Source organism: Variovorax sp. VaC1 (genome assembly GCF_043658315.1).
In the GTDB taxonomy this organism is placed as follows: domain Bacteria; phylum Pseudomonadota; class Gammaproteobacteria; order Burkholderiales; family Burkholderiaceae_C; genus Variovorax.
Genome location: NZ_JBIGLT010000001.1, coordinates 389,078 through 444,120, shown reverse-complemented (window position 1 = coordinate 444,120; position 55,043 = coordinate 389,078). Strand labels below are relative to the sequence as shown.

The 55,043-nt window shown below is 65.6% G+C and carries 56 protein-coding genes, 2 tRNA genes and 1 pseudogene (2 of these 59 running past the window's edge); 24 read left to right on the top strand and 35 right to left on the bottom strand.

All coding sequences use genetic code 11. The features are described from left to right. The 6 genes from ACGLHS_RS02185 to hemP all read left to right on the top strand — a co-directional run. On the top strand, positions 1–225 hold the 3' end of the coding sequence (locus ACGLHS_RS02185) for a Fe2+-dependent dioxygenase (protein WP_394476442.1). 456 nt of this gene lie to the left of the window's left edge; 225 of the gene's 681 nt are visible here — the last part of the coding sequence; the start codon falls outside the window, past its left edge; the stop codon is at positions 223–225. A 114-nt stretch (positions 226–339) separates the two neighbouring features. Then, positions 340–612 carry a bacterioferritin-associated ferredoxin gene (locus tag ACGLHS_RS02180; protein ID WP_394476440.1) on the top strand — a complete coding sequence of 91 codons (273 nt, stop codon included), beginning with the start codon at positions 340–342 and terminating at the stop codon, positions 610–612. Positions 613–695: 83 nt separating this feature from the next. After that, a complete protein-coding gene (locus ACGLHS_RS02175; RefSeq protein WP_394476438.1) occupies positions 696–1,403 on the top strand; it encodes an energy transducer TonB in 708 nt (235 codons plus the stop codon). Between the two features lie 22 nt (positions 1,404–1,425). Beyond that, positions 1,426–2,142, top strand: coding sequence for a MotA/TolQ/ExbB proton channel family protein (locus ACGLHS_RS02170; protein ID WP_093236989.1), 717 nt, complete (start codon positions 1,426–1,428; stop codon positions 2,140–2,142). 5 nt (positions 2,143–2,147) lie between these two features. After that, entirely contained in the window at positions 2,148–2,561 is a 414-nt protein-coding gene (locus ACGLHS_RS02165) for an ExbD/TolR family protein (protein WP_394476436.1), read from the top strand. 94 nt (positions 2,562–2,655) lie between these two features. Further along, the gene (gene hemP, locus ACGLHS_RS02160; RefSeq protein WP_056520696.1) at positions 2,656–2,868 is read left to right on the top strand and encodes a hemin uptake protein HemP; all 213 of its coding nucleotides are present in this window, start codon (positions 2,656–2,658) and stop codon (positions 2,866–2,868) included. 179 nt (positions 2,869–3,047) lie between these two features. On the opposite strand, the gene ACGLHS_RS02155 is transcribed toward hemP, so the two are convergent. After that, positions 3,048–3,455, bottom strand: a complete 408-nt coding sequence (locus ACGLHS_RS02155) for a heme-binding protein (protein WP_093236987.1) — start codon at positions 3,453–3,455, stop codon at positions 3,048–3,050. A gap of 163 nt (positions 3,456–3,618) precedes the next feature. On the opposite strand from ACGLHS_RS02155, the gene ACGLHS_RS02150 reads away from it, so the two are divergent. Further along, a complete protein-coding gene (locus ACGLHS_RS02150) occupies positions 3,619–4,320 on the top strand; it encodes a Bax inhibitor-1/YccA family protein (protein WP_093236986.1) in 702 nt (233 codons plus the stop codon). Between the two features lie 48 nt (positions 4,321–4,368). On the opposite strand, the gene rlmD is transcribed toward ACGLHS_RS02150, so the two are convergent. The 5 genes from rlmD to surE form a co-directional block, all read right to left on the bottom strand. After that, positions 4,369–5,805 carry a 23S rRNA (uracil(1939)-C(5))-methyltransferase RlmD gene (gene rlmD, locus ACGLHS_RS02145; protein ID WP_394476433.1) on the bottom strand — a complete coding sequence of 479 codons (1,437 nt, stop codon included), beginning with the start codon at positions 5,803–5,805 and terminating at the stop codon, positions 4,369–4,371. 63 nt (positions 5,806–5,868) lie between these two features. Continuing rightward, on the bottom strand, positions 5,869–6,912 hold the full coding sequence (locus tag ACGLHS_RS02140) for a sigma-70 family RNA polymerase sigma factor (RefSeq protein ID WP_394476431.1): 1,044 nt from the start codon (positions 6,910–6,912) through the stop codon (positions 5,869–5,871). A 4-nt stretch (positions 6,913–6,916) separates the two neighbouring features. Then, positions 6,917–7,819 carry a peptidoglycan DD-metalloendopeptidase family protein gene (locus ACGLHS_RS02135; RefSeq protein ID WP_394476429.1) on the bottom strand — a complete coding sequence of 301 codons (903 nt, stop codon included), beginning with the start codon at positions 7,817–7,819 and terminating at the stop codon, positions 6,917–6,919. Between the two features lie 11 nt (positions 7,820–7,830). After that, positions 7,831–8,604 carry a protein-L-isoaspartate(D-aspartate) O-methyltransferase gene (locus ACGLHS_RS02130; protein ID WP_394476427.1) on the bottom strand — a complete coding sequence of 258 codons (774 nt, stop codon included), beginning with the start codon at positions 8,602–8,604 and terminating at the stop codon, positions 7,831–7,833. Position 8,605: 1 nt separating this feature from the next. After that, positions 8,606–9,364: a 5'/3'-nucleotidase SurE gene (gene surE, locus ACGLHS_RS02125; RefSeq protein ID WP_093236981.1), complete on the bottom strand. Its 759-nt coding sequence runs from the start codon at positions 9,362–9,364 to the stop codon at positions 8,606–8,608. Between the two features lie 128 nt (positions 9,365–9,492). Here surE and ACGLHS_RS02120 point away from each other — a divergent pair, with 128 nt between their 5' ends. Further along, positions 9,493–10,479: an NADPH:quinone oxidoreductase family protein gene (locus ACGLHS_RS02120; protein ID WP_394476425.1), complete on the top strand. Its 987-nt coding sequence runs from the start codon at positions 9,493–9,495 to the stop codon at positions 10,477–10,479. 84 nt (positions 10,480–10,563) lie between these two features. On the opposite strand, the gene ACGLHS_RS02115 is transcribed toward ACGLHS_RS02120, so the two are convergent. Both ACGLHS_RS02115 and ACGLHS_RS02110 read right to left on the bottom strand, forming a co-directional pair. Beyond that, positions 10,564–10,908 carry an H-NS family nucleoid-associated regulatory protein gene (locus ACGLHS_RS02115; RefSeq protein WP_093236979.1) on the bottom strand — a complete coding sequence of 115 codons (345 nt, stop codon included), beginning with the start codon at positions 10,906–10,908 and terminating at the stop codon, positions 10,564–10,566. 272 nt (positions 10,909–11,180) lie between these two features. Further along, positions 11,181–11,256 (bottom strand) — tRNA-His (locus tag ACGLHS_RS02110). A 268-nt stretch (positions 11,257–11,524) separates the two neighbouring features. On the opposite strand from ACGLHS_RS02110, the gene ACGLHS_RS02105 reads away from it, so the two are divergent. Together ACGLHS_RS02105 and ACGLHS_RS02100 are read left to right on the top strand one after the other, a co-directional pair. Further along, a complete protein-coding gene (locus tag ACGLHS_RS02105) occupies positions 11,525–11,773 on the top strand; it encodes a GlsB/YeaQ/YmgE family stress response membrane protein (protein ID WP_093236978.1) in 249 nt (82 codons plus the stop codon). 103 nt (positions 11,774–11,876) lie between these two features. Next, positions 11,877–12,209 carry a hypothetical protein gene (locus ACGLHS_RS02100; protein ID WP_093236977.1) on the top strand — a complete coding sequence of 111 codons (333 nt, stop codon included), beginning with the start codon at positions 11,877–11,879 and terminating at the stop codon, positions 12,207–12,209. Positions 12,210–12,224: 15 nt separating this feature from the next. Here the strand turns inward: ACGLHS_RS02100 and ACGLHS_RS02095 are convergent, their stop codons facing one another. From ACGLHS_RS02095 to ACGLHS_RS02070, 6 genes are all read right to left on the bottom strand, one after another. Beyond that, positions 12,225–12,899, bottom strand: coding sequence for a histidine phosphatase family protein (locus ACGLHS_RS02095; RefSeq protein ID WP_394476421.1), 675 nt, complete (start codon positions 12,897–12,899; stop codon positions 12,225–12,227). A gap of 121 nt (positions 12,900–13,020) precedes the next feature. Then, a complete protein-coding gene (locus ACGLHS_RS02090; protein ID WP_394476419.1) occupies positions 13,021–14,937 on the bottom strand; it encodes a SurA N-terminal domain-containing protein in 1,917 nt (638 codons plus the stop codon). Between the two features lie 77 nt (positions 14,938–15,014). Then, positions 15,015–15,090: transfer RNA gene (locus ACGLHS_RS02085), tRNA-Val, on the bottom strand. Positions 15,091–15,119: 29 nt separating this feature from the next. After that, a complete protein-coding gene (locus tag ACGLHS_RS02080; protein WP_007830705.1) occupies positions 15,120–15,392 on the bottom strand; it encodes an HU family DNA-binding protein in 273 nt (90 codons plus the stop codon). A gap of 209 nt (positions 15,393–15,601) precedes the next feature. After that, a complete protein-coding gene (locus ACGLHS_RS02075; protein ID WP_394476414.1) occupies positions 15,602–16,687 on the bottom strand; it encodes a tartrate dehydrogenase in 1,086 nt (361 codons plus the stop codon). Further along, positions 16,684–17,619: an alpha/beta fold hydrolase gene (locus tag ACGLHS_RS02070; RefSeq protein ID WP_394476412.1), complete on the bottom strand. Its 936-nt coding sequence runs from the start codon at positions 17,617–17,619 to the stop codon at positions 16,684–16,686. The genes ACGLHS_RS02075 and ACGLHS_RS02070 overlap by 4 nt, the downstream gene beginning before the upstream one ends. Positions 17,620–17,704: 85 nt before the next feature. Between ACGLHS_RS02070 and ACGLHS_RS02065 the strand changes: the two genes are divergently transcribed. Continuing rightward, a complete protein-coding gene (locus ACGLHS_RS02065) occupies positions 17,705–18,649 on the top strand; it encodes a LysR family transcriptional regulator (RefSeq protein ID WP_394476410.1) in 945 nt (314 codons plus the stop codon). Between the two features lie 15 nt (positions 18,650–18,664). On the opposite strand, the gene ACGLHS_RS02060 is transcribed toward ACGLHS_RS02065, so the two are convergent. The 3 genes from ACGLHS_RS02060 to uvrC form a co-directional block, all read right to left on the bottom strand. Continuing rightward, a complete protein-coding gene (locus ACGLHS_RS02060) occupies positions 18,665–19,552 on the bottom strand; it encodes a DMT family transporter (RefSeq protein WP_394476408.1) in 888 nt (295 codons plus the stop codon). Further along, positions 19,549–20,115 (bottom strand): CDP-diacylglycerol--glycerol-3-phosphate 3-phosphatidyltransferase, encoded by a 567-nt coding sequence (gene pgsA / locus ACGLHS_RS02055; RefSeq protein ID WP_093236970.1) that lies wholly within the window; start codon positions 20,113–20,115, stop codon positions 19,549–19,551. Before pgsA ends, ACGLHS_RS02060 begins: the two co-directional genes overlap by 4 nt. A 68-nt stretch (positions 20,116–20,183) precedes the next feature. After that, positions 20,184–22,151 (bottom strand): excinuclease ABC subunit UvrC, encoded by a 1,968-nt coding sequence (gene uvrC / locus ACGLHS_RS02050; protein ID WP_394476405.1) that lies wholly within the window; start codon positions 22,149–22,151, stop codon positions 20,184–20,186. Positions 22,152–22,297: 146 nt separating this feature from the next. On the opposite strand from uvrC, the gene ggt reads away from it, so the two are divergent. Further along, positions 22,298–24,379, top strand: coding sequence for a gamma-glutamyltransferase (gene ggt / locus ACGLHS_RS02045; protein WP_394476403.1), 2,082 nt, complete (start codon positions 22,298–22,300; stop codon positions 24,377–24,379). 45 nt (positions 24,380–24,424) lie between these two features. Here ggt and ACGLHS_RS02040 read toward each other — a convergent pair whose 3' ends face one another. Together ACGLHS_RS02040 and ACGLHS_RS02035 are read right to left on the bottom strand one after the other, a co-directional pair. Then, positions 24,425–25,309, bottom strand: coding sequence for an alpha/beta fold hydrolase (locus tag ACGLHS_RS02040; RefSeq protein ID WP_394476401.1), 885 nt, complete (start codon positions 25,307–25,309; stop codon positions 24,425–24,427). An 8-nt stretch (positions 25,310–25,317) separates the two neighbouring features. After that, positions 25,318–26,772 (bottom strand): M20/M25/M40 family metallo-hydrolase, encoded by a 1,455-nt coding sequence (locus tag ACGLHS_RS02035; RefSeq protein ID WP_394476399.1) that lies wholly within the window; start codon positions 26,770–26,772, stop codon positions 25,318–25,320. A gap of 86 nt (positions 26,773–26,858) precedes the next feature. Between ACGLHS_RS02035 and earP the strand changes: the two genes are divergently transcribed. From earP to ACGLHS_RS02020, 3 genes are all read left to right on the top strand, one after another. Further along, positions 26,859–27,956, top strand: a complete 1,098-nt coding sequence (gene earP, locus ACGLHS_RS02030) for an elongation factor P maturation arginine rhamnosyltransferase EarP (RefSeq protein ID WP_394476397.1) — start codon at positions 26,859–26,861, stop codon at positions 27,954–27,956. 184 nt (positions 27,957–28,140) lie between these two features. Then, positions 28,141–28,695, top strand: a complete 555-nt coding sequence (efp, locus tag ACGLHS_RS02025) for an elongation factor P (RefSeq protein ID WP_093236965.1) — start codon at positions 28,141–28,143, stop codon at positions 28,693–28,695. Between the two features lie 132 nt (positions 28,696–28,827). After that, positions 28,828–29,691 (top strand): TIGR00730 family Rossman fold protein, encoded by an 864-nt coding sequence (locus ACGLHS_RS02020; RefSeq protein WP_394476395.1) that lies wholly within the window; start codon positions 28,828–28,830, stop codon positions 29,689–29,691. Between the two features lie 17 nt (positions 29,692–29,708). Here ACGLHS_RS02020 and ACGLHS_RS02015 read toward each other — a convergent pair whose 3' ends face one another. The 8 genes from ACGLHS_RS02015 to pncB form a co-directional block, all read right to left on the bottom strand. Next, a complete protein-coding gene (locus ACGLHS_RS02015) occupies positions 29,709–30,383 on the bottom strand; it encodes a TetR/AcrR family transcriptional regulator (RefSeq protein WP_394476393.1) in 675 nt (224 codons plus the stop codon). A gap of 8 nt (positions 30,384–30,391) precedes the next feature. After that, positions 30,392–30,856 (bottom strand): hypothetical protein, encoded by a 465-nt coding sequence (locus tag ACGLHS_RS02010; RefSeq protein ID WP_394476391.1) that lies wholly within the window; start codon positions 30,854–30,856, stop codon positions 30,392–30,394. Positions 30,857–30,939: 83 nt separating this feature from the next. Next, the gene (locus ACGLHS_RS02005) at positions 30,940–32,469 is read right to left on the bottom strand and encodes an MFS transporter (protein WP_394476389.1); all 1,530 of its coding nucleotides are present in this window, start codon (positions 32,467–32,469) and stop codon (positions 30,940–30,942) included. Positions 32,470–32,581: 112 nt separating this feature from the next. Beyond that, entirely contained in the window at positions 32,582–33,745 is a 1,164-nt protein-coding gene (locus tag ACGLHS_RS02000; protein ID WP_093236960.1) for an MFS transporter, read from the bottom strand. Beyond that, positions 33,742–35,109 carry a DNA recombination protein RmuC gene (locus ACGLHS_RS01995; RefSeq protein WP_394476387.1) on the bottom strand — a complete coding sequence of 456 codons (1,368 nt, stop codon included), beginning with the start codon at positions 35,107–35,109 and terminating at the stop codon, positions 33,742–33,744. Before ACGLHS_RS01995 ends, ACGLHS_RS02000 begins: the two co-directional genes overlap by 4 nt. 25 nt (positions 35,110–35,134) lie before the next feature. Then, the gene (locus ACGLHS_RS01990; RefSeq protein ID WP_394476385.1) at positions 35,135–36,124 is read right to left on the bottom strand and encodes a 2-hydroxyacid dehydrogenase; all 990 of its coding nucleotides are present in this window, start codon (positions 36,122–36,124) and stop codon (positions 35,135–35,137) included. Between the two features lie 16 nt (positions 36,125–36,140). Beyond that, on the bottom strand, positions 36,141–37,553 hold the full coding sequence (locus tag ACGLHS_RS01985; RefSeq protein WP_394476383.1) for a sodium:proton antiporter: 1,413 nt from the start codon (positions 37,551–37,553) through the stop codon (positions 36,141–36,143). A gap of 26 nt (positions 37,554–37,579) precedes the next feature. Next, on the bottom strand, positions 37,580–38,800 hold the full coding sequence (gene pncB / locus ACGLHS_RS01980) for a nicotinate phosphoribosyltransferase (protein ID WP_394476381.1): 1,221 nt from the start codon (positions 38,798–38,800) through the stop codon (positions 37,580–37,582). A 184-nt stretch (positions 38,801–38,984) separates the two neighbouring features. Between pncB and ACGLHS_RS01975 the strand changes: the two genes are divergently transcribed. Then, entirely contained in the window at positions 38,985–39,218 is a 234-nt protein-coding gene (locus ACGLHS_RS01975) for a CsbD family protein (RefSeq protein ID WP_093236955.1), read from the top strand. 85 nt (positions 39,219–39,303) lie between these two features. Beyond that, positions 39,304–39,705: a hypothetical protein gene (locus tag ACGLHS_RS01970; protein ID WP_093236954.1), complete on the top strand. Its 402-nt coding sequence runs from the start codon at positions 39,304–39,306 to the stop codon at positions 39,703–39,705. 59 nt (positions 39,706–39,764) lie between these two features. On the opposite strand, the gene ACGLHS_RS01965 is transcribed toward ACGLHS_RS01970, so the two are convergent. Further along, positions 39,765–40,208 carry a thioesterase family protein gene (locus ACGLHS_RS01965; protein WP_093236953.1) on the bottom strand — a complete coding sequence of 148 codons (444 nt, stop codon included), beginning with the start codon at positions 40,206–40,208 and terminating at the stop codon, positions 39,765–39,767. Next, a pseudogene (locus ACGLHS_RS01960) lies at positions 40,205–40,532 on the bottom strand (histone deacetylase); the annotation flags it as partial. The pseudogene ACGLHS_RS01960 and the gene ACGLHS_RS01965, both read right to left, overlap by 4 nt. Before the next feature lie 169 nt (positions 40,533–40,701). Here ACGLHS_RS01960 and ACGLHS_RS01955 point away from each other — a divergent pair. Together ACGLHS_RS01955 and ACGLHS_RS01950 are read left to right on the top strand one after the other, a co-directional pair. Then, positions 40,702–41,253 (top strand): phasin family protein, encoded by a 552-nt coding sequence (locus tag ACGLHS_RS01955; protein WP_124463945.1) that lies wholly within the window; start codon positions 40,702–40,704, stop codon positions 41,251–41,253. 240 nt (positions 41,254–41,493) lie between these two features. Further along, entirely contained in the window at positions 41,494–42,252 is a 759-nt protein-coding gene (locus ACGLHS_RS01950) for a 3-hydroxyacyl-CoA dehydrogenase (protein WP_093236951.1), read from the top strand. Here ACGLHS_RS01950 and ACGLHS_RS01945 read toward each other — a convergent pair. Continuing rightward, positions 42,212–43,153 carry a YihY/virulence factor BrkB family protein gene (locus ACGLHS_RS01945; RefSeq protein ID WP_394476376.1) on the bottom strand — a complete coding sequence of 314 codons (942 nt, stop codon included), beginning with the start codon at positions 43,151–43,153 and terminating at the stop codon, positions 42,212–42,214. The two genes, ACGLHS_RS01950 and ACGLHS_RS01945, sit on opposite strands and share 41 nt — an antisense overlap. A gap of 82 nt (positions 43,154–43,235) precedes the next feature. On the opposite strand from ACGLHS_RS01945, the gene dnaG reads away from it, so the two are divergent. Next, on the top strand, positions 43,236–45,269 hold the full coding sequence (dnaG, locus tag ACGLHS_RS01940) for a DNA primase (RefSeq protein ID WP_394476374.1): 2,034 nt from the start codon (positions 43,236–43,238) through the stop codon (positions 45,267–45,269). Positions 45,270–45,450: 181 nt separating this feature from the next. Here dnaG and ACGLHS_RS01935 read toward each other — a convergent pair whose 3' ends face one another. Next, a complete protein-coding gene (locus tag ACGLHS_RS01935) occupies positions 45,451–45,723 on the bottom strand; it encodes a hypothetical protein (RefSeq protein ID WP_256327145.1) in 273 nt (90 codons plus the stop codon). Here ACGLHS_RS01935 and rpoD point away from each other — a divergent pair. After that, a complete protein-coding gene (gene rpoD, locus ACGLHS_RS01930) occupies positions 45,716–47,920 on the top strand; it encodes an RNA polymerase sigma factor RpoD (RefSeq protein ID WP_394476372.1) in 2,205 nt (734 codons plus the stop codon). The genes ACGLHS_RS01935 and rpoD overlap by 8 nt on opposite strands. A 139-nt stretch (positions 47,921–48,059) precedes the next feature. On the opposite strand, the gene ACGLHS_RS01925 is transcribed toward rpoD, so the two are convergent. Then, on the bottom strand, positions 48,060–49,235 hold the full coding sequence (locus ACGLHS_RS01925) for a hypothetical protein (protein WP_093236948.1): 1,176 nt from the start codon (positions 49,233–49,235) through the stop codon (positions 48,060–48,062). Between the two features lie 156 nt (positions 49,236–49,391). Here ACGLHS_RS01925 and ACGLHS_RS01920 point away from each other — a divergent pair, with 156 nt between their 5' ends. Genes ACGLHS_RS01920 through sugE form a run of 3 tightly spaced genes read left to right on the top strand, consistent with a single transcriptional unit; the run spans position 49,392 to position 52,126 of the window. Next, positions 49,392–50,627: a multidrug effflux MFS transporter gene (locus ACGLHS_RS01920; RefSeq protein ID WP_394476369.1), complete on the top strand. Its 1,236-nt coding sequence runs from the start codon at positions 49,392–49,394 to the stop codon at positions 50,625–50,627. A gap of 22 nt (positions 50,628–50,649) precedes the next feature. Continuing rightward, positions 50,650–51,786, top strand: a complete 1,137-nt coding sequence (locus ACGLHS_RS01915; RefSeq protein ID WP_394476367.1) for an HPP family protein — start codon at positions 50,650–50,652, stop codon at positions 51,784–51,786. 19 nt (positions 51,787–51,805) lie between these two features. Next, a complete protein-coding gene (gene sugE, locus ACGLHS_RS01910; protein ID WP_394476365.1) occupies positions 51,806–52,126 on the top strand; it encodes a quaternary ammonium compound efflux SMR transporter SugE in 321 nt (106 codons plus the stop codon). A gap of 13 nt (positions 52,127–52,139) precedes the next feature. Here the strand turns inward: sugE and ACGLHS_RS01905 are convergent, their stop codons facing one another. The 3 genes in view from ACGLHS_RS01905 to ACGLHS_RS01895 are tightly spaced (at most 39 nt apart) and all read right to left on the bottom strand, a layout consistent with a single transcriptional unit that may run on beyond the window. After that, positions 52,140–53,126 carry a tripartite tricarboxylate transporter substrate binding protein gene (locus ACGLHS_RS01905; RefSeq protein WP_394476362.1) on the bottom strand — a complete coding sequence of 329 codons (987 nt, stop codon included), beginning with the start codon at positions 53,124–53,126 and terminating at the stop codon, positions 52,140–52,142. Between the two features lie 39 nt (positions 53,127–53,165). After that, positions 53,166–54,374: a CaiB/BaiF CoA transferase family protein gene (locus tag ACGLHS_RS01900; protein ID WP_394476360.1), complete on the bottom strand. Its 1,209-nt coding sequence runs from the start codon at positions 54,372–54,374 to the stop codon at positions 53,166–53,168. Further along, positions 54,371–55,043, bottom strand: the 3' portion of a protein-coding gene (locus ACGLHS_RS01895; RefSeq protein ID WP_394478145.1) for a hydroxymethylglutaryl-CoA lyase. Its footprint extends 296 nt past the window's final position; only the last 673 of its 969 coding nucleotides appear in the window; its start codon lies off the right edge, out of view — the gene reads right to left on this strand; its stop codon occupies positions 54,371–54,373. Before ACGLHS_RS01895 ends, ACGLHS_RS01900 begins: the two co-directional genes overlap by 4 nt.

The following is a 55,043-nucleotide window of genomic DNA, read 5'->3' as shown; positions in this document are numbered from 1 at the left end:
TATCCGGCCAGCAGCCTGCATCGCGTCCATCCGGTGACCCGCGGGGCACGCGTGTGCTCGTTCTTCTGGCTGCAGAGCATGGTGCGCAACGACCAACAGCGCAGCATGCTGTTCGAGCTCGACCAGAACATCCAGAAGCTGCGCGCCCGCCTGGGTGAATGCGAAGAAACCGTGGCGCTGACGGGGCACTATCACAATTTGTTGCGACTCTGGTCCGAGGTCTAGCCAGCGGCTTCGGCGCTGGAATAGATCGGTAACACCATAGTTATTGCAAATGCGATGAATTCTTATTTATAATGAGCCACATCCAACAGCCAGCCAACTGCCGCTTTCACAGCCATGATCGTTTGCGTCTGCCGCCGAGTCTCCGACCGTGAAATCGCACGTCACGTGCGCGCCGGCATGACTTTCGACGAAGTCCAATTCGAACTTGGCGTGGCCACCCAGTGTGGACAGTGTGAAGGTTGTGCGCGCGATATCGTCGCGCAGTGCAGCGCTTCGCACCCGGTCGCCGCGCTGCATTGCGAATCGGCGCCGAGAGCGATCCAGCTTGCCAACTCCATCAAGGAAAGCAAGGCATGGAACTCGTCTCGGCACTCGGCGGCAGCCTGATCCTGGTCGCAGGGTCGGTCTGGTGGATTTTTCGCAAGTAACGTTGTCGTAGCGGTTTTGCTGCAATCGGGGTACGTTCCGTCGTGCCCGCACTCGAATGGTTGATCGTGTCTGACCGCTTTGCCCCCCCTCCCTCCGTTCTGGGCCTCTCGCGCAATGCTGTCATTGCCGGCAGCGTCATTCTTTTTCACGCAGCCGCGCTCTGGGCGTTACAGAGCGGATTGCTGCGCCGCGCCGCCGAAGTGGTGATTCCGGTCGAGATACTGAGCCAGTTCGTCGAGCCGCCAAAGCCCAAGGTCGATCCGCCCCCACCACCTCCGCCGCCCCAACCCAAGGTCAGCAAGGCACCGCCGCCCCCGCGGCCCCAGGCCATTCGCGAGCCCAAGCCCACGCCGGCGCCCCAGGCGCCGGTCGGAACGACGGAGCCACCACCTCCGGCGACGCCACCGGCACCGCCCGCTCCGCCAGCGCCTCCGGCTCCCCCGCCGGCGCCGCCCGCACCACCCGCCGTGCAGTTGCCATCGAGCAACGCCGACTATCTGCAAAACCCCAAGGCAACCTACCCCGCCATGAGCAAGCGGCTCGGTGAACAGGGCAAGGTGATCGTTCGAGTGCTCGTTGGTGCCGACGGGCTGCCCAAGAGCGCCGAGGTCAAGAAGTCCAGCGGCTTCGATCGCCTCGACGAGGCGGCGGTGGAATACATCATGAAATGCCGGTTCGTGCCCGGCAAGGTCAACGGTGTGGTCCAGGCCATGTCCTATGACGCCCCCGTCAACTACGTTCTGAACTAATTTTTCTCTGGAGCAACTTCGTATGGATTCCCAATTTGGCTTGATGAACGTCTGGAATCAGGGCGACTTCGTCACCAAGGCCGTTGCGGTGCTGTTGATCGGCATGTCGCTCGCTTCGTGGATCGTGATCATCATCAAGGCCCTCGACGTCATCAAGTACAAGCGCCTTGCGAAGCACTCGCAGGACTTCTGGCACAGCGAAGACTTCGCCACTGCGCTCAACAAGCTCGGCAAGGACGACAGCAACCCCTTCCGCGCCCTGGCACTCGAAGGCCGCGAAGCCGCCGCGCATCACCGCAACACCAAGGCCCATCTGCACGATGCGCTCGACGTGAGCGACTGGATCACGCGCTCGCTGCGCAACGGCATCGACGCGTTCACCGCACGCCTGCAGACCGGGCTCGCGATCCTGGCTTCGGTCGGCTCGACCGCACCCTTCATCGGCCTGTTCGGCACGGTCTGGGGCATCTACCACGCGCTCATGAGCATCGGTTCGGCCGGCCAGGCCACCATCGACAAGGTGGCAGGCCCGATCGGCGAAGCGCTGATCATGACGGCACTGGGCCTGGCGGTGGCCATTCCCGCGGTGCTGGGCTACAACGCCCTGGTTCGCGGCAACAAGTTCGTGCTGACCAAGCTCAACAGCTTCGCGCATGACCTGCACGCCTACTTCGTGACCGGTGCCCGCGTCCAAAGCGGCAGCGGCGAGGCTGTCGTGGTTCCGCTCAAGAAGGGCTGAGCATCATGGCTTTCGGAACGCAAGACGAACCCGATGAGGTGATGAACGAGATCAACATGACGCCACTGGTCGACGTCATGCTGGTGCTCCTGATCATCTTCATCATCACCGTGCCGGTGATGAAGCACGCGGTCAACATCGACCTGCCGCGCGCCACCAGCGAGCCGGAGCAGCCGAAGCCGCAGAACATCCTGTTCAGCGTTACGGCCGACGGCACCTACTACTGGAACGAACAGAAGATCGAAGACAGCGAATTGCCGGGCCGGCTTGCTGCCGAAGCCGCAAAGGAACCACAGCCCGAGCTGCACATCCGCGGCGACAAGGCGGTGCGTTACGAGCGCGTGGCCAAGGCCATGTCTGAAGCCCGTGAAGCCGGCGTGCGCAAGATCGGCTTCATCACGGAACCCGACGCGAAGTGATTTGAACTGCAATCAAAAAAAAGTTGATCGCGTCGATTGACTTTTTATTGAGAATCATTATCATTCACTCATCGCTTCGATAAGGGAACTCCAGATGCCAGCCACACCGAATGCCTTTTCTGTCCTGAACCATCCTTCGCTCGACCAATCGGGTGGTGGTCATGCGTCCATCCAGGCAACGCGTCCGGCGCCGATGGTCGAAAGCACGGAGCTTCTCAAGGGAAGCAAGACCGTGGGCATCATGCACAACGGTTCGCTTTATCGGCTTCAAGCCACCAAACTCGGCAAGCTGATCCTGACCAAGTAGGTCATTCAGCCCGCCCCTCGCGCAAGTTTCATCGTGGGGCGACTCAAGGAGATCTATCTCCGAAGGGTCGTTTTTTGCTAGCCAACGGTTCGCCGACTAGCCAAGCTTTTTTTCACGCTGAACGCCAAACAAAAAACGCCGACCTTCAGGTCGGCGTTTTGCTTTGTGTGCCGTAAAGCTCAGAGGCCGAGAGCGGCGATGCCCGCCTTGGCGATCTGCGCGTCTTCGTTCGACTTCACGCCGCTCACGCCGACCGCGCCGATCACGTGGCCGTCTTTCACGATCGGCACGCCGCCTTCGAGCAGCCCTTGCACCGCAGGCGCCGTCAGGAATGCCGTGCGGCCGCCGTTGATGATGTCTTCATAGACCTTGCTTTCACGGCGACCCATGGCCGCCGTGTGCGCCTTGGCGGGAGCAATGTGCGAAGAAAGCGCCGCGGCGCCGTCGAGGCGCTGCAGCCACAGCAGGTTGCCGGCATCGTCCGAGATGGCAATGGTCACGGCCCAGTTGTTCTTGAGAGCCTCGGCTTCGGCCGCTGCGGCAATGGCCTTGACGTCGGCGAGTTCGAGGAATGATTTGGTCTTCATGGTGAGCTCAGGTTGCGTAAAAACCCGACAGCATAACGGCCATGCTGCCAGAGGTGCCTGCAGCGCGCTGCAACACCCCTGCTGCGGTCTTTCCGATACCCTGCTCTTGCAGACCCCTAGAATGCGCCCAACTGCTTCAGCAGCAACCATAGGAGCTCCGGCCATGAACGACCGCGTCACCATCCTCGACACTTCCACCGGCTACGGCCAGGCGCTGCCGCAGGCTGAGCGCCAACGCGTACTGCGCAATACCTACTGGCTGCTCGCGCTGAGCCTGCTGCCTACCGTCCTGGGCGCCTGGGTCGGCGTCAGCACCGGCATGACACGCTCGCTGACCGGCGGGCTCGGCCTCATGGTCTTCCTGGGCGGCGCCTTCGGCTTCATGTTCGCCATCGAGAAGACGAAGAATTCCGCCGCCGGGGTGCCGGTGCTGCTGGCATTCACCTTCTTCATGGGCCTGATGCTGTCGCGCCTGATCGCGATGGTGCTCGGCTTCAAGAATGGCTCCGAACTCATCATGACGGCCTTCGGCGGCACCGCCGGCGTGTTCTTCGTGATGGCTACGCTGGCCACCGTCATCAAGCGCGACCTGTCGGGCATGGGCAAGTTCCTGTTCGTCGGTGCGCTGGTGCTGATGTTCGGCGCCATCATCAACGTCTTCGTCGGCTCGAGCACCGGCATGCTGGTCATCTCGGTGGCTGCCATCGGCATCTTCTCGGCCTACATGCTCTATGACCTGAAGCAGATCATGGATGGCGGTGAAACCAACTACATCACCGCCACGCTGGCGCTCTACCTTGACCTGTTCAATGTCTTCCAGAGCCTGCTGGCGCTGCTGGGCATCTTCGGCGGCGAGCGCGACTGAACGCGCCTCCTTCGTCCACCAAAAGAAAAGGCCCCGAGGGGCCTTTTTTCATTCCAGCTCGAACACCGCGATCGACTCGACGTGCGCCGTGTGCGGGAACATGTTGACCACCCCTGCGAAGGTGCAGCGGTAGCCGGCCTGATGCACCAGCAACCCGGCATCGCGCGCCAGCGTCGACGGATTGCAACTCACGTACACGATGCGCTTCGGCGGCGTCCAGCCATCGGTGCGCAACTCGGGCTGCTGATGAAGGTCGGCCATGGCCTTGGCAAGCGCAAAAGCGCCTTCGCGCGGCGGGTCAACCAGCCATTTGTCGGCGCTGCCATCCGCGACCAGCATGGCCGGCGTCATTTCGAACAGGTTGCGCGCTACGAATTTGGTAGCCGACAGCGCGCGTCGAGCGGTCGTTGCCGGCTGATTTTTCTTGAAGTTGTCGGTCGCGCGCGCCACCAGCGTGTCGCTGCCCTCGATACCCAGCACTTCACGCGCCTTGCTTGCCAGAGGCAGCGTGAAGTTGCCGAGCCCGCAGAACCAGTCGATCACCCGCTCTTCGGGCTGCACGTCCAGCAGGCGCAGCGCCTTGCCCACCAGCGCTCGGTTGATATGCGGATTGACCTGCGTGAAATCGGTCGGCTTGAAGGGCATGGTGACGCCGAACTCAGGCAGCCGGTAGGCCAGGGGCGTGCCGCCCTCTTCCAGCAGCTTGACCGTTTCCGGCCCCTTGGCTTGCAACCACCACTGGACGCCCTCGTTGCTTGCTGCAAAAGCCTTCAGCCGATCGATGTCCGCGTGCGACAGCGGCTCCAGGTGCCGAAGCACCAGCGCGATCGTGCCGAGCGCCGTGGAGCCCGGCGCGTCGCCACAGGCCAGTTCGATCTGCGGGCAGGTCTCGCGTGCATCCATCGAGCCGATCAACGCGCGCAGCGGCATCAGCATTTCGCTGACCTGCTTCGGCAGCACCGGGCACACCTGCATATCGGCAAGGTAGCGGCTCTTGCGCTCGTGAAAACCGATCAGCACCGTGCCCTTCTTGACCACGTGACGCACCGACAGCCGCGCACGGTAGCGGTAATGCCATGCCGGGCCCTCAAGCGGCCGCAGCAGGTTCTCGGGGCGCACCTTGCCCAGATGCCACAGGTTGTCTTCCAGCGCACGCTGCTTCACGGCCACCTGTGCCGCCGGATCCAGGTGCTGCATCTTGCAGCCGCCGCATGCGCCCGTATGGAGGCCGAAATGCGGGCAGCCCGGGCGCACGCGTTGGGACGATTCACGCCGGATGGTCGTGACCGTGCCTTGCTCCCAGTTGTTCTTGCGGCGATGGACGTTGAACTGCACTTCCTCGAAAGGCAATGCGCCCTCGATGAAGACGACCATGCCGTCTGCCTTGTGCGCAACGCCTTGCGCGTCGAGGTCGAGCGACTCGACCTGCAGCCATTCGTCGCCGGGATTCGTGGGGGTTTTCTTTTCTTCGATGGGTTCCGTCATCCCCCGATTGTCTCAGCGCCGCCGGATGGCCTTGCCTCGCTAGGGTTCACACCTCCGGCGCGGCTAGAACAACGCGTCCCGGCCGATGCCCGAGCGCGCCAACTGGCGGCGCATTTTGGCCAAGGCCTCGTTCTGGATCTGCCTCACGCGCTCGCGCGTGAGGCCCAGGCGAACGCTGAGCACTTCGAGCGTTTCGGGCTCGCGGTCGTGCAGGCCGTAGCGCCCCTCCAGCACCTCGCGCTCGCGCGCGTCGAGGGCGTGAATCCACTGGTCGAGCAGGCGCTCGACCTCATGCAACTGGGTCACGCCGGTCGGATTGCCCTGCTCGTCATCGGACGCCACGGTGTCGGCCAGTGTGAAGCCTTCGTCCCCACGCGCATCGCCAGCATCCAGCGAGCGGGGGGCCTCGGAAAGGGCCAACAGATCGGCCACCGCCTGCACCTCTCGGCCGAGCAGCGCGGCGATGTCCTCCACACGCACGCCGTCGGGCCGATGGGCGAGAAACTCCGCATCGCTTTCAAGCACGCGACGGGCGCGCAGCACCTGCTGCAACTCGCGCACCACGTGAACCGGCAGGCGAATCGCACGCGCCTGCGTCATGACCGCCCGCTCCACGGACTGCCGAATCCACCAGGTCGCATACGTGGAAAACCGAAAACCGCGCTCGGGCTCGAACTTGGTGATGGCATGCATCAGCCCGAGATTGCCCTCTTCGATGAGATCCGAGAGCGGCACGCCGCGGCCCAGGTAGCTCTTGGCAATGTTGACCACGAGCCGGAGGTTGTGCTCGATCATCGACTGCCGGGCGGCGAAATCCCCGGCTTGCGCGGCACATGCCGTCCGGTATTCCTCGTCGGGCGTGAAGAGTTCGGTGCGCCGGACCTGGCGCAGGTAGATCGTCAGCGCATCGGCGCCTTCGCCACCGATCAGCTCGGCCATCGCGCCGTTGACCAGCGTTGCCTTTGTAGCCAGCGGGTCGTCGATGCCTTCTACCGGGAGCGCATCCTCACCCAGGGCTTTCTTGTCTGGAGAGGATGAGAGGCCACCCCTACCCCTGCCCACCAACCCGCGCACGGGCAGCGTGCGGCGGGGGCGGGAGGCAGCCATGGCATCACCGGCTGGGCAGGTAGCGCGAAGGATCGACGGGCTTGCCCTGGCGGCGGATCTCGAAATGCAGCTTCACGCGATCGGCATCGCTGTTGCCCATTTCGGCGATCTTCTGGCCCTTCTGAACCGACTGGTCTTCCTTCACAAGCAGCGTCTGGTTGTGCGCATACGCCGTGAGGTAGGTGTTGTTGTGCTTGAGGATGATCAGGTTGCCATAGCCGCGCAGGCCGGCACCGGCATAGACCACGCGGCCATCGGCAGCGGCCAGCACAGGGTCACCCGCCTTGCCGCTGATGTCGTAGCCCTTGTTCTTGGCTTCGTCGAAGCCCGCGATCAGCGAGCCGCTTGCGGGCCAGATCCAGCCGAGGTCTTCGTCACCCGAATTGCCGCCGCTGCCAGGGCCTGCCGGAGAGGCGGTCACCGGGGCCGGGGGCTTGCTCGCACCACTGGCTGGTGTAGAGGGCACGATGGCGGGTGGCGGTGCCACAGGCTTCGTCACAGCACCATCGGAACTCGAAGGCGCTGCGGCAACGGCCGTTCCCGAGCCAGTCGGTGGAATGACCCGCAAGACCTGGCCGACTTCGATCAGGTCGGGATTCTCGATGTTGTTCCAGCGAACGATGTCTTGCCAGCGTTGACCCGTCTCGTTGCCGATGCGGCGGATCGAGTCACCTGGGCGCACCGAGTAGTAGCCGGGCTTGCCGTAGTTCTCGATACCGGCGAGCGGCTTGCCGTTGGCGTCGGTGGTGATGGGCGGACCGCCGGGCACGGTTGCGCCTGGTGCGCGCGTCATGGTGCCGCGGTCTTCGACTGGTGCCGGCCCACGCGGTGCGGCGCAGCCCGCGATCACGAGCACAACGGCCAACGTGACGCCAGCGAACCAACTCCGATTGCCAAAACCCTGCATTTGTTATTCCTTCAAGCGATACCTGATTTTAGGGGGACAAAGTGAACCGCCTCAAGAATGAGCCGCTCCAGTCCCCGAGGGGTCTTGTCGATGACGACAAGGGCTTGTCCGCCATTCGCGGAATGGGTCGGCGCCACGATGCGCCCCCCTACGGCAAGTTGCGAGACCCATGCCTCCGGCACGGCCTCGCCGCCCGCTGCGGCAATGATGCCGGCATACGGGGCGCCCTTGGCATAGCCGAGCATGCCGTCGCCCAGCATCAGATGCACCGTGGTCAGCCGGAAATGCCTCAGATTGGCGCGGGCCCGTTCATGCAGGCCGCGCAGCCGCTCGATGCTGTAGACCTCGGTCGCCACCTGGTTCAGCACGGCCGCCTGATAGCCGCAGCCGGTACCGATCTCGAGTACCCGCCCCAGCCGCTCCTGCGGCTTCCCGGCCAGCGCGGGCGCGCCCAGCAGCAACTCGATCATGCGAGCCACGACGCTGGGCTTCGAGATGGTCTGCCCCAGGCCGATCGGCAGGCTCGTGTCTTCGTACGCCTGATTGACCAGGGCGCTGTCGACGAAGCGATGCCGGTCTACCGCGCCCATCGCACGCAGCACGCGCGGATCGGAAATGCCCTGGGCCGCGAGCTTCTGCACCATGCGCGCGCGCACGGCGTCGGAAGCCATCGAAGGCGTGGACGGCATCATGGGCTTGACCGGCGTGGCAGGCACGCGCCCGCGCGTGGCGGCCGAAGCGGTGGGGGTCAGGCGAACCGGAAAACTGGGCCGTTGCGTCGCCATGTCAGTTGCCGAGACGGGCCACCGTCTCGCGCCATTGACCCAGGTTGGCGTGGTCGGTCAGGTCGATCTGCAAAGGCGTCAGCGCGATATGGCCGGCCGCGGTGGCATGGAAGTCGGTGCCTTCGCCGCTGTCCTTGGCGCCGCCGGCGCCTGCGATCCAGTACATGGTCTCGCCCCGTGGGCTGTCCTGGGTGATCACTTTTTCTGCCGCATGGCGACGGCCGAGCCTGCAGACCTTGACCGGCTTCAACTCGTCGAACGGCCGGTTCGGCACGTTCACGTTGAGCAGGAACGCCGCGCCGCCGAGCATGCGCTCGCGCTCGATCTGCTGCACCAGTCGCCGTGCCACCTGTGCCGCCGCATCCACGTGCGCCCAGCCCTTTTCTATTTGAGAAAACGCGATGGCCGGGATGCCGAACAGATAGGCCTCCATGGCTGCGCCGACCGTGCCTGAATAGATGGTGTCGTCGCCCATGTTGGCGCCGTTGTTGATGCCCGAGACCACCAGGTCGGGCCTGTAGTCGAGCAGGCCTTTCAGCGCGATGTGCACGCAATCGGCCGGCGTGCCGGTCACATAGCGAAAACCGTTGTGCGCTTCGCGCACGTAGAGCGGAGCGGCCAGCGTCAGTGCGTTCGACTTGGCGCTGTTGTTGTGCTCGGGTGCGACCACCTCGACATCGGCGATGTCCTTGAGCGCGTCATGCAGCGCGACGATACCGGGCGCCTGAAAGCCATCGTCATTGGAAATAAGTATCTTCATGGTGCCTCTGGGTGCACCGGATTGTAGGCGTCGGGTGCGTCGCAGCAGGGACAAGGGCACCCTGCAGCGCCCCCTATCATCGCCCGCAGTCATTGCCTCAACATTACCCATCCGAAGGAGACCCGAGCATGCACGCATGGCTTTGCGAAAACCCCATTGGCGTCGACGCGCTGACCTGGAAGGAACTGCCGACACCCACCCCGGGCCCAGGCCAGGTGCTGATCGAAATCAAGGCGGCCAGCCTGAACTTCCCCGATCTGCTGATCGTGCAGAACAAGTACCAGATGAAGCCGCCCCTGCCCTTCGTGCCCGGATCGGAATATGCAGGCGTGGTGCAGGCGGTCGGCGAAGGCGTCACGCACCTGAAGGTCGGGCAGAGCGTGGCCTGCCTGTCGGGCACCGGCGGCTTCGGCACCCATACGCTCGCGCCTGCCGCGTTGTGCATGCCGCTGCCCGAGGGTTTCGGCCATGTCGACGCAGCCGCTTTCATCATGATTTACGCAACCTCCTGGCATGCACTGATGGATCGCGCACAGCTCAAGGCCGGAGAAACCGTGCTGGTGCTCGGTGCGGCCGGCGGCGTGGGCACTGCAGCCATCCAGATCGCCAAGGCTGCCGGCGCCAAGGTCATTGCGGCGGCGTCCACCGATGAGAAATGCGAGCTCTGCCGCTCCATTGGCGCCGACGCCACCATCAACTACACGACGCATGCATTGCCCAACGGTTTTCGCGACGCCATCAAGGCCGCTACCGATGGCAAGGGCCCGGATGTGATCTATGACCCCGTCGGTGGCGATTTCGCCGAACCGGCTTTTCGCTCCATCGGTTGGCGCGGCCGTTATTTGGTGGTGGGTTTTGCATCGGGCCCCATTCCGTCACTGCCATTGAATCTGACGCTGCTAAAAGGTGCGTCGCTGGTGGGCGTGTTCTGGGGCGATTTCGCCAAGCGCGAACCCAAGGCCAATGCGCAGATGATGGCCGAATTGGCTCAGTGGTACGGTCAGGGAAAGATCAAGCCGGTGATCGACAGCACGATGCCGATGGCGGAATTGAAAGCAGCGTATGCCCACATGGGCTCGCGCGGCGTCAAAGGAAAACTCGTCATGGTGAACTGAGCGCGCCGCACGTCGGCGCCCAATAAAAAAGCCCGCTCATGCGGGCCTTTTTATTGGGTACATACCCAGTTCCGATCGAGGCACTTACTTGATCTCGTAATCGGAAAGCGACTTGCCAGCCGCCAATGCTTCGGTCACCCAACGCGGCTTGCGGCCACGGCCACCCGACCAGGTTTCGCCCGTCGGGCCGCGGTATTTGGCCGCTGCCTTGGCCGGCGCGGCGCCTGCGCTGCGCTTGACGGCACCCACGCGACCTGCAAGTTTCAGATCAGAAGCAGTCAGACCGTATTCAGCAATCTTCTTGCGCAACTCTTCAATCACGCCCGCGCGTTCTTGGTTGCGCAGGTCTTCGGCCTGCTTGCGCAATTGCGCGATCTGCTCGTCGTGCTTCTTGATCTGGGAATTGATATCTGCGAGGGTCGAAGCCATTGTTGGACTCCAGAAATTGAAAACGGTCGGATTTTAATTCAATTTACATTTGCCACAAGCACGTCTCCGAGCGAAAAAATTGGCCGTTCATTGGGTTAATGCAACAGCACGCAACGTAAAGCGCACCGTTTTGGGCACTTATATACGGTCAAGAGGGGGAAGTGTGTAGCGCACCGCCAGAGAAGCGGTAGCCAGAAATGACAACGCCGGGACAAGCCCGGCGGTGTAATCCTTTGAATGCTATTGAGCAATAGCGCAAAGGAGGTATTTTTTGGGGTGGCTGATGGGACTCGAACCCACGACGACCAGAATCACAATCTGGGACTCTACCAGCTGAGCTACAGCCACCGCAGAGCCTTCGAGTATAGCGTTAAAAATCGCAATTTTGACGATCCACATTCATCGCGAGGCTTGAAAGCGACATTTCTTCGGTCGGCAGCCCATCGCCCTGGCGCGGCAACGCCATCCGGAACACGGCACCGAGCACAAATCCTCGGTCGCGTTAGCGATCTGCCTCATCGACACCGGCACCGATATGGCTCCGCTATCATGGCCGCGCCCCGCGCAGACGGGGCACGGCGCTTCGCCACTTCCACTTCACCAAAGGAATTTCTTCATGAGCATCGTCTGGACTATTCTGATCGGGTTCGTTGTGGGTCTGGTGGCACGCGCCGTCAAGCCGGGCGACGACTCCGCAGGCTTCATCATGACCACGGTGATCGGCATCGCAGGCTCGCTGATCGTGACCTACATCGGCCAGTCGCTGGGCTGGTACACCGCCGGCCAGGGTGCAGGCTTCATTGCCTCCGTGCTGGGCGCGATCGTGCTGCTGATCCTCTACGGCCTGATCAAGAAAAAGAGCTGACAAACACCCTTCGGCCGCCCATCGTTCCGCACGGGCGGCCGCAGCCTCTTGAACTGCATGCAATGCACGACATGAAGGCCCACGCTGCAAAGCAGAGAACCCGATGCCCCGCAAACCGCGCGCCAAGCATCACGTCTACGTGGTCGAACTCGATGACCGCGTCTGGAACAACGGCCGCTTCAGGCGCGCCAACCCCGACTATCAACTCGGCAAGCCCTTCGTCTACGTGGGCATGACCGGGCTGGACCCCGACATCCGCTTCGACAAGCACAAGGCCGGCATCCAGGCCAACAGCTTTGTGCAGGAATTCGGCTTGCGATTGCTGCCCGCGCTCTACGAACGCTACAACCCCATGCCTTATGAGGACGCGCGCTCGATGGAGGTCGAGCTCGGCATCATGCTGCGCAAGGCCGGCTATGGCGTCTGGCAGGCGTGAGCCTCAGCCTGCTGCTCACGAATAGGTGACCCAATCGCCATGAGCCGGACCGTCCAGGTGCGGCAAGGTGTTGTAGGTCACGAGCATGTGCCGCTTGGGCGTGAAAGCGAACTCCGTCACCGACGTGTTGCGGATGCGCAGGTTGAGTTCGATCGTCGTCTCGGCACTCGTCCCCAGCACATGGCCGACCGCCGTGCTGATCGGCCCACCGCTCGACACCACCAGCACCTTGGCGCCGTGATGCCGGTCGCGCACATGGTCGAGCGCAGTGGTCACGCCCGCCACGAAATCGACGTAGCTCGGCATGCCGACCGGCTGCGTCTTGCCCTGCATCCAGGCGCCCAGCCCGTCGCGCAGCAGGCGAAAGTGATGGCGGTACATCTCGGGCGAATCGGGCTTCTCGAGCTTGCCTTCGTGGATCGTGGCGATGACGGCTTCGCTGTCGTACTCGTTGAGGCCCGGCCATGGCAGCACATCGTCGCGGCCGAGGCCCAGGCCCTTGGCAATGCCTTCCCAGGTCTGGCGATGGCGCTTCAGGGTGCCGGTGATGACGGCATCGAACTTCATGCCGCGCTCGCGCCAATATTCACCAAGGCGAACGGACTGCCGGTGTCCGAGTTCGCTCAGGTTGTCATAGTCGGCAGCACCGAAACTGGCCTGCCCGTGGCGCACGAGATAAAGGGTTCCCATGCCCGGGATTCTGGCAAGAAGCACAGGCGCCGCTTGTCCCTCGTGCGACCACCTCGATCGATGCCGCACGTAAAAAAGCCCGAGTCGTCGACTCGGGCTGTGGCATGCGGAAAGCCTTGTATCAGCGGCCTGGTGCGCCCGGCAGCGTGTCCGCTGGCTTGGGCACCAGGATCTCGGCCTTGAACCGGTCCTTCAGCATGTTGTAGTACGCGGCATCTTCGGCTGCCGCCACGGACTGGCCGACCTGCATGTTTTCTTGCTGCGCGACTTCAGGCGTCGGCGGCGTGCGCGGAACGACCTTGAGCACGCGCACCACGGCATAGCCTTGCGCGCCAAGATCCACCCCTACCAACACTGGCAGCTTGGCGGCGTCCGCACGCAATGCGGCGTCGATCACCGGCAGCGGCTGGGACTGCGCTTCGCGACGCGAGATCGTGATGGGCGCAGCGAAGGTTGCACCGTCGGCCTTGGTCGTCCACGCTGCGAGCTTGGCTTCGCCTTCGGCCTTGGCCAGCACCGCCGCGCGCTCGGTGACGAGTTGCGCGCGAATCCGATCCTTGACCTCGGCGAGCGGCACCGGATGCGCCGGCGTGTACTGGGTCACGCGGCCCGATGCGAGCTGGCTGGAGCCGACTTCGATCGCCTCGGTGTTCTGCTTGCGTTCGAGCGAGTCGGATGCAAACAGCGCACTCAGGAAATTGCGGCTCGCCAGCGGACCGGTGGCGCCGGGCGCGGGCGTGCGTGCAACGTTGTTGGCTGTCTGGATCGTGAGCTTCAGCTTGTCAGCGGCAGGCTTCAGGCTGTCGGGCGTCTGGTAGACCGCGTCGGTGAAGGTCTCGGCAGCCTTCGCGAATTCCTGCGTGGCCTGCTGGCCGCGGACTTCGTTCTCGATGGTGGCGCGCACCTGCTCGAAGGGCGGCACCACCGCCGGCTTGATGTCGGTCAGGTGAATGATGTGATAGCCGAATTCGGTTTCGACGATGCCGCTGATCTCACCCTTCTTGAGCGCGAACATCGCATCTTCGAAAGGCTTGACCATCGCGCCGCGGGTGACGAAGTCGAGGTCGCCGCCCTTCTCTGCCGAACCCGGGTCCTGCGAATTCTTGCGTGCCACGTCTGCAAAGGTGTTCGGTGCTTTCTTCACTTCAGCCAGCAGCTCTTCGGCCTTGGCCTTGGCCTTTGCGCGATCGGCAGCGGACATGCTCGTCGGCGCGGTGATCAGGATGTGGCTCGCGCGGCGCTCTTCCTTGGAACCGAAGCGCGACGTGTTCTGCTCGTAGTAGGACTTGAGATCGGCCTCGCTCACGACGATGTTCTTCTTGGCTGCTTCCAGGTCCAGCACGAGGTACTCGATGTTGGCCTGCTCCGGGGCCTGGAACTGCGCCGTGTGGTCCTTGTAGTAGGTCTCGATGTCGGCATCGCTCACCGTCACCTTCGACGCGAAGCTGTCGGGGCCGAAACGCGCCACCTGGATCTGGCGGGTGTCGTAGAAGGCATTGATCGTGGTCGCAGCCAGCGCCGGCGGCGTGAAGGTCGTGCCCGAAATGCCCAGCAGCACCTGCTGCGTTGCCATGTCCGAGCGCACGGCAGCTTCGTACTGCTGGGGCGTGCGGCCCGTCACGCGCTGGAAGGTCTCGGTGTCGAAGCTGCCATCCGGCTTGCGAAACGCGGCCAGGCCCGGGTCCTGCGCGAAGATGCGCGTGAGGCGCTCTTCGGACACCGTCATGTTCGCCTTGGCGGCCGCGGCAGCCAGCACGCGGTCGCGCACCATGCGCTCCAGCGTGGCATAACGCAGGGCATCGGATTCGAGCACTGTCGGATCGACATTCGGCGACTGCTGACGGATGCGGTCCGTCTCGATGCGGTGCTGCGCGTCCCACTCGGGCTTCGTGATGTCGTGGCCCTCGATGCGCGCCACTTTCTCGTCGCGACCGGAGCCCTGGTAGCGCTCGACACCGAAGAGCACGAACGAGGGAATGATCAGCAAGAACAAGAAAATCATGACGATCTTGTTGTACTTGCGGAAGAAATCAAACATGCTTGAACACTCTTTTTCGACGGATGTCGGGACGGCAATAAAAAAGGCGAACTGGTGTTCGCCTTTGCATCTGGTGGTGGTGGGTGCTGAGGGGCTCGAACCCCCGACCTACGCCTTGTAAGGGCGCCGCTCTACCAACTGAGCTAAGCACCCCACCGGGAATACTTTCCGAGTCTAACGCCTTAGTTCAGCGCGTCTTTCAGCGCCTTGCCGGGACGGAACTTCGGGATCTTGGCTGCCTTGATTTTAATCGCGTCGCCGGTGCGCGGATTCCGGCCGGTGCGGGCGGCACGTTTACCTACGGCGAAGGTACCGAAACCGACGAGCGAAACAGAGCCGCCCTTTTTGAGCGTGGTGCGAATGGCGCCAATGGTGGATTCGAGCGCGCGGGTCGCTGCAGCTTTGGAAATATCGGCGTTTTTTGCGATGTGCTCAATCAGTTCGGTCTTGTTCACAAGGGCCCCTTGTAGAAAAAAAGTTGGTCGGCTTCCGTCAGCTGCGACTTGGCCGCAAACGGTGCGACTCAAGAGCCTGGCAGGGCTGACGCCTCGGCAGCGCGCTGCCAGCGAGGATTACAACCACAGGTCTGCAGGGTGTCAATAAGACACGAGGCCTTGCAGACCGGCGGAGCGCGCGATTTTAGGGGCGTTTGGTGACGTACTTTTCAAAGCGCCTCGGCGATGGCCTTGCCGAGGTCGCTGGTGCTCGCCTTCCCACCGATATCCGGAGTGCGCGGTGCGCCGTTTTGGGGCGCGAGCACCTTCTCGATGGTCGAGAGGATGGCGTCATGCGCCTGCTTGTGGCCCAGAAACTCCAGCATCATCGCGCCGCACCAGATCTGCCCGATCGGGTTCGCGATGCCCTTTCCGGCGATGTCGGGCGCCGAGCCGTGCACCGGCTCGAACAGCGACGGCGCGGTGCGCTCGGGGTTGAGGTTGGCGCTCGGCGCGATGCCGATGGTGCCGGTGCAGGCCGGCCCGAGGTCGGACAGGATGTCGCCGAACAGGTTGCTCGCGACCACCACGTCGAAGAAGTCCGGCCGCTGCACGAAGTGCGCGGTGAGGATGTCGATGTGGAACTTGTCGAGCTTCACGCCCGGGTAGCTCTTGCCCATCTCGGCCACGCGCTCGTCCCAGTACGGCATGGTGATCGAGATGCCGTTCGACTTGGTAGCGCTGGTCAGGTGCTTCTTCGGCCGCGACTGCGCGAGCTCGAAGGCGAACTTGAGCACGCGGTCGACGCCCACGCGGGACATCACCGTCTCTTGCACCACGATCTCGCGCGGCGTGCCTTCGTACATGCGACCGCCGATGCTCGAGTACTCGCCTTCGGTATTCTCGCGCACGATGTACATGTCGATCTCGCCAGGCTCGCGCGGGCTGCCGTCGCGCCGCACCACAGGCGCGACGATGCCGGGCATCAGGCGCGCGGGGCGCAGGTTGATGTACTGGTCGAACTCGCGGCGGAACAGCAGCAGCGAGCCCCAGAGCGAGACGTGATCGGGAATTTTCTCGGGCCAGCCGACCGCACCGAAGAAGATGGCGTCGTGGCCGCCGATCTGCTCCTTCCAGTTGTCGGGCAGCATCTTGCCGTGCTTCTCGCAGTAGTCCCAGCTCGAGAAGTCGAAGTGATCGAACTTCAGGTCGATGTTGAACTTGCTCGCCGCGGCCTCGAGCACGCGCAGGCCCTCGGGCATGGTTTCCTTGCCGATGCCGTCGCCGGCGATGACTGCAATTCTCTGGGTGCTCATGGTGTGGCTCCTGGGTGACCTGGGTGTGTGGGAGAAGAAGAAGGAGAAGAAGAAAAGAACTCGAGCGCCTCGGCGAGCAGTTCGCCCGGGGCCTCCTCGGGAACATAGTGGCCGCATGGCAAGGCGCGGCCCGACACATCGTCGGCGCGCTCGCGCCACAGCGCCAGCACGTCGAAGGCCTTGCCAACCGCGCCGTGCTCGCCCCACAGCACGCGCAGCGGCTGCGTGAGCCGTTGGCCGGCGGCTATGTCGATGCGGTCGTGCGCCAGGTCGATGGTGGCGGAGGCGCGGTAGTCCTCGCAGATGGATTCAGCCGTGCCCGCGATGGCGGCGCAGCGTTCGTATTCGGCCAGCACCTCGGGCGCGAAAGGTGCCAGGCCCGCATGCCGCCCGCCCATCACGCTGCGCACGTAGCGCACCGGGTCCGAAGCGATCAGCGCCTCGGGCAAGGGCGGCGGCTGGATCAGGAAGAACCAGTGCCAATAGGCCTTGGCAAATGCCTCCGATGTGTTCTCGTACATCGCAAGCGTGGGCGCGATGTCGAGCAGCAACATCCGCTCGACGGCTTCGGGGTGGTCCGCCGCCAGCCGATGCGCCACGCGCGCACCGCGGTCGTGGGCCAGCACGCCGAAGCGCTCGAAGCCGTGGTGCCGCATCGCGGCGAGCGCATCGAGCGCCATCTCGCGCTTGCTGTAGACGAGGTGATCCGCATCGGCAGCCGGGCGGCCCGAGTCGCCATAGCCGCGCAGGTCCACTGCGACCACGGTGAAGCGCTCGGCCAGCGCCGGCGCCACGCGATGCCAGATTGCATGCGTTTGCGGATGCCCGTGCAACAGCAGCAAGGGAGCGCCACGACCGCCGATGCGACCGTGGATGCGCACGCCGTTGCGCTCGATGTCGAAGGCCGGAAAGGTGAGGAAGGAAGCAGTCACGCGGCGATTGTGCGTTGCGCCTTCGCGATCATCAAGCAACAATCAGCCAATTCATACTTTCCGATCTGGCATGAATTCTCCGTCGATGGACCGCAGCGATCTGGCACTGGTGCTGGCCATTCGCGACCAGGGCAGCCTGGCCAGCGCGGCCGCCACGCTCGACGTGGTGCCTTCCGTCATCACCAAGCGGCTGGGTGCGCTCGAAGCGCGCCTGGGGCAGCGCCTGTTCGACCGCACCACCCGGCGGCTCAGCGTCACCGCCGAGGGTGAGGCGGTGTGCCTGCATGCCCGCACGCTGCTCGACGGCTTTGCCGCGCTCGAAAGCGAACTCGGCGAACGCCAGAACGCGCTGGTCGGCACGATCCGATTGGCGGCCACCTTCGGCTTCGGCCGGCGCTGGCTCGGGCCGGCGCTCGCGGCGTTCCAGTCGCAGCACCCGGCCCTGCAGATCGAGCTGATGCTGAGCGAGCAGCTTCCCGATCTCGGTGCCGAGGGCTACGACGGCGCACTCTGGCTCTGGGCCGTGCAGCAGCGCAGCGCGGCCGACTGGGTCACGCGGCGCATCGCACGCAACCAGCGCGTGCTGGCCGCCTCGCCCGACTACGTCGAACGCCGCGGCACGCCGGCCACGGTCGATGCACTGGCCTCCCACGATTGCCTGGTCGCGCGTGAGAACGGCGATGCCAGCCAGCGCCAGTACGCGCTCTGGACGCTGCGCCATGCGCGCGACGGCAGCACGGCGCGCGTGCGTGTTCAAGGGCCGCTGAGCAGCAATTCAGGAGAGATGGTGCGCGACTGGTGCCTGGCGGGCCACGGGATCATGCTGCGCAGCCTGTGGGACATCGCCCCGCAACTGGCCAGCGGCGAACTGGTGCGCGTGCTGCCGCAATACGCCATGCCCGATGCCGACATCCACTGGGTCGCGCCCTGGCGCCCGAAGACGCCGCGCCGCGTGCGGCTGCTGGTCGACCACCTCGCGGAACAGTTTCGCGGCGAACCCTGGAAGCCGGGCAAGGCCGGCTCGCGCTGAAGACGACGAGCCCGCTCAGCGCTCGCCGCGCACCACGAGGCTCACGCCGACAGCGGTCAGCGCGATGCCCAGCAGCGTCATCAGCGTGATCGGCTCGGCGAACAACAGCCAGGCCATGACCGCCGTGCAGGGCGGCACGAGGTACAGCAAGCTAGTAACCGCAGTGGCCGTGCCGCGCTGGATCAGCATGTAGAGCAGCGAACTGCCGCCCAGCGACAGCGCCAGCACCGACCACGCCATTGCACCGCCCGAATGCAGGTTCCACTCGATGCCCTGTGTCTCCATCGCAGCGAAGGGCAAGGTGACGAGCAGCGCCGCCGCCATCTGCACCGCGCTGGCGCTGCGCACGTCGCAAGGCTCGACGAAGCGCTTCTGGTACAGCGTGCCCGCCGTGATCGACAGGAGCGCCATCACCGCAAGCCCCATCGTCAGCGCACTGACCTCCGTGCCCTGCCCCAGCTTGCGCGACACCACGAGCACCAGCCCCGCGAAGCCCAGCGCCAGGCCGGCCCATTGACGCCTCGAAATGCGCCCGCCATTGAAAGACAGCCAGACCGCCGTGAGCACCGGTTGCACGCCGACCAGCAGCGCCACGAGCCCGGCCCCCATGCCCGCGTGCACCGCGGCCCATACACCGCCCAGGTAGCCGGCCTGCATCAGGATGCCGGTGACGGCCAGATGCCCCCACTGCGCGCGCCGCGCCGGCCAGGCGACCCGCGCCAACGCGACCCACACGCCGAAGCAGACGAGCGACAGCGCATAGCGAACGGCCAGAAACTTGAGGGGCGGCGCATACGGCATGCCATAGCGCGCCACGATGAAACCGGTGCTCCAGATCAGCACGAAGACGCCGGGCATCGCCCGCAACCAGCCCGCGTTGCGAGCCGACGCCGCCACGGTCATTTGGTCCGGGCCCGGATCTCGGGAATGGCCTTCTGCAGGTAATAGACCATCGACCAGATCGTCAGCACGGCCGAGATCCAGATCAGCCACTGGCCCCAGAGCCCGGTGTCGATGACCTTGAAGAGGCGCCCGTCATAGAGCAGGAAGGGAATGGCGATCATCTGCACGGTCGTCTTGACCTTGCCGATCATGTGCACCGCCACGCTCTTGCTGGCACCGATCTGCGCCATCCATTCGCGCAGCGCCGAGATGGCGATCTCGCGACCGATGATGATCAGCGCCACGAACACGTCGGCCCGGTTCAGATGCACCAGCACCAGCAGCGAGGCGCACACCAGGAACTTGTCGGCCACCGGATCGAGGAAGGCGCCGAAGGCCGAGGTCTGGTTGAGCTTGCGTGCCAGGAAGCCGTCGAGCCAGTCGGTCGCGGCAAAGACGATGAACATGACCGTGGCGATCAGGTTGCGCATCGGCTCGGCCATCGGCAGGTAGAACACGCCGACGATCAAAGGGATCGCGACGATGCGCGTCCAGGTCATGATGGTCGGTAGGGTCCAGAACATCGCTTGATTGTGTCACGGCGGGAGTACCCCCCAAGGCGTGCTCGTTTCGAGCAGCCATCGGGTTCCCCTCAGTGCAATGCCTTGTAGATTTCTTCCGCCAGATCGGTGGCGATGCCTTCGACCGATGCAATGTCTTCCACGCTCGCCGCGGCCACGCCGCGAATCCCGCCGAAGCGTTGAAGCAACCGCGCCCGGCGCTTCGGCCCGATGCCCGGAATGTCTTCGAGCTGGCTGCCGCCCACGCGCACCTTGGCGCGCTTGGCGCGCATGCCGGTGATGGCGAAGCGGTGTGCCTCGTCGCGAATCTGCGCGACCAGCATCAGCGCGGCCGAGTCCTTGCCCAGGTAGACCTTCTCGCGGCCATCGGCAAACACCAGTTCTTCGAGCCCGACCTTGCGGCCCTCGCCTTTTTCGACACCGACGATGAGCGACAGCGACAGGCCCAGCTCGCTGAACACCTCGCGCGCCATCGACACCTGCCCCTTGCCGCCGTCCACCAGCACCAGGTCGGGCATGCGCGCGGTCTTGGTCTTGGGTGGCACGTCGCTGCCTGCCCCTTCGGCATCGCCTACGGGCGGCGCGTCGGTCTCGGCGGCCATGACTTCGGCCAGCTTGCCGTAGCGGCGCAGCAGCACCTGGCGCATGGCGGCGTAGTCGTCGCCGGGCGTGATGCCGTCGATGTTGTAGCGGCGGTACTCGCGGTTCTGCATCGCGTGGTGCTCGAACACCACGCACGAAGCCTGGGTCGCCTCACCGGCCGTGTGCGAGATGTCGAAGCATTCGATGCGGAAGTTGTCGAGGTCGTCGGGTGCCAGTTCGAGCGCATCGGCCAGCGCGCGGGTGCGTGCCTGCTGCGAGCCTTCTTCGGCCAGCAGGCGGGCCAGTTGCAGGGCGGCGTTCGTCTCGGCCATCTCGAGCCAGTGGCGGCGCTGCTCGCGCGGCTGGAACACGGCCGTCACACGCGCGCCGGCCTGCAGCGAAATGGCCTCGACCAGCTCGCGGCTCACCTGATGGCTGAGCACCAGCGTGGACGGCACGGGCACGTCGATGTAGTGCTGGGCGATGAAGGCTTCGAGCACCTGCACCTCGATCGGGTCGGCCGCGGCGGGGCTGACGCCCTCTTCTCCTTCGTCGTCCAGCTCTCCGTGATGGATCTGCGCCGCGTCGTCCACGTGCACGGGAAAATACGGCCGATCGCCCAGGTGCCGCCCGCCGCGCACCATCGCCAGGTTCACGCAGGCCTTGCCGCCCTGTACCTTGACCGCGAGGATGTCGACGTCTTTATCCGACGCGATCTCGATCGACTGCTGATGCAGCACGCGCGAGATGGCCGACATCTGGTTGCGCAACTCGGCCGCCTGCTCGAACTCGAGCTTCTCGGCGTGCGTGGTCATGCGCTGCTCGAGCTTCGACAGCACGAGCTGCGTGTCGCCCATCAGGAAGGCCTCGGCGCTGGCCACGTCCTGCGCGTAGGCCTCGGACTCGATGTAGCCGACGCAGGGTCCGCTGCAGCGCTTGATCTGATAGAGCAGGCAGGGCCGCGTGCGGTTGGCATACACCGTGTCTTCGCAGGTGCGCAGGCGGAACACCTTCTGCAGCAGCAGGATCGACTCCTTGACGGCCCACGCGCTGGGGTACGGCCCGAAGTAGCGGTGCTTCTTGTCGACCGCGCCACGGTAGTAGGCCAGCCGCGGAAACGCGTGCGAGGCGATCTTCAGGTAGGGGTAGCTCTTGTCGTCGCGAAACAGGATGTTGTAGCGCGGCTTGAGCGTCTTGATCAGGTTGTTCTCGAGCAGCAGCGCCTCGGCCTCGGAGCGCACCACGGTGGTCTCCATGCGCACGATCTTCGAGATCATGTGGCCGATGCGGGTGCCTCCGTGGTTCTTCTGGAAGTAGTTGGCGACCCGCTTCTTGAGGTTGCGCGCCTTGCCCACGTAGAGCACCGCGCCGGCCGCATCGAAATAACGGTAGACGCCCGGCAGTTGCGGCAGGGCCGCGACTTCGCTGAGCAGTTGATCGGAATGCACGTCTGACATGGCAGCTATTGTGGCGCGCGACGCAAGACCCGGCCGCGACCCCAGCGCAAACCCCGACAGAGGGTGGAACGAAAAATGCTGAAGATGGCAACGGGCGCGAGGAGCGCCCGTTGTCTTTCAAATACAGCCATTCGGGAAAAATCTCCATGAAGAAAAACTCCGCACGCGTGTGGTGGGCGTTGACGCCCCTCGCGCTCTCGTTGACCGTGGCCGGCTGCGGCGGCGGTGCCAACACCAACGCGCAGGACACCGCGGCGCTGTTCGCGACCGTTGCCGCGATCAATGCGGCCAACCAGCCCGCGCCGCCGGCGCCACCGGTCGCCGACAACGGCTGCCAGATACCGACCACCGGTTCGTCGGTGGTCGTCGGCTCGGGCGACCCGGGCGACCCGGCCGCACCGGAGCCTGCATCGGGCTACGTGCCGGGCCACAAGCTGGTCTACGCCAAGAACTACATGGTGGTGGCCAACCACCCGCTGGCCACGCGCGCCGGCTGCGATGTGCTGAAGGCCGGCGGCAGCGCGGTCGACGCGGCGGTGGCGGTGCAGGCCGTGCTCGGCCTGGTCGAGCCGCAGTCGAGCGGCCTGGGCGGCGGCGCCTTCATGCTCTATTACGACGCCGCGACCAAGAAGGTGCAGGCCTATGACGGCCGCGAGACCGCACCCGCCGCGGCCACCGAGAACTACCTGCTCTACGTGGACGATGTCAGCGACAAGACGGCCCCGAAGCCGACGTCGATGCTGCGGGCCAGCGGCCGCTCCATCGGTACGCCGGGCGCGGTGCGCATGCTCGACCTGGCCTACCAGGACCACGGCAAGCTGCCCTGGAAAGACCTGTTCGGTTACGGCATCACGCTCGCCTCCGACGGCTTCCTGATCGGCGGCCGCATGGCAACCGCCATTGCCACCTCCAAGACCGACCTGATGCGCGACGCCGAAGCCACGGCCTATTTCTTCAACGCCGACGGCACGCCCAAGGCGCTGGGCACCCGGCTCAAGAACCCGGCCTACGCCAAGACGCTGAACACCATCGCCACCCAGGGCGCCGACGCCTTCTACACGGGCGATATCGCCAAAAGCATCGTCGACAAGATCGGCGTCAGCACGGCCGTCGACGGCTCGGCCATCACCCCCGGCAAGACCACGCTGGCCGACATGGCCAACTACAGGGCCAAGCGCCGCGACCCGGTGTGCGGCACCTACCGCGACTACTACGTGTGCAGCATGTCGCCGCCGTCCTCGGGCGGCATCGCGGTGGTGGCGACCCTGGGCATCCTGGAGACCTTCAACCTGGGCCTGTACAAGCCGACCGCCATCGACCTCGAAGGCGGCAAGCCGACCGTGATGGGCGTGCACCTGGTGAGCGAGGCCGAGCGCCTGGCCTACGCCGACCGCGACAAGTACGTAGCCGACACCGACTTCATTCCCCTGCCCGGCGGAAGCCCCGACTCGCTGATCAACAAGCGCTACCTGCAAGGCCGCGCCAGCCTCATCAGCCTGACGAAAAGCATGGGCCTGGCCACGGCCGGCGACCTGGGCGCCGTGCCGCTGGGCATCGACAAGACCGAAGAGCACGGCACCACGCACTTCACCATCGTCGACAAGCAGGGCAACGTGGTCGTGATGACCACCACGGTGGAAAGCACGCTGGGTTCGTTCCACATGACGCAAGGCTTCGTGCTGAACAACCAGCTGACCGACTTCGCGGCCAACCCGAACGACACCACGGTGACCCCGAACGTGAAGTTCGCCAACCGCGTGGCCCCGGGCAAGCGCCCGCGCAGCACGATGGCGCCGACGCTGGTGTTCAAGAAGAACACCGACGGCAGCATGGGCGAGTTCGTGATGGGCACGGGCTCGCCGGGCGGCGGCACGATCATCCAGTACGTGGTGAAGACATTGGTTGGTGCGCTCGACTGGGGCCTGGATGCCCAGCAAGCCACGTCGCTGGTCGACTTCGGCGCGACCAACAGCAAGCCGACGCCCACCGCCACCGCTTCGCTGACCAACGTGGGCGGTGAGCATCCGAGCATCGATGCGACCAACGGGGGCAACAACGATCCGCTGATCACAGGGCTGCGCGCGATGGGTCACACGGTGAACTTCGGGGCGCAGTCCAGCGGCGTGAGCACCGTCATCCGTACCAGCGTGGGCGGCAAACCGGTGTTGACCGGTGGCGCGGACCCGCGCCGTGAAGGCATCGTGCTGGGCGACACCTTCACGCCTTGAGATGAGATGAATCCACGGGGCCGGTGGCGGTCCCGTTTCTCTCCTTCAGTGCTGCGCGAGCACCTCGGCGGCCGGGCCGACAAAAGCCCGGATCCGCCGGCTCACGCCCCCGGCCTCTTCGTGCAGCACCCAGTGCCCGGCACCTTCGATGCGTTGCAGCTCGCCCTGCTCGCACAGGTCGATGCTGGGCTGGGCCATCTCCAGGCCCAGCGCCTGGTCCTGTACGCCCCAGAGCAGCAACGTGGGCATCGGCACGCGCCCGTCGATGCGCATGCGCGGGCGGTCGCGCATCAGCGCGCGGTACCAGTTGAGCATCGCGGTCAGCGCGCCCGGCCTTGCCCAGGCCTCGCGGTACAGCGCCAGTTCCGCATCGGAAAAAGCGCCGGGCCGGCTGCTCTGAGTCAGCACCTTGCCGAGCCCGCGAAAGTTGTTGCGCCTCAACAGCCGCTCGGGCAGGCGCGGGATGCGAAAGAAGTGCATGTACCAGCTTCGCAGGCGCTGCCGTCCGGTCGCCATGTGCGCGAGCATCACGGCCGGCTGCGGCGCGTTGACGATCACCAGCCGGCTCACCAGCGCCGGCTCGCGCGCGGCCACGCGCCAGGCCACGACACCGCCCCAGTCGTGCCCCATCAGCGTCACGGCCTCGCGGCCGGTGCCACGGATCAGCGCGCAGATGTCGTCCACCAGCGTTTCGAGTCCATAGGCCTCGATGCCCGCAGGCTTGTCGCTTTCCCCGTAGCCGCGCTGGTCGGGCACCCAGACGCGGTAGCCGGCAGCAGCCAGCGCGCCGATCTGGCTGGCCCAGCCGCGCCAGAACTCGGGGAACCCGTGCAGCAGCAGGGCCACCGGCCCGTCGACCGGGCCGGCCTGCACCACATGGAGACGGATGCCGTTGACCTGGACGAAATGATGTTCGCAGACGTCGCCCATGCGCGCGCTTACTTTGCCAACTCCGACACCAGCCGATAGAGGAACTCGCGGCCGTCGTACAGGCGCTGGATCTCGATGCGCTCGTCAAGGCCGTGGGCACGCGCATCCGCCGGCTCGAGGAACATGCCGGTCACGCCGTACATCGGAATGCCGGCATTGCGCAGGAAGCGGCTGTCGGTCGCGCCGGTGCTCATGGCGGGCACCACCGGCACGCCGGGCCACATCTGCTGCGTGAGCGACTCCACCGTCTTCACGAGATCGCCGTTCAGCGGCGACGCCGGGCTGCGCAGCGGCCGGCCCACATTGCGCACCACGATCTTGTCGTTGCCGATCGCCTGGGTCAGCAGGCGCTCGACCTCGTCCGGGTCGTCGTGCGGCAGGATGCGGCAGTTGACCGTGGCCTTGGCCGATTGCGGCAGTGCGTTCTCGGCATGGCCGGCCTGCACCATCGTCGCCACGCAGGTGGTGCGGAACTGTGCGTTGTAGGCCGGGTTGGCCGACATGCGCTCGATCACCGAGGGGTCGGGGTTGCCGGTGCCGATGGCGCGCATGTCGTCGGCCAGCTGGCCGGTGGCAAAGGGCGCACTGCGCGCGAAGTAGGTCTTGGTGACGTCGGCCAGCTTGACCGGGAAGGCGTAGTTGCCCAGCCGCTCCAGCCCGGCCGACAACGCATAGATCGGGTTGCTCTTGGTCGGCACCGAGCTGTGGCCGCCCACGTCGCGCGCCTCGAGCATGTAGGTCGTGTACATCTTCTCGGCCACCTGCATGCGATGCAGGTTCGGCTTGCCGCCGCGCAACTCACCGCCACCGCCTTCGTTGATGCCGAACTCGGCCTGCAGCAGCTCGGGCTTGTTGCTGATGAGCCAGAAGGCGCCGTTGCTGAGCGCATCGCCGCGCTCTTCGTCGGCGGTCAGCGCCAGGATGATGTCGCGCTTGGGCTTGAAGCCCTCCTGCTTCAGTTGCCCCACCACCGAGACCAGCGCCGAGGCCATCGCCTTGTCGTCGATGGAGCCGCGCGCCGTGAAGTAGCCGCCGGTTTCCTGCAGCTTGAAGGGGTCGGTCTTCCAGTCTTCGCGGCGGGCCTCGACCACGTCGATGTGGGCCAGCAGGAGCAGCGGCTTCTTGCTGCCGTCGCCCTTGAAGCGCAGCACCAGGTTGCCCTTCTTGGGGAAGGGTTCGAAGATCTGGATGTCGCCGGGTGCAAAGCCGGCTTCGATCAGCCGCTTTTCCATGGCGCGCGCGGCCACGGTGTTGTCGCCCACCGAATGGGTGGTGTTGATCTCGACCAGTTCCTTGTAGATGTCGTGAAAGCGCTGCTGCTGCGGCGTCAACGACGGGGGCGGTGTCTGTTGGGCCAACGCACCGGTCGTGCCGGCCATGCCGCCAAGGGCCAGCGACAGGGCGAGCACGGTTCTCGCGGAACGAAAGGAAAACGGCGAACGGCGGCGGGTCTGCATCCTCATGGTCTCTCTCTCCGGTGGTGGTTGTGCCGTCCAGCATAGCAAGCGCCATGGCCTTGGGGGCGCGGAAGACGGGCACACTCGCGGCCATGCAATGGGACATCTTCTGCAAGGTCATCGACAACCACGGCGACCTCGGCGTCTGCTGGCGGCTGGCCAGCCAGCTGGCCACGGCCGGCGAGCGTGTGCGCCTCTGGATCGACGACGCGAGCGCGCTGGGCTGGATGGCGCCTTCGGGCCAGAGCGGTGTGCGCGTGATCGACTGGCTCGACACCGCCGCCGTGCAGAGCGCCGCTGCAGAGCCCGCGCCCGACGTGCTGATCGAGGCCTTCGGCTGCGAACCGGCGCCGGAGCTGATCGCCACCTTCGCCGAAGCCTCGGCCAACGGCGGACCACGGCGGGCCTGGATCAACCTCGAATACCTTTCGGCCGAGCCCTATGTCGAGCGCCTGCACGGGCTGCCCTCGCCGGTCTTCAAGGGGCCGGGCGCTGGGCTGACCAAGCGGTTCTTCTACCCCGGCTTCACGCCGGCCACCGGCGGCCTTCTGCGAGAGCCCGACCTGATGGAACGGCGGGCGCGCTTTGATCGCAGGCAGTGGCTGCAAGAGCGGCAGATTCCGTGGCGGGACGGCGAGCGGCTCGTTTCGCTCTTCTGCTACGAACCTGGCGCGCTGGCGGCGCTGCTCGGGCAGCTCGCGGCCGATCCGGTGCCGACGCGGCTGCTGGTGACCGCAGGCCGGGCGGCGCGGGCCGTTCAAGCCTGCATTTCGAGCCAAAACGGGCTGATGCCCGCGTCCGGTGGACGAAATGCGCTATCAATTTCATACCTCCCCTATCTCACCCAGCCGGATTTCGACCACCTGCTCTGGGCCTGCGACCTGAATTTCGTGCGCGGCGAAGACTCCCTGGTGCGCGCCCTCTGGGCCGGCGCACCGCTGGTCTGGCAGATCTACCCGCAGGATGACGACGCGCACCACGTCAAGCTCGAAGCCTGGCTCGACTGGCTTGGCGCCCCGCCCTCGCTGCGGCTTTTTCACCACGCCTGGAACGGCTTCGGCAACGCCCCCCTGCCCGCGCTCGAAACACACGGCCTATGGCGCGAAACCGCCCTGGCCGCCCGCACCCGATTGCTCGCGCAAGACGATCTGCTTGCGCAACTGCGGCATCTGGTCGCCGGAAAAAGCTAAAATAGCGGGCTTTGCGGATTTCGGCCCGGGTCTTTTTACCCGAGATGCTCTCCGCCAAACCTGCAAATCCGCCGCAAGACATGTGCAGCGGGGCCAGAAACGCCGGCACAAACGTTCAGAACGTTGGTTCAGAACGTTGCCGATGGCCCCGTGCACCGAGCGGCCAACATCCAGAGAACCTGTTATGAAAATCGCTCAAGAAATCCGCGCCGGCAACGTCATCATGCACGGCAAGGATCCGATGGTCGTCCTGAAGACCGAATACAGCCGCGGCGGCCGCAACTCCGCCACCGTGCGCATGAAGATGAAGAGCCTGATCGCCAACTTCAACACCGAAGTGGTCTTCAAGGCCGACGACAAGATCGACCAGATCGTGCTCGACAAGAAGGAGTGCACCTACTCCTACTTCGCCGACCCGATGTACGTCTGCATGGACGCCGACTACAACCAGTACGAAGTTGAAGCCGAGAACATGGGCGACGCGCTGAACTACCTCGAAGACGGCATGGCCGTCGAAGTGGTGTTCTACGACGGCAAGGCCATCTCGGTCGAACTGCCGACCAGCGTCGAGCGCGAAATCACCTGGACCGAGCCGGCCGTCAAGGGCGACACCTCGGGCAAGGTCCTGAAGCCCGCCAAGATCGCCACCGGCTTCGAAGTGCCGGTTCCGCTCTTCGTCTCGCAAGGCGACAAGATCGAAATCGACACGCGCACCGGCGAATACCGCAAGCGCGTCTGAGCCTGCATCGGCTGGCCGGTTCACCGGCCCATCACCCCTTCGAAAAAGGCTCCGCAAGGAGCCTTTTTCGTTTGTCGGGCATGCCGGTTGCAACGCTGCACAATCCCACAGGTCCTTCTGTCTGGTTTCTTCATGAACAACACGCACGATCTTCACGACAAACGCCTGGCCGATGCCTGGGCCACGCTCCAGTCCCACGCCGATCACGGCCTCCCGCTCGACCCCGATCCCTCGCGCATCGCCTTCGCCGACCCCGAGTTCCTGCTGCGCCGCGAGACGCGCGGCATCCGCATGCAGCTCGAGCTAATGAAGCCCGACATCGAGCAGCGCGCGCACGGCATCGAGAACACGGTCGTGGTGTTCGGCAGCGCCCGCTTTCGCAGCGAAGAAGATGCCGCGGCCATGATCGCGCAGGCCGAGGCCAGCGGCGATGCCGCGGCCTCCGAGCGCTGGCGCCGGCTGGCGCGCAACTCGCACTACTACGAGAAGGCACGCGCCTTCGGCAAGCTGGTCGCGCAATACAGCAACGACAAGGAGCCGCAAGACAAGCTCTTCATCTGCACCGGCGGCGGCCCCGGCATCATGCAGGCGGCCAACCGCGGTGCGCACGAAGGTGGCGGCATCTCGGTCGGGCTGGCGATCGCGCTGCCGATGGAAGAAGAAGCCAACCCCTACGTCACGCCGGCGCTGAGCTTCAAGTTCCACTACTTCGCGATCCGCAAGATGCATTTCATGATGCGTGCGAAGGCGCTGGTGGCGTTCCCGGGCGGCTTCGGCACGCTCGACGAACTGTTCGAGGTGATCACGCTGGTGCAGACGAAGAAGTCGAAGCCGGTGCCGATCGTGCTGTTCGGCTCCGACTACTGGAAGAAGCTGATCGACTTCGACTTCCTGGTCGACGAAGGCGTGATCTCGCCGGGCGACGTGAAGCTGTTCGAGTACGTCGACGCGCCGGAAGACGCCTGGAGCGCAATCAAGCGCTTCTACAAGCTGTAAGTTGCTAGGCGCCTCGGTCAGGCGTCTGCGTCGTCCACGTCGGGATGCAGCGCCTGCTCGAAGAACCGCGTGAGTGCGCGGGCACGGCGGCGGCGGTCGGCCACGGGGTCTGCGGCCGGCCCCATCGCCACTGCGTCGTCGGCCACGCCGTGCAGCGCATTGAAAAGAATCACGGCCGTCAGGGTCGCGTCTTCCACCTCCCACACACCCGCGGCATCGCCCTGCTTCAGCAGCGCGACGAGCTGCGTGATGACAGCGTTGTCGTTGCGCATGCGCCGGTCTTCGGGCCGGTACTCGTGAAAGACCACGTCGTGCAAGGCGACGTTGTCCAGGTAGGTTTCGAGCCCCGTCTCCACCCAGGCCTTCAGGCGGGCGCGATGCTTGTGGGCGGGGTGCTTGTCCATCGCATCCTGCAGGCGCGCGCAGAAGGTGTCGACGAAGCGCTGCTGCAACGCGCCGAGCAGCGCCTCCTTCGAGGGAAAGTACAGATAGAAAGTGCCCTTGGCCACCTGCGCGCCGGCAGCGATGTCGTCGATGCTGGTGGTGGCGATGCCCTTGGAGATGAAGAGCCGCTCGGCCGCATCCATCAACGCGGCCCCACGGGTCTCGGGGGCCTTGGTGCGGCGGCGCGGCGTGGCCTCGCCATCGCCATCGGAAGGAATGGGGATCGTGACCGCGCCGCTCTTCGTCATGGACAACCTCAGGCGGCCGCTGCTGCCGTAGCAGCCGCGCGGGCGGCGCCGATGGCCGAACGCACGGAGGCCAGGTTGAACGACAGGCCGCGCGGGACCATCACGCGCTCGCTGAGCCACGCCAGCGCGTCGTCGGCATCGGCGAATGTGCTGGCAGGCACGCCGAAGAGTTTTTCGACATTCATCTTGCGGATTTTCTCGTACTGATCGGCGGGCACCACGCTCGCCATGCCCATCATATGGCGGCGAATGTCGGCACCCCGCTCCTGCAGCCACTGCTTGGCGCTGTGGGCGCTGCCCTCGGGGTGAACCAGCGCATCGGCGTCGGCGAACACGCGCAGCGACACGAAGGGCTCGCCGCGGTCGAGCCAGCGGTTCCAGTCTTCGGTGAAGGCCTGCATGCTTTCGAGCGTCTGCAACCCGGCCGAGACGCTGATGACGAGAGGCCATTGACTGAGGTCGTGATGAATCATGGAAGGCTCCTTGGTAAAAATCGAACGAAGTCGCGCACGGAGGCGCAGCGGCACGAGCGCAGCGGGCATGGGAAAGCAGGGCCTCAGGCGCGGGCAGGCAATGCGGCCGTGCGGGGCCTGACGCTCAGGAGCAGCCCCGCGGCCAGCAGGCCGGCGAATCCGGCGCAGGCCATCGCCGCATGGAAGCCGCCGGCCAGCGCACCGGTCAACAGGTTGTGCGCCGTGCCCGCATCGAGCGATGCCAGCGCCCCGAGGTCGTGCCGCGAGACGGCCGCCACGGCAGCCTGCTGTGCATCGCGCAGCCCGGCCTGTTCGAGCGCATCGGCCAGCAGCGAAGTGGCACGGGTGCTCATCAAGGTGCCGAGCAACGCAATGCCGATCAGCATGCCGGCCTGGCGCAGCGCATTCATGGTGGCCGAGGCCATGCCCGAGCGCTGCGCAGGCACGGACGCCATCACGGCCGTGCTGGTGGCCGGCACGGCAAGGCCGGAGCCCGCGCCCAGGAACACGAACAGGAGCGCCAGCAGCCCATAGGGCGTGTCGGGCGAGAACAGCGTGAGCAGCAGCATCGAAGCGCCGATGAGCCCATAGCCAGCGACCATCAGCGAGTGCACTTCGAAGCGCCGCGCCAGGCGGCCGAACTGCGATGCCACGATGCCTGTTGCGACGAACTGCGGCACCAGGCGCCAGCCGGTGTCGCTGGGCGACCAGCCCTGCACCTGCTGCAGGAACAGCGAGAAGAAGAACAGGCTCGCGTACGACGAGAACCCGAGCACGAACGACGCGAAATTGGTGACCGAGAAGCGCGCGTCGCGGAACAGCGCAAGCGGCAGCAGCGGCCGCGCCACGCGCGCTTCCACCATCAGGAACAGCGCGAGCCCGATCACGGCCGCCACCAGCGCGGTTGCGGCGGGCGTCGAGCCCCAGCCGTATTCGCCCGCGGCGATCAGGCCATAGGTCAAGGCGCCGAGCCACAGCACGCTGAGCACCTGTCCCACCGGGTCGAGCGCCGCGTGTTCGGGGTGCGAGGTTTCCTGGATGCCCCAGAGCCCCAGCCCCACGGTCAGCAGGCCGATCGGCAGGTTGATGAGGAAGATGCTCTGCCAGCCCGCGTGGTCCACCAGCAGCCCGCCGAGCATCGGCCCGAGGATCAGCGACAGCGCGGTGAACGACGACCAGCCGCCGATCACCCGCGCCCTGCTCGCGGGCTCCGGAAATGCGTGCGCCAGCAGCGACAGCGCGCCCGGAATCAGCAAGGCGCCCGCCACGCCCTGCACGGCCCGACCAACCAGCAAGGTGAACAGGCTGCCGGCCATCGCGCACATCGCGGACCCGATGGTGAACACGATCACGCCGGTCAGCCAGGCGCGCTTGCGGCCGTAGCGATCGCCCAGCGGGCCGGCCGAGAGCATGAACGCCGACAGGCACAGCGCGTAGATGTCGATCACCCACTGCAGCCCGGCCAGGTCGGTAGAGAGCGCGCGCTGCAGCGTGGGCAGCGCGACGTTGACGATGCTCACGTCGAGCGTGGCGATGAAGCTGCCGAGGTACACCGCAGCCACGAGCGCGAGACGACGGCGCGGATCGACCGCAAGCCGGGTAAGGGAGTCCATGGACGCCTTCAAGGTCATTGAGGAAGGCGCCAATACTGACTTTGGGTCAGTAAATTGTCAAACAAATGAGAATAAATCTCATCTGGAGTGTGGATTTCACATCGCCGTCATGTCAGATCTTCAAACCCCATGTAGCGCGCGCCCCCAGCGCCAGCACGCCCCCGACGACCCAGAACACGCCCGCAATGCCGATCAGCGCGCCCAGCGATCCGAACAGCATCGGCATCGCGACGCTCGATGCGTTGATGGTCATGAGCCGCAGGCCCAGCGCCTCGCCATGCCGCGTGTGCGGCGTGATCTGGTGCAGCATGCTCATCACCATCGGCTGCACCGCCCCCAGCGCAAAGCCGAGCATCACCGAGCAAGCGCCCATGGCCCAGGCCGAATCGAGCAGCGGATAGATCGCGAACATCAGCGCCGTGACCACCGTGGAGCTCAGGATCACGCTGCGTTCCGATGCACGCGAGGCGATCAGGGGCAGCACCACGCGAATGACAGCCGCCGCAACGGCGAAGGCTCCGAGGATCGAGCCGATCACCGACGCGCTGATGCCCCGCTCGTGCCCCAGCACGGGCAGCACGAAGGCGTGCACGTCCCAGCTGGACGACTGCAGCCAGTTCACGAACAGCAGGCGCCGGAACATCGGCTCGCGCAGCAGGTCCCAGGCCCGCGTCGGCACGGCGCCCGCCAGTGGTGGCGTGGGCGGCTGCTCGTGCGCGCCGCGCGCGAGCAACCAGCAGACGATGGGCAGCGCCGCCATCACCACGAAGCAGATGCGAAAGGCCAGCATGTCCGCCGGCACGCGGCCCGCATGGTCGATCAGCATGCCGGCCAGAAACGGCCCGACGAAGTTGGCCGCGGCCGGCGCGATGGCCAGCCAGCTGAACACACGCTTGAGCTGCGTCGGATCGTGGGCAGACCGGCCCACGTGCCGCTGCAGCGCGATCACGGTCGCGCCCGTGGCGCCGCCGGTCAGCAGGGCCGACAGGCACATCACCGGGAACACGGGGAACACCACCACCAGCCCCGCGCCGACCACCGCCGCGATCACCGACAGCCACAGTGGCCGCTTGAACCCATGCCGGTCGGCAAAGCGCCCCGCGGGCAGCGCCAGGAACACCTGGGTCAGCGCGAACAGCGAGATCAGCACCCCGACCGCTGCTGCGCTGTAGCCTTGTTGCAGCGCCAGCAACGGCGTTGCGAGTCGCATGCCGGCCATGGTGGCATGCAGGCAAACCTGGGCGCCGATGACGCGCAGCAGTTCGGAACCTTTCACGGGAGGTCGTCGCCCTCGCTGTCGGCGGTGGGAGGCAGCAGTACCTGTGCCTGCGCCTCGGGCAATGCCTCGACCTTGCGCAGCGCCAGGCGCATCTGCTTGGCGCGCGTGTCGGCCTTGTCGAGCGTGTCGGAAGCCTTGGCCACCTGCTCCTTGATGCGCGCGACCCATTCGCCATAGCGCTCGAACTCGGTCTTGACCGCGCCCAGCACCTTCCACACCTCGGAGGCCTGCTGCTCCAGCGCCAGCGTGCGAAAGCCCATGTGCAGGCTGTTGAGCATCGCGAGCAAGGTGGTCGGGCCGGCCAGCGTCACGCGGTGCTGGCGCTGGATCGCATCCATCAGACCGGGCCGGCGCAGCACCTCGGCATAGAGGCTTTCGACGGGCAGGAACAGGATCGCGAAATCGGTGGTGTGCGGTGCCGCGAGGTAGTTGTCGGCGATGGACTTGGCCTCGGTGCGGATGCGCGCTTCGAGCGCCTTCGCCGCCAGTTCGGCACCCGAGGCATCGGCACGCTCGTGGGCATCGATCAGGCGCTCGTAGTCGTCGCGCGGAAACTTGGCGTCGATGGGCAGCCACACGGGCGCGCCCTCTTCGCCCCGCCCCGGAAAACGGATCGCGAAGTCGACACGCTGCCCGCTGCGCGGCTTGGTCTCGATCTGCCTGGCGTACTGGTCGGGCGTGAGCACCTGCTCGAGCAAGGCCTCGAGCTGCACTTCGCCGAACACGCCGCGCGTCTTCACGTTGGTCAGCACGCGCTGCAGGCTGCCGACGCCGACGGCGAGCGTCTGCATTTCGCCCAGGCCCTTGTGGACCTGTTCGAGCCGGTCGGCCACCTGCTTGAAGCTCTCGCCCAGGCGCGTCTCCAGCGTGCTCTGCAGCTTTTCGTCGACCGTCTTGCGCATCTCGTCGAGCTTGGCGGCATTGGTCTGCTGCAGCTGCGCGAGCTGGGTTTCCATGGTCGTGCGCACTTCGGACAGGCGCCGGGCATTCGATTCGCTCAGGCCTTGCAGCTGGGTGTTGAGCGTATCCGCCAGCGTTTTCTGCAGCGAAGCGAGCTGCAGCGCAAAGGCATCGAGCTGCGCGTTCTGGGTGCGCGTGGCCTCGGCGCCCTGCTGCACCAGCGACTGCTGGAAGGTGGCGAAGGCCTGGGCGGTTTCTTGCCGCGCGCCGCGCGAGTTGTCCCCGATTTCGCGGCGCAGTTCGCGCTCGGTGCGTTCACTGGCCGAGGACATCGCGGCCAGTGCGCGCAGCATGTCGCCGTGGTCGGGCTGGGGTGGGCGGCGTGCGAGCAGCCAGATCACCAGCACCAGTTGGATGACTGCGAGCGCAGCCAGCAGGAGAAGAATCAGGGAAGAGTCCAAGGTCGCGGTATCGGTGCCTGTTTTTTTATTGCTTGTGGGCCGATGGCACGGGCGTGACGGGCGTCAGCGCGCCCTTGCCGCTGAACCAGGCGATGAGGTTGTCGGCCGCAAGGTCGGCCATGGCGCGGCGCGTGGGCACGGTGGCGCTGGCGATGTGCGGGGTCAGCACCACGTTCGGCACGGTCAGCAGATCGGGATGAACCTTGGGCTCGCCCTCGAACACGTCGAGGCCCGCTGCGGCGATGCGCTTCTCGCGCAGGGCCACGGCCAGCGCGGCGTCGTCGACGATGCCGCCGCGCGCGATGTTGACCAGCGTGGCGGTCGGCTTCATCAGCGCGATTTCGGCCGCGCCGATGGTGTGGTGCGACGCCGGCGAATACGGCACCACCAGCACCACGTGGTCGGCCGTCTTGAGCAGCTCTTCCTTGCTCACGTAGCTGGCCTTGCATTCGGCCTCAAGCGCCGCGTCGAGCCGCGAGCGGTTGTGATAGATCACCTTCATGCCGAAGCCGTGCGCGCCGCGCTTGGCAATGCCTTGGCCGATACGGCCCATGCCGATGATGCCGAGCGTCGAGCCGTGGATGTCGGAGCCCGCGAACATGTCGAAGCTCCACTTCTGCCACTTGCCCGCGCGCAGGAAATGCTCGCTTTCGGTGATGCGGCGCGCCGTGGCCATGAGCAGCGCGAAGCCGAAGTCGGCCGTGGTCTCGGTCAGCACGTCGGGCGCATTGGTGCCGAGCACGCCGTGCGCGGCCATGGCGTCGACGTCGAAGTTGTTGTAGCCCACCGCCATGTTGGCGCAGATCTTCAGGTCGGGGCAGGCATCGAGCACCGCCGCGTCGATACGCTCGCTGCCGGTGGTGAAGGCGCCCTGCTTGCCCTGCAGCTTCGCGATCAGCTGCTCCTTGCTCCAGCTTTCGTCGGCCTGGTTCGACTCGATCTCGAAGTGCTGCGAAAGGCGCTCGATGGTCTCGGGAAAGATCGCGCGTGCGACCAGGATCTTGGGCTTGCTCATGATGTTGTCTCTGCGCTCAGCGGAAGAAGATGAAGGTGGTGATGACGAACAGCGGAACCAGGATGGCCACGGACCACGCCATGTAGCCGAAGAAGCTCGGCATGCGAACGCCGCGGCTCTCGGCGATGGCCTTGACCATGAGGTTGGGCGCGTTGCCGATGTAGGTGTTGGCGCCCATGAACACGGCGCCCGCCGAGATGGCCGCCAGCGTGGAGGCGTAGGTGGTCATCAGCGCGGCTGGGTCGCCGCCCGCCGTGTTGAAGAACACCAGATAGGTCGGCGCGTTGTCGAGGAACGAACTGAGCACGCCCGTGGCCCAGAAATACATGGCCGGATCGGGCTGGCCGTCGGCGCGCGTCACGGCCGAGACGATGGCACCGAACGGGCCCTGCGTGCCGGCCTTGAGCATCGCGATCACCGGGATGATGGTCAGGAAGATGCCTGCAAACAGCTTGGCCACCTCGGCCATCGGGCCCCACTCGAATTGGTTGTCGGCATGCACCTTGGGCGAGGTGAGCTTGAACGAAATGACCGCGATCAGCGCCAGCCCGACGTCGCGCACCAGCCCCGGCAGGCCGACCTCGGTGCCGAACACGTCGAACTGCACCGGCGACTTCCAGAATCCGCTGAGCAGCACCAGTGCCACCACCGCGCCCAGCAGCCAGAAATTAGCGGCGCCATCGAAGCCCAGGCGCCGGGTGTCGGGCGTCGGGTCGGTCGGCAGCACGCCGTCTTTCCGATAGAAGTAGCGGTCGATGGCATAGAACAGCGCGAGCAGCACTGCGAGGATGAAGATCGTTTCGAGCAGGATGTTCTGCGCGGTCCAGAAGAAGCCGATGCCCTTCAGGAAGCCGAGAAACAGCGGCGGATCGCCCAGCGGGGTGAGCGCACCGCCCGCGTTCGAGACGATGAAGATGAAGAACACGATGACGTGCACCTTGCGCAGGCGGTTGTCGTTCGCGCGGATCAGCGGGCGGATCAACAGCATCGAGGCGCCTGTGGTCCCCATGAAGCTCGCGAGCACCGCGCCGATCGCCAGGATCGCCGTGTTGAGGCCGGGTGCGCCGCGCAGGTTGCCGCGGATGTGAATGCCACCCGCCACCGTGAACAGCGCCGTCAGGAGAATGATGAACGGGATGTACTCGGCCACCAGCGCATGCACGAGCTGCACGCCCGCCAGGCCGACTCCGTAGGTTGCCGCGAATGGAAGCAGGAAGGCCAGCGCCCAGGCCGCCGAAATCTTGCCGTAATGGTGATGCCAGAACGACGGCGTGAGCAACGGCATCAGCGCGATCGACAACAGGATGCCGGCGAAGGGCACGCCCCAGAGCGGCGAGAGCCGTGCACCGTCGAAGTCGGCGGCCGAAGCCAGGGCGGGAAAGAGCATGGGCAGCGCCGCGGCCGCCATCAGTCGAAGGGTCTTTTTCATGGGTGCCGTACCGTACCAGACCGAGGTCAGGCAGGCGGCTGTTCGATCTCGAACACCTGGCGCAGGTAGGCCAAATATTTTTCGTCTTCGCACATGTTCTTGGACGGCGTGTCCGACAGCTTGGCCACCGGCTGGTCGTTGCAGTGGATCATCTTGATGACGATCTGCAGCGGCTCGTAGCCCAGGTCGTTGGTGAGGTTCGTGCCGATGCCGAAAGCCAGCTGGCAGCGGCCGCGGAACTGCTGGTACAGCTCGATGGTGCGCGGCACCGTGAGGCCGTCGCTGAAGATCAGCGTCTTGGTGAGCGGGTCGACCCGGTTCGCCACATAGTGCGCCAGCATGCGCTCGCCCCACTGGAACGGGTCGCCGCTGTCGTGGCGCGCGCCGTCGAAGAGCTTGCAGAAGTACAGGTCGAAGTCGCGCAGGAAGGCGCTCATGCCGTACACGTCGGACAGCGCGATGCCCAGGTCGCCGCGGTATTCGCGTGCCCAGCTCTCGAAGCCGAAAATCTGGCTGTCGCGCAAGCGCGGGCCGAGGGCCTGGCAGGCCTGCAGGTATTCGTGCGCCATGGTGCCCAGCGGGATCAGGCCCAGCTTCATGGCGTACAGCACGTTGCTGGTGCCCGCAAGCTGCGGCAGCCGCGCGCCGGGCGCGGCCTGCGCCGGCGGCGAGGTCACGGCGCCCAGCCTGCCGTTCAGGGTGCGCAGTACCTCTTCGTGCCAGTCCTTGGAGAAGCGGCGGCGCGTGCCGTAGTCGGCGATCTTCAGGTCGGACAGGCCCGCATCCTGCAGCTGCGCGATCTTGGTTTCGAGGCGGCGGCGGCCTTCCTCGAAGTCGGGCTTTTTCTGCGTGTTGCGGAAGTAGACCTCGTTGACGATGGCCAGCACCGGGATCTCGAACAGGATGGTGTGCAGCCACGGGCCCTTGATGCGGATCTCGAGCTCGCCCGAGGGCTGGGGAATGATGTTGATGTACTTCTCGTTGAGCCGGAAGAGCCCGAGGAAGTCGACGAAGTCGCTCTTGATGAAGCGCATCGACCGCAGGTAGGCCAGCTCGGCGTCGCGGAACTGCAGCGAGCACAGGCTGCGCACCTCGTCGCGAATCTGGCCCGCGAACTGCGCCAGGTCGACGCCGGGGTTGCGGCACTTGAAGCGGTACTCGACCCGGGCCCCCGGGAAGTGATGCAGAACGACCTGCATCATCGTGAACTTGTAGAGGTCGGTGTCGAGCAGGCTGTGAATGATCATGGTGCGGTACGCGATGCGTGCGGTGTCTCAAACTTTCGGCGTCGCATCGATTATCACGGGGCGCGTCGGCCTCTGCCTACGGGGCCTGGACAGCACGTCCTACCGTGAGGGGGAATCACCCTTGCGACATTGATTTCACGGCGGCGGACATGGCCGCCGAATCAACCGCTCAAAGGAGATTCGCATGAACAAGGACACCATCGAAGGCAACTGGAAGCAGCTCAAGGGCAAGGTCAAGGAGCAATGGGGCAAGTTGACCGACGACGACTTCGACGTCATCGCCGGCAAGCGCGACCAGCTGCTCGGCCGCATCCAGGAGCGCCACGGCATCAGCCGCGACGAAGCCGAGAAACAGGTCAAGGACTGGGAAGCACGCGACGGCCGCACGCCCGACGCGCTCTGGTTCGAAAAGTACTGATCGATGTGATGAAGCAGCGCAGCCCGAGTGGCTGCCGCCACACCGAAGCAACACCGAATTCAACAACTCCGAAGGAAAGATTCCGATGAAGAAACATCTGCTCATGCTCGCCCTCGCCTCCACCTGTTTCGTCGCCACGCAGGCCAGCGCGATGACCAAGGACGAATACAAGGTCGCCAAAGAGAAGATCGAGGCCGACTACAAGGTCGCCAAGACCCAGTGCGACACGCTGAAGGACAACGCCAAGGACGTCTGCCAGAAGGAAGCCAAGGGCAAGGAAGACGTGGCCAAGGCCGAGCTGGAACAGCAATACCAGCCGAGCGACAGCCATGCCCGCAAGGTGGCCGAAGAAAAGGTGAAGGCCACCTATGAAGTCGCCAAGGAAAAGTGCGACGACCAGAGTGGCGCGGCCAAGGACGCCTGCGTGAAGCAGGCCAAGGCCGACGAGGCCCAGGGCAAGGCCGACATCAAGGCCATGAAGAAGTAATCATCGCGACCCGATGACTCACCAAGGCGGCGTCCATGGGCGCCGCCTTTCTTCTTGCGTCAGGCCTTCAGCGAATCGACCACCTGCTGGAGCGCTTCGGGCAATTGCACGGGGCGCTGCGTGACGCGGTCCACATAGACATGCACGAAGTGGCCCTGCGCGGCCGCGGTCTCGGCGCCTTCAGCGAAGAGCGCGATTTCATAGCGCACGCTCGACCGCCCGGCCTGTGCCACGCGGATGCCCGCTTCCACCGTCTGCGGAAAGGCAATGGGCGCGAAGTAGTTGCACTGCGTCTCGACCACGAAGCCGATGGTCTGGCCCTGGTGGATGTCGAGTGCGCCGCGCTCGATCAGCAGCGCGTTCACCGCCGTGTCGAACCAGCTGTAGTACACGACGTTGTTGACATGGCCGTACATGTCGTTGTCGGCCCAGCGCGTCGGGATGCTTCGGAACGCGCGGTAGCTGCTTCGGTGGTTCGGCGTGGGTTTGGTGGCGGAGCTCATCGCGCGGCATTCTGCCAGCGGCGCCAGTACTCGAGGGCAACCTTGAAGGTGCCGACCTGCACCTGCACCGTCTCGGCGATATCGCTGGCACAGCCACCGGCCATGGCAAAGGCGAGCGGCAGGCGACGCTGCCAGGCCCAGTCGAACACGCGGATCGGGCAACTCGACATCGAGGTCGCTCGCTTCCTTGCGGAAGGGAAAGTTCTTCTGGCCGTGCATCGAGCGCGTGAACACCCTGGGGTCGTCGCGAAAGATGCTGGCCGTGCCATTGCCCTGGTGCGCATCGAGATCGACCACCGCCACCTTGAGCATGCCGGCATTCCGCGGTGCGGTCCGGATTTAGAAAGCGGCCTCTAGATTGCTGCAGAGCAACAAAAACCCCTTGCTCGCCAAACTCAGCTGCCTATACTTGAGGCCATGCTGCACCGCAACATGAACGACGAGGCAGCGCAACGTGAATCGACCACTCAATCATCCCTTCTGGAGATCTCAAATGGCTCTGACCGCTGACCAAATCCTCGCCGCTCAAAAAGCAAACCTCGAAACCCTGTTCGGCCTGACCACCAAGGCTTTCGAAGGCGTCGAGAAGCTCGTCGAACTGAACGTGACCGCTTCCAAGGCCGCCCTGGCTGAAGCCGCCGGCACCGCCCAGGCTGCCCTGAGCGTCAAGGACGCACAAGAACTGCTGACGCTGCAAGCCAGCCTGTTCCAGCCCCTGGCCGAAAAGACCGCTGCCTACAGCCGTCACCTGTATGACATCGCCCAAGGCACCGGCGCCGAGTTCTCCAAGGCTTTCGAAGCCAAGGCCTCTGAAGCCCAGCAAGCCTTCGTCGGCCTCGTCGACAGCGCTTCCAAGAACGCTCCCGCCGGTTCGGAAACCGCCGTTGCCGTCCTGAAGAGCGCCGTGGCTGCCGCCAACAACGCTTTCGAATCGGTTCAGAAGGCCGTCAAGCAAGCGTCGGACGTCGCCGAAGCCAACTTCAATGCCGTGTCGACGCAAGCCGTTGCCGCCGCCAAGACCGCGACCGCTTCGCGCAAGCGCTAAGCTGCCGACCACCACCAGTTGTCTCCTTGGGTCCTCACGGATCCAATTCAGGGCCTCATCTTCGGATGAGGCCTTTTTTTTGCGCACTTGTTGCTCGCCCCCAGGCTACGCGCACTTCGTGTCGCTTCTCCAACCCCCTACCGGGGGCAACACCTGAGGCCCGGCAAAGCCGGTTCCTCGGTGTTCTTGGCCTTTGCCTTGCGTCTTCGATAATGCGCGGCTCATCTCAGGAGACTTTCAATGCAGATCGACGGCAAGGTTTTTATCGTGACCGGTGGCGCTTCGGGCCTCGGCGAAGGCGCGGCACGCATGCTGGCCGCGAACGGCGGCAAGGTGGTGATCGCCGACATGCAGGCTGAAAAGGGCGAGGCCGTTGCCCGCGACATCGGCGGCGTGTTCGTCAAGTGCGACGTGAGCCAGGAAGCCGACGGCCAGGCTGCGGTGGCGGCTGCACAGAAGCTCGGCAAGCTCGCCGGCCTGATCAACTGCGCCGGCATCGCCCCGGCCGAAAAGACCGTGGGCAAGAACGGCCCGCACGCGCTGGCGGTGTTCAGCAAGACCGTCACGGTCAACCTGATCGGCAGCTTCAACATGATCCGCCTTGCCGCCGACGCGATGAGCAAGAACGAACCCGAAGCCACCGGCGAACGCGGCGTGCTGATCTCGACCGCCTCGGTCGCGGCCTACGACGGCCAGATCGGCCAGGCCGCCTACAGCGCCTCGAAGGGCGGCGTGGTTGGCATGACGCTGCCCATCGCCCGCGACCTGGCGCGCAACGGCATCCGCAACATGACCATCGCGCCCGGCATCTTCGGCACGCCCATGCTGTTCGGCATGCCGCAGGACGTGCAGGACGCGCTGGCCGCCAGCGTGCCCTTCCCTTCGCGCCTGGGCACGCCCGAGGATTACGCCAAGCTCGCCAAGCACATCATCGAGAACGACATGCTCAACGGCGAAGTCATCCGTCTCGACGGAGCGATCCGCCTGCCTCCCCGCTGAGAGCGGGTTGTTGCGGCGGCGGCTTCGTGCCGCCGCTACGATCCAGCCGCTCGTACTGCGCGATCACCTGGGCCCCGAGCAGCACCAGCGTGGCCGCGATCTCCAGGCTCAGCAACACCACGATGGCCGTGGTGAGCGAGCCATAGACCACATTGACCTGCGACAGCGTCGAGAAATACCAGATCAGCACGCGCCGCGTGGCCTCCCACAGCAGCGCGGCCGTGATGCCGCCCAGCAGCGCATGGCGCAGCGACATCCGGCCGGCGGGCATCACGAGATAGAGCGAGGTCAGCATGAAGATCTCGCCGCCCAGCCCCAGCAGGTAGAGCAACAGGCCCGAAATGCCAGACAGCGACCAACTGCGCCCCAGCAGGTCGACGCTCTCGCGCCCCACCAGTTGCAACGCGCCCGACACCAGCGTGACCAGCAGCAACCCCACGCACAGGCACAGGATGTAGAGATAGGGCATCGCCACCGACACCAGGAAGTGGCGCTTGTGGTCGGCCTTGCGGTGATGAAAGATCACCGCCATCGCGCTTTCGAGCACGCTGAAGGCGAGCGAGCTGAAGAAGATCATCGTCACCAGCAGCACCGGGCCCAGCACGTCGCGATGGTCCAGAAAGCTTGAGAGCTCCGCCACGATGGCCTTCGACTGCCCCGGCAGCAGCCATTCGAGATATCGGCCGATAGTACGCAGCAATTCCGCCTGCTCGATCACGTGCGACAACGCGATCACGCTCACGATCAGCAGCGGCACGATGGACAGCAGCGCGTAGTACGCCACCGCGCCCGCGAGCAGCAACCCCTGGTTGGCGCGAAATTCCTTGAGCGCATCCCAGATGAATCGAAGCGGATGGCGCAGCATCGGCGCGGCGTGTTGCAGGGGTTTGGGCGTCTTCATTCGTGAATTCCGGTCACGGCCAGTATGCCGTCGGGCCGTGGGCGTTCAGCCGCTTGCGTATGATTTGCCGCTCTTCGCCTACATGACCATCCCCGCTTCATTCATCCAGGAACTCATCGCGCGCGCCGATGTGGTCGAGATCGTCGGCCGCTATGTGCAGCTCAAGAAGGCCGGCGCCAATTTCATGGGCCTGTGCCCGTTCCACGGCGAGAAATCGCCCTCCTTCTCCGTCAGCCCGACGAAGCAGTTCTATCACTGCTTCGGCTGCGGAGTGCATGGCAACGCCATCGGCTTTCTGATGGAGCACGCGGGCATGGGCTTCGTCGAGGCGGTGCACGACCTTGCCGGCCAGTACGGCCTGCAGGTGCCCGAGGACGACGCCTCGCCCGCCGAGCGTGCCCGTGCCGCCAGCCAGCGCCAGAAGCAGGCCACGCTGAGCGACGTGCTCGAAAAAGCGGGCGACGCCTACCGCAAGCATCTGCGGCAGGCGCCGGGCGCCATCGAATACCTGAAGGGCCGCGGCGTCTCGGGCGAGGTGGCCAAGCAGTTCGGCATCGGCTATGCACCGGCCGGCTGGCGCGCGCTGGCCAGCGTGTTCCCCGACTACGACGATCCGTTGCTCGCCGAAAGCGGGCTGGTGATCGTCAACAACGAGGAAGGCCAGCTCAGCGAGAGCGAGGCCAAGCGCTACGACCGCTTCCGCGACCGCGTGATGTTCCCGATCCGCAACGTCAAGGGCGAATGCATCGGCTTCGGCGGGCGCGTGCTCGGCGACGAAAAACCCAAGTACCTGAACTCGCCCGAAACGCCCGTGTTCAGCAAGGGGCGGGAGCTTTACGGCCTGTACGAAGCCCGTTCCGCTTTCCGCGACCGTGGCTATGCACTCGTGACCGAGGGCTACATGGACGTGGTCGCCCTCGCCCAGCTCGGCTTTCCGAACGCGGTGGCCACGCTGGGCACGGCCTGCACGACGGAGCACGTGCAAAAGCTCTTTCGCTTCACCGAATCGGTGGTGTTCAGCTTCGACGGCGACGCCGCTGGCCGGCGCGCCGCACGCAAGGCGCTCGACGGCGCGCTGCCCTACGCCACCGACGTGCGCAGCATCAAGTTCTTGTTCCTGCCGGCCGAGCACGACCCCGACAGCTTCATCCGCGAACACGGCGCAGAGGCCTTCGCCCGCTTCGTCGCCGAAGCCACGCCGCTGTCGCGCTTCATGCTCGAAGCCGCCCGCGAAGGCTGCGACCTAACCACCGCCGAGGGCCGCGCGCACATGACCAGCAACGTGCGCCCGCTCTGGAGCGCCATGCCCGACGGCGCGCTCAAGCGTCAGTTGCTGAGCGAGATCGCGACGCTGGTTCAGCTCGACGCGCCCGCGCTGTCGGACCTCTGGGCCTCCACGCCCGGCCCGCGCAAGGCCGGCGGCGCACCCGCGCCGCAGCGCCATAGCGAGCCATCCGGTCATGGCGGTGGCGGCGGCTCGGGCAGCGATGGCGATTACTACCCGGACATGCCCCCGCCGCAGGACTTCGAGCCGCCTCGCTATGAAAGCGATAGCAAGCCCAAGTTCCAGCAGCGCAAGTTCACCAAGGGCAAGCGCTGGGGCGGCAAGTTCGAGGAGCCCATCGAGCCCCTGCGCGGACGCGGCGCGCCACCCAGCCGACCCGACGTGGCGGTGCGGCTGCTGCTGTCGAACATGGCGCAATGGGATGCGCTGTCGCACGAGCTTCACCTGATGCTGTGCGACCTGCCCGGATCGCACGGCGCGCTGTTCACCTGGCTCGACAGCCAACTGCACGAACACGGCGTCCAACCGTGGGCAGCTTTGCGCGAAGGCATGCGCGGGCTGGACTTCGAGGGCCTGGCCCAACGGCTGATGAGCGTCTCCGAAGCCGGCCCGGTTCCAGAAGGCGAAGAAGAACAACACATGGCCGACGCCGCCAAAGAACTTAATAGCGTGCTCGACTTCATGCTCGAGGAACTACTTAAGAGACAAGAAAACGAGGCACTTGCGACCGTTGGCACAGATCCCAATGCCTTGGAGCGCTTTAGGACCATCCAGGCACGCCGATTGGAATTGCGCAAACGCCTGCGCGCCTCCGGTACAGAAACTGCTTGAAATTCCCGCAACACGCTATAATGTAGGGCTTCGCAACTGGCGAAATTAGGCAAGAGCGACAGCAGCACCTCCGGGCCGACCCCTAGCGCAACGCACTCCAACGGTAAATTCCGGCGGAAAGGGTCAATAACCGCAAGGACTGCATACCAAATGTTCGCCCGACATCTTGCCTGTTGAGGAATTACTTCCTCTTTCCCAATTGTTTTGTCCGTGCCTGTGCACGGGCTGTGGTGGCGTTGTCCAAAGGACGGCGCGCCTGTGATTCCGCTTGTCTTTTCTTGCCGTAACGAGGTCGTATGCCCAGTTCAAAGAAGCCTGCCATTTCACTTGCCAAAAGCGTCGCCACCAAGCCCGCAACAGAAAAACCGTTGAAAGCCGGCGCGAAGCCAGCAACTAAGACGGGTGCCGCCGCGTCCAAACCGGCAGCCGCAACGAAAGTGAAAACCGTGCCCACGAAATCGACCTCTCTCGACGATCCCAAAAAAGCTGCCGCCAAGACGGTTGCTGCCGCCCCCGCCGCCAAGAAAGTCGGCCGCCCGCCCAAGGCCGCCGGCGCTGCCGCACCTGCCACCGGCGCCAAGCGCGGCCGCAAGCCGAAGGCCGGCAATGAAGCCGCCGAGAGCGACATCGATCTGTCGGACATCGAAGAAGACCTGGCCGGCGAAGAGCCGGCGGCTGCAACGACCACCGAAGAGAAGGTCAAGCCGCTGCGCATGAAGATCAGCAAGGCGAAGGAACGCGCCTTGATGAAGGAGTTCGGCCTCGACGAGACCGTGCTCTCCGAAGAAGACCTGGCCAAGCGCCGCTCGCGCCTGAAGACCCTGATCACGCTGGGCAAGACCCGCGGCTACCTCACGCACGGCGAAATCTCCGACCACCTGCCCGACAAGCTGGTCGACGCCGAGACCATGGAAGTCGTGGTCACCATGCTCAACGACATGGGCGTGGCGGTGTACGAACAGACGCCCGACGCCGAAACCCTGCTGCTGAACAACACCGCGCCCACCGCCACCACGGTGGAAGAAGCCGAGGAAGAAGCCGAAGCGGCCCTGTCCACGGTGGACAGCGAATTCGGCCGCACCACCGACCCGGTCCGCATGTACATGCGCGAAATGGGCACGGTCGAGCTGCTGACCCGCGAAGGCGAAATCGAAATCGCCAAGCGCATCGAAGGCGGCCTGATGGCCATGATGGAAGCCATCTCGGCCTCCCCCGCCACCATTGCCGAGATCCTGCGCCTGGCCGCTGAAATCCGCGAAGGCAAGGTCGTCATCTCGACCATCGTGGACGGCTTCTCGAACCCCAACGAGGCCGACGACTACGTGGCCGAAGAAGACTTCGACGAATTCGACGAAGAAGACGACGACGACGGCAAGGGCGGCTCCAAGGCCCTGACCAAGAAGCTCGAAGAACTCAAGCGCGACGCGCTCGAGCGTTTCGACCGCATCGCCGCCATGTTCGAGAAGGTCCACAAGATCTACGACAAGGAAGGCTACGGCACGCCCGCGTACGAGAAGGCCCAGCAGGCCCTGTCGGACGAGCTCATGACCATCCGCTTCACGGCCAAGACCATCGAGAAGCTGTGCGACCTGGTGCGCACGCAGGTGGACGACGTCCGCAAGAAGGAACGCGAGCTGCGCCGCATCATCGTGGACAAGTGCGGCTTCCCGCAGGACGAGTTCATCCGCGACTTCAGCGGCTACGACAAGAACGGCAACCGCATCGCGTCGAACCTGCTGAACCTGAAGTGGGTCGAGAAGCAGGCCGCCGCCGGCAAGCCCTGGAGCGCCGTGCTCGCGCGCAACATTCCGCCGGTGCAAGAGCTGCAACAACGCCTGGCCGACATCCAGTCGCGCGTGGTGGTGCCGCTCACGCAGCTGAAGGACATCAACAAGCGCATGAACGAAGGCGAGTCGTCTTCGCGCGATGCCAAGAAGGAAATGATCGAGGCTAACCTGCGCCTCGTGATCTCCATCGCCAAGAAGTACACCAACCGCGGCCTGCAGTTCCTGGACCTGATCCAGGAAGGCAACATCGGCCTGATGAAGGCGGTGGACAAGTTCGAATACCGTCGCGGCTACAAGTTCTCGACCTACGCCACGTGGTGGATCCGCCAGGCCATCACGCGCTCGATCGCCGACCAGGCGCGCACCATCCGCATCCCGGTGCACATGATCGAGACGATCAACAAGATGAACCGCATCTCGCGCCAGCACTTGCAGGAGTTCGGCTTCGAGCCCGACGCCGGCATCCTGGCCGCCAAGATGGAGATCCCGGAAGACAAGATCCGCAAGATCATGAAGATCGCGAAGGAGCCGATCTCGATGGAAACCCCCATCGGCGACGACGACGATTCGCACCTGGGCGACTTCATCGAAGACAGCAGCAACACGGCGCCTATCGAAGCCGCGATGCAGGCTGGCCTGCGCGACGTGGTCAAGGACATCCTCGACTCGCTGACCCCGCGCGAAGCCAAGGTGCTGCGCATGCGCTTCGGCATCGAAATGTCGACCGACCACACGCTGGAAGAAGTCGGCAAGCAGTTCGACGTGACCCGCGAACGCATCCGCCAGATCGAAGCGAAGGCGCTGCGCAAGCTCAAGCACCCCTCGCGTTCGGACAAGCTGCGCAGCTTCATCGACACGCTCTGAAGCCCGAGGCCCGGCACCCGTCGCAGTGCCGGTATCGCCTCTCGAAGGACAAAGGCCCGGAACCGCATCGCGCGGTTCCGGGCCTTTTCTTTTGTCGATGCGCGATCCGTTGGCCCAGCCTCTGGGCACGCGCCACAGGTCAGAGCGCCGCCAGACCTTCCACCAGCGCCTGCCGATCCAGCTTGCGCTGCTCGCCACGTGACCACGCGAAGATGTCGTAGCCATTGCTGAAGAGCACCGTGCCATCGGGCGCGAGATCGAAGTGCGCGACATGCGACGCGACCACGCGCGGGCTGGCGCGCCGCCCTTCCTGTGCGATCAGCTGCCACGAGCCCGGCACGAGGTTGCCCGCGTACTGCGGGTCGTTGCGCACCTTCGACAGCTCGATCATCCGGCCGTGCAGCCACAACTGGCCCAGGTCCTGGTCCAGCTCAGGCGTGCGCGGGCCGCCGGCCGAACGCAGCGGCTCCTTGCCGTAGATCATCGAGAAGAAATTGAGATAGCCGAAGATCGCCTTGCCCAGGCGCAGCGGCATCATCAGCGTGTCCTTGACGACGCCGCCCGCGCGCTCGTGCGCCGGCTTCTCCACCGGCCGGCGGATGGCGTAGAGCGTGCCATCGGCCGCGATGCGCGGAACGATGTAGTCCCACTCGGGGTCGTCGAGCAGGCTGTCCATCTGGGCGCTCTTGTAGTCGAGCCAGTTCACCGTTGAATGCGCCATCGCGACGACCATGCCGTTGCCCGGATGTCGCGCCACGCCGCACGACTGGTAGACCAGGGTCGAGGCCGCGCCCGGCATCACGGCCGGCGCGGCATCGAGGCTGTCGCCGCCGGTGATGGCGCCCTTGGCATTGCCTTCCTCGTCGAACACCTCCAGCTGCGCGGTGCCATCGGGCTGCCCGATGGACAGCACCAGGTGGCGGGTCTCGGGCACGTAGGCCATGCCGAGGATCGGCGTCTGCTGCCGATGGAAAAGCCGTATCTCGCGCTTGTCGTCCAGCTCGTAGCGGAACAGGCCGACGGTGCGTCCCACGCTCAGCACGTAGTAGATGGTGCGCGGCCCGCCCATGCAGACGTGATGAAAGCGCGCCGGTGCCATCGCACCGCCCCCGCCACCGCGGCCCCACAGCGCGGCACCTGAAAGCATGCCCTTCGACTCCTCGCGCTCGGCGTGCTTCCAGGAGGTGGTGCGGCGGCTGTCGGCCTCGCGCTGGATCAGCTCACGCGCAAACGGCGATTCGATCTGGACCGGCGCGGCCTCCCCGCCGCGCAGCCACAGCTCGCCATTGGTGATCGACAAGAACTCCTGAGCCATTCGTTGTCCTTCTTTCTTCAAGGCATTCAGCCGCGCAGTTTAGGGCGAACAGGCCCTGGCACACGGCTTCATCCACCGCCCGGCGCGTCTGCTACGCTTGCACCCCTTCGGTGCGTGTCGTGCGCACCCCCTCTTTCTCCCGCCCTCCATCGATCCATGAATCCCGACGCCGACAAACTCTGGCAGGCCCCGCGTTGGGCGCTGGCCGTCCTGCTGGCGGTGCTGGGCATGCTCGGTCCTTTCTCGATCGACACCTACATCCCGGCGTTCTCGGGCATCGCGCGTTCCATTGGGGCCACGCCTGCCGAGATGCAACAGACGCTTTCGGCCTACCTGTTCGGCTTCGCGTTCATGAACCTGTTCCACGGCGCGCTGTCGGACAGCTTCGGGCGCCGGCCGGTGGTGCTGTGGGGGCTGGCGGTGTTCACGCTGGCCTCGCTGGGCTGCGCGCTGTCGCAGACCATCACACAGCTCGTGCTGTTCCGCGGGCTGCAGGGCCTGTCGACCGGTGCCGGCATCGTGGTGTCGCGCGCGGTGATCCGCGACATGTTCCCGCCCGCCGAGGCGCAGCGGGTGATGAGCCAGGTCACGATCTACTTCGGCGTGGCGCCGGCCATCGCGCCCATCGTGGGCGGCTTCCTGTTCGTGCACGCGGGCTGGCATGCGGTGTTCTGGTTCCTGGTGGCCGTGGGCGTGGTGCTGTTCACGGCCAACTACAAGCTGCTGCCCGAGACGCTGCACAAGGACCACCGCCAGCCCTTCCAGGTGCGCCACCTGATGCGCGGTTACTGGGACCTGTGCTCCGATCCGCGCTTCCTGCTGCTGGCCTTCGCCAGCGGCGTGCCCTTCAACGGCATGTTCCTCTACGTGCTGGCTGCGCCGGCCTTCCTGGGCGACCACCTCGCGCTGCAGCCGCAGCAGTTCTTCTGGTTCTTCCTGCTGACCATCGGCGGCATCATGCTCGGCGCACGCGCCAGCGGACGCATGGCCGGCAAGGTGGCGCCGAAGCGGCAGATCCGCGACGGCTTCCTCATCATGCTGGTGACCTCGGTGGTCAACGTGGTGGCCAACACCTTCTTCCAGGCGCACGTGACCTGGGCGCTGTGGCCGCTGGCGGTGTTCGCCTTCGGCTGGGCGCTGATGGTGCCGGTGGTCACGCTGCTGGTGCTCGACCTGCACCCCGAGCGGCGCGGCATGGCCTCGTCGCTGCAGGCGGTCATCGGCTCCACCGCCAACGGCGTGGTGGCCGGCGCGATCGCGCCGCTGGTGATGCATTCGACGCTCGCGCTGGCGCTGACCTCCATGGGCATGCTCGCCATCGGCCTGGTCGCCTGGGTGTGGTTGCATGGCCGCTGGCCCGACATCGGGCGCCGGGTGGCCACCGAAGGCTGAAGCGGCGGAAGGCACGGGTTCGATGCGCCTCGCTTCCTCATTCCTGAACTACGCGCGCGCCTGGCTGCCGGGCCGCACCACCGTCGATGCGCGCGAGCGCCTGCGCGCCATGGGCGGCGCGGCACTCGGCCTGCTGATCACCGCGCTGCTGTGCCGCTGGCTGGCCGGCGTGCTGGGCCATAACGCGGTATGGCTGATCGCGCCGCTGGGCGCCAGCGCCGTGCTGGTGTTCGCGGTGCCCGCCAGCCCGCTGGCCCAACCCTGGTCGGTCATCGGCGGCAACACGCTGTCGGCGCTGGTCGGCATTGCCTGTGCGAACTGGATTCCCGATCCGGCCCTGGCGGCCGCCGTCGCAGTCGGCGGCGCCATCGGGCTGATGTTCGCGGCACGTTGCCTGCATCCGCCCGGCGGCGCGGCCGCCCTGCTCGCGGTGCTGACGCACACGACGCATTTTTCTTCGGCGTTCTTCCCCGCCTTCACGAACTCGCTGCTGCTGGTGCTTGCCGGCGTGGCCTACAACTCGCTCACCGGCCGGCGCTATCCGCACGTGCAGGTGGCACGCCCGCCCGCGGCCGACGCCCGCTTCAGCCAGGCCGACATCGACGCGGTGCTGGCCCGCTACAACCAGGTGCTGGACATCAGCCGCGACGACCTCGAATCACTGATCCAGCAGACCGAGCTGGAGTCGTACAAGCGGCGCCTGGGCACGCTGCACTGCGCAGACATCATGTCGGCCCAGCCCATCTCGGTGGAGTTCGGCACGCCGCTGCAAGAGGCATGGGCGCTGATGCACGAGCGCCGCATCAAGGCCCTGCCCGTCACCGACCGCACGCGCCGCGTGGTCGGCATCGTCACGCAGGCCGACTTCTTCCGGCAGCTCGACCTGCAGCACCACGAAGGCATCGCCGGCAAGCTGCGCGACCTGATCCGCGCCACTCGCACCGTGATGTCGAACAAGCCCGAGGTGGTCGGCCAGATCATGACGCGCCAGGTGCGCGTGGCCAGCGCCGACCGGCCGGTGGTCGAACTGGTGCCACTGTTCTCCGAGGGCGGCCATCACCATATCCCCATCATCGACAGTGAAAAGCGGCTCACCGGCATGATCACTCAGTCGGATTTCGTGCGTGCCCTCTACCGTGCCGTACGGCCGGAGATGTGAAACTTTTCAAGGAGCGCACATGGCGTGGGTCGTGTTGTTTTTCGCGGGTCTGCTCGAAATAGGCTGGGCCATCGGCCTCAAGTACACCGAGGGATTCACCAGGCTCTGGCCATCGGTCGGCACGGCGCTCTCGATGGTGCTCAGCGTGGTGCTGCTGGGCTGGGCGATGCGCTCGCTGCCCGTGGGCACGGCCTACGCGGTATGGACCGGCATCGGCGCGGTGGGCACGGTGATCCTGGGCATCGTGCTGTTCCATGAGCCGGCCAACGCGGCGCGGCTGATCTGCGTGGGCCTCATCGTCGCGGGCATCCTGGGGCTCAAGCTCACGAGCCAGGCTTGAACCCCGGCACTACTTACTCCAGGACCACGTTCGCCTTCTTCACCAGCGCCGCATAGCGCGCCGCCTCGCTGCGAAAGTAGCTGGCCGCCTGCCCGGGCGAAGTGGGCTTGATGATGTTGCCCTGCTTGTCCATGGCCTCTCGCACGTCGGCACTGGTGAATGCCGCGACCACTGCGTCATGGACGCGCTGCACGTCGGCCGCCTGCATCTTCGGCGGCCCGATCACCGCGAACCAGCCTTCAATGCCGTAGTTCGGCAGGCCTTGCTCGGCGATGGTCGGAATGTCGGGGGCTGCGGGCGAGCGCGCCGGCCCGCACAGGCCGATGGCGCGCAGCGCACCGCTTCGGATGTGCTGCTGCACGGCCGGCAACGCGACCACGCCCATCTCGACCTGCCCCGCGATCATGTCGGTCACCATCGGACCGGTGCCCTTGTAGGGGATGTGCCGCGCCTTCACGCCGGCCTCGTCCATGAACATCTCGCCCGCCAGATGGATGATGGTGCCGTTGCCCGACGATGCGTAGTTGTAGCCCTCGGGCTTGGCGCGCAGCAGCGCCACCAGCTCCTTCACGTTCTTCGCCGGCAGTTTCGGATTGACCAGCAACACCAGCGGCGTGGCGCCCACCACGCTGATCGGCGTGATGTCGTTGATGGCATCGAAGGGCATCTTCTTGAATACGCTGGGGTTGATGACGTGGTTGTTCGACACCATGCCCAGCGTGAGCCCGTCGGGTGCCGCCTTGACGATGGCCGACGCACCGGTGATGCCGCCCGCCCCGGGCAGGTTCTCGATGACCACCGGCTGCCCGAACGATTTGCCGAGCGCGACGGACGCTGCGCGCACGATGGTGTCAACGCCCGAGCCGGCGCTGATCGGCAGGATGAATCGGATGGGTTTGTCGGAGCCCTGCGCAAGCGCGGGACATGCCGCCAGCGCAGCGGCTGCTGCGCCGAAGCCAATGGCGGTGCGGCGGCTCATCAGGGGAAGAATCCGGGTCATCGTGTTGTCTCTCTTTATGGTTTTGAAAAATCTCTGCGCTCAGCCCACGGCCGCATCGGCGTGCAGCGCGTCCACCTGCGCGCCGCCATAACCAAGCTCGGCCAGCAGTTCGCGGGTGTGCTCGCCCAGCGTCGGCGGATTCAGGCGCACGCCAAGGCGTTGCCCGCCGAGCGTGATCGGGAACAGGGTCGTCTGCGCCATCTGGCCAGCGCGCTCGCCGTCCGGCAGGCGGATGTCCGCCAACCCGCCGGTGGCCTTCAGGTGCGGGTCGTCGTACAGGTCCTCGGGCCGGGTGATCGGCGCGAAGGGCAAGCCGTGTGCCTCGAAGATGGCGGACAACTCCGCCGCCGAGCGGTCGGCCAGTCGCAGCCGCAGGTCCGCCAGCAGCGTGGGCCGCAGGCGCACCCGGTCGTTGTTGGTGCCCAGGGCGGCGTCGGTCTTCAGGTCGTTGAAGCCCAGCGCATCGCAGAACACCTTCCACTGCGCATCGCTCACCGCGGCCAGGAAGATCTGCTCCCCGTCTTTCACGGTGAACACGTCGTACAGCGCCCAGGCTGAGATGCGCTCGGGCATCGGCGCGGCGGCCTGCCCGGTGATGGCGTACTGCATCATGTGCTGGCCGACCAGGAACACGTTGTTCTCGAACAGCGCCGATTGCACCTCCTGCCCCTTGCCCGTCTCGGCGCGCTGCATCAGCGCGGCGATGGCGCCGATGGCGCCGAACATGCCGCCCATGATGTCGTTCACGCTCGTGCCCGCGCGCAGCGGATCGCCCGGGCGGCCGGTCATGTAGGCCAGGCCGCCCATCATCTGCACCACCTCGTCGAGCGCGGTGCGGTGCTCATAGGGGCCGGGCAGGAAGCCCGTGTGGTTCACGTATACCAGCCGCGGGTTGAGCTTGCCGAGCGCGGCATAGCCCAGGTCGTACTTGTCCATGGTGCCGGGCCGGAAGTTCTGCGCCACCACGTCGGCGGTGGCGCACAGGCGCAGCGCCGCTTCGAGCCCCTGCGGGTTGCGCAGGTCGAGCGCAATGCTCTTCTTGTTGCGGTTGAACATCGGAAAGAAACCCGCGCCCGCGCCCAGCAGGTGCCGCGTGCGGTCGCCCTCGATCGGCTCGACCTTGATGACCTCCGCCCCCAGGTCCGCCAGCACCATGCCGCAGGTCGGGCCCATGACCATGTGGGTGAACTCGACCACGCGGATGCCGGCGAGCGGCAGGCGCCTTTCTTCGGTCGGCGCCGCGCTCATGCCGCCACTCCGGCCGTGGGCACGAAAGTCTTCGGAAAGCCCGCGCGCCACACGGTGCCTTGCAGGGTTTCGCCGTCCAGCCAACCGGCCACGCGCTGGCGCAACTCGAGCAGCCGGGGCAAATCGACGCCGGTCGCGACCCCCATGCTCTCGAGCATGAAGACCAGGTCTTCCGTGTCGACATTGCCGCTGGCACCGGGCGCATGCGGGCAGCCGCCGATGCCGGCCAGGCAGGCATCGAAGCGCGTGATGCCGACCTCCAGAGCGGCATAGACATTGGCAAGGCCCAGACCGCGCGTGTCGTGGAAGTGGCCGCACCAGAGCCGGTTGCCCGCGATGCGCAACGCGCGCTCGAACAGGCTGCGAACCATCGCGGGATCGGCATAGCCGACAGTGTCGGCAAGGCTGACGCGATCGGCGCCCGCATCGAGCAGCGCCTGCATCAGCCGCAACGCCTCGTCGAACGCGACATGGCCCTGGATCGTGCAGCCGAAGGCTGTGCCCACGCCGCCTTCGATCAGCGTCTTCGAGCCCGCCGCATCGCGCGCGGCCCGGATGCGGCCGACCTCGGCCACCACCTCGTCGGGCGTCTTGCGCAGGTTGGCAAGGCTGTGCGCATGGCTGGCCGACAGCGGCACGACCATCAGGTCGGCCTCGCCCTCGATGGCC

Bases quoted from the DNA above. Each gene is read 5' to 3' on its own strand.
- ACGLHS_RS02035 (WP_394476399.1), bottom strand. From the start codon at position 26,772: ATGAGGATGCAGACCCGCCGCCGTTCGCCGTTTTCCTTTCGTTCCGCG.
- ACGLHS_RS02065 (WP_394476410.1), top strand. From the start codon at position 17,705: ATGGACCGCAGCGATCTGGCACTGGTGCTGGCCATTCGCGACCAGGGC.
- ACGLHS_RS01970 (WP_093236954.1), top strand. From the start codon at position 39,304: ATGAAGAAACATCTGCTCATGCTCGCCCTCGCCTCCACCTGTTTCGTC.
- ACGLHS_RS02180 (WP_394476440.1), top strand. From the start codon at position 340: ATGATCGTTTGCGTCTGCCGCCGAGTCTCCGACCGTGAAATCGCACGT.
- ACGLHS_RS01900 (WP_394476360.1), bottom strand. From the start codon at position 54,374: ATGAGCGCGGCGCCGACCGAAGAAAGGCGCCTGCCGCTCGCCGGCATC.
- ACGLHS_RS02005 (WP_394476389.1), bottom strand. From the start codon at position 32,469: ATGGACTCCCTTACCCGGCTTGCGGTCGATCCGCGCCGTCGTCTCGCG.
- ACGLHS_RS02140 (WP_394476431.1), bottom strand. From the start codon at position 6,912: ATGGCTGCCTCCCGCCCCCGCCGCACGCTGCCCGTGCGCGGGTTGGTG.
- surE (WP_093236981.1), bottom strand. From the start codon at position 9,364: ATGAAGATACTTATTTCCAATGACGATGGCTTTCAGGCGCCCGGTATC.
- ACGLHS_RS01950 (WP_093236951.1), top strand. From the start codon at position 41,494: ATGCAGATCGACGGCAAGGTTTTTATCGTGACCGGTGGCGCTTCGGGC.
- ACGLHS_RS02150 (WP_093236986.1), top strand. From the start codon at position 3,619: ATGAACGACCGCGTCACCATCCTCGACACTTCCACCGGCTACGGCCAG.
- ACGLHS_RS02120 (WP_394476425.1), top strand. From the start codon at position 9,493: ATGCACGCATGGCTTTGCGAAAACCCCATTGGCGTCGACGCGCTGACC.
- ACGLHS_RS01990 (WP_394476385.1), bottom strand. From the start codon at position 36,124: ATGAGCAAGCCCAAGATCCTGGTCGCACGCGCGATCTTTCCCGAGACC.
- rlmD (WP_394476433.1), bottom strand. From the start codon at position 5,805: ATGACGGAACCCATCGAAGAAAAGAAAACCCCCACGAATCCCGGCGAC.
- ACGLHS_RS01955 (WP_124463945.1), top strand. From the start codon at position 40,702: ATGGCTCTGACCGCTGACCAAATCCTCGCCGCTCAAAAAGCAAACCTC.
- hemP (WP_056520696.1), top strand. From the start codon at position 2,656: ATGCCAGCCACACCGAATGCCTTTTCTGTCCTGAACCATCCTTCGCTC.
- ACGLHS_RS02020 (WP_394476395.1), top strand. From the start codon at position 28,828: ATGAACAACACGCACGATCTTCACGACAAACGCCTGGCCGATGCCTGG.
- ACGLHS_RS01985 (WP_394476383.1), bottom strand. From the start codon at position 37,553: ATGAAAAAGACCCTTCGACTGATGGCGGCCGCGGCGCTGCCCATGCTC.
- ACGLHS_RS01905 (WP_394476362.1), bottom strand. From the start codon at position 53,126: ATGACCCGGATTCTTCCCCTGATGAGCCGCCGCACCGCCATTGGCTTC.
- ACGLHS_RS02170 (WP_093236989.1), top strand. From the start codon at position 1,426: ATGGATTCCCAATTTGGCTTGATGAACGTCTGGAATCAGGGCGACTTC.
- ACGLHS_RS01915 (WP_394476367.1), top strand. From the start codon at position 50,650: ATGCGCCTCGCTTCCTCATTCCTGAACTACGCGCGCGCCTGGCTGCCG.
- ACGLHS_RS02060 (WP_394476408.1), bottom strand. From the start codon at position 19,552: ATGACCGTGGCGGCGTCGGCTCGCAACGCGGGCTGGTTGCGGGCGATG.
- ACGLHS_RS02165 (WP_394476436.1), top strand. From the start codon at position 2,148: ATGGCTTTCGGAACGCAAGACGAACCCGATGAGGTGATGAACGAGATC.
- ACGLHS_RS01925 (WP_093236948.1), bottom strand. From the start codon at position 49,235: ATGGCTCAGGAGTTCTTGTCGATCACCAATGGCGAGCTGTGGCTGCGC.
- ACGLHS_RS02010 (WP_394476391.1), bottom strand. From the start codon at position 30,856: ATGATTCATCACGACCTCAGTCAATGGCCTCTCGTCATCAGCGTCTCG.
- earP (WP_394476397.1), top strand. From the start codon at position 26,859: ATGCAATGGGACATCTTCTGCAAGGTCATCGACAACCACGGCGACCTC.
- ACGLHS_RS02095 (WP_394476421.1), bottom strand. From the start codon at position 12,899: ATGGGAACCCTTTATCTCGTGCGCCACGGGCAGGCCAGTTTCGGTGCT.
- pncB (WP_394476381.1), bottom strand. From the start codon at position 38,800: ATGATCATTCACAGCCTGCTCGACACCGACCTCTACAAGTTCACGATG.
- sugE (WP_394476365.1), top strand. From the start codon at position 51,806: ATGGCGTGGGTCGTGTTGTTTTTCGCGGGTCTGCTCGAAATAGGCTGG.
- ACGLHS_RS02115 (WP_093236979.1), bottom strand. From the start codon at position 10,908: ATGGCTTCGACCCTCGCAGATATCAATTCCCAGATCAAGAAGCACGAC.
- ACGLHS_RS02090 (WP_394476419.1), bottom strand. From the start codon at position 14,937: ATGTTTGATTTCTTCCGCAAGTACAACAAGATCGTCATGATTTTCTTG.
- ACGLHS_RS02100 (WP_093236977.1), top strand. From the start codon at position 11,877: ATGCCCCGCAAACCGCGCGCCAAGCATCACGTCTACGTGGTCGAACTC.
- uvrC (WP_394476405.1), bottom strand. From the start codon at position 22,151: ATGTCAGACGTGCATTCCGATCAACTGCTCAGCGAAGTCGCGGCCCTG.
- ACGLHS_RS02105 (WP_093236978.1), top strand. From the start codon at position 11,525: ATGAGCATCGTCTGGACTATTCTGATCGGGTTCGTTGTGGGTCTGGTG.
- dnaG (WP_394476374.1), top strand. From the start codon at position 43,236: ATGACCATCCCCGCTTCATTCATCCAGGAACTCATCGCGCGCGCCGAT.
- ACGLHS_RS02135 (WP_394476429.1), bottom strand. From the start codon at position 7,819: ATGCAGGGTTTTGGCAATCGGAGTTGGTTCGCTGGCGTCACGTTGGCC.
- ACGLHS_RS01965 (WP_093236953.1), bottom strand. From the start codon at position 40,208: ATGAGCTCCGCCACCAAACCCACGCCGAACCACCGAAGCAGCTACCGC.
- ACGLHS_RS02075 (WP_394476414.1), bottom strand. From the start codon at position 16,687: ATGAGCACCCAGAGAATTGCAGTCATCGCCGGCGACGGCATCGGCAAG.
- ACGLHS_RS02015 (WP_394476393.1), bottom strand. From the start codon at position 30,383: ATGACGAAGAGCGGCGCGGTCACGATCCCCATTCCTTCCGATGGCGAT.
- pgsA (WP_093236970.1), bottom strand. From the start codon at position 20,115: ATGTTCTGGACCCTACCGACCATCATGACCTGGACGCGCATCGTCGCG.
- ACGLHS_RS02130 (WP_394476427.1), bottom strand. From the start codon at position 8,604: ATGGCGACGCAACGGCCCAGTTTTCCGGTTCGCCTGACCCCCACCGCT.
- ACGLHS_RS01920 (WP_394476369.1), top strand. From the start codon at position 49,392: ATGAATCCCGACGCCGACAAACTCTGGCAGGCCCCGCGTTGGGCGCTG.
- ACGLHS_RS02155 (WP_093236987.1), bottom strand. From the start codon at position 3,455: ATGAAGACCAAATCATTCCTCGAACTCGCCGACGTCAAGGCCATTGCC.
- ACGLHS_RS01975 (WP_093236955.1), top strand. From the start codon at position 38,985: ATGAACAAGGACACCATCGAAGGCAACTGGAAGCAGCTCAAGGGCAAG.
- ACGLHS_RS02040 (WP_394476401.1), bottom strand. From the start codon at position 25,309: ATGGGCGACGTCTGCGAACATCATTTCGTCCAGGTCAACGGCATCCGT.
- efp (WP_093236965.1), top strand. From the start codon at position 28,141: ATGAAAATCGCTCAAGAAATCCGCGCCGGCAACGTCATCATGCACGGC.
- ggt (WP_394476403.1), top strand. From the start codon at position 22,298: ATGAAGAAAAACTCCGCACGCGTGTGGTGGGCGTTGACGCCCCTCGCG.
- ACGLHS_RS01945 (WP_394476376.1), bottom strand. From the start codon at position 43,153: ATGAAGACGCCCAAACCCCTGCAACACGCCGCGCCGATGCTGCGCCAT.